General features: G+C 62.4%; 50 protein-coding genes (2 of these 50 cut by a window edge). 28 read left to right on the plus strand and 22 right to left on the minus strand.

What is annotated here, in order from left to right; translation table 11 throughout:
- Positions 1-430, plus strand: the 3' end of a protein-coding gene (locus ACQ4WM_RS15770) for a LysR family transcriptional regulator (protein ID WP_436547623.1). Its footprint begins 482 nt before the window's first position; the window shows 430 of its 912 coding nt (coding positions 483-912); its start codon lies off the left edge, out of view; it ends in the stop codon at positions 428-430.
- 95 nt (positions 431-525) lie between these two features.
- On the opposite strand, the gene ACQ4WM_RS15775 is transcribed toward ACQ4WM_RS15770, so the two are convergent.
- The 4 genes from ACQ4WM_RS15775 to ACQ4WM_RS15790 all read right to left on the minus strand — a co-directional run bounded on the left by ACQ4WM_RS15775 (position 526) and on the right by ACQ4WM_RS15790 (position 3920).
- Positions 526-729 (minus strand): cold-shock protein, encoded by a 204-nt coding sequence (locus ACQ4WM_RS15775; RefSeq protein ID WP_010398811.1) that lies wholly within the window; start codon positions 727-729, stop codon positions 526-528.
- 309 nt (positions 730-1038) lie between these two features.
- Positions 1039-1401 (minus strand): Hpt domain-containing protein, encoded by a 363-nt coding sequence (locus ACQ4WM_RS15780; protein ID WP_436547624.1) that lies wholly within the window; start codon positions 1399-1401, stop codon positions 1039-1041.
- A gap of 22 nt (positions 1402-1423) precedes the next feature.
- The gene (gene upp / locus ACQ4WM_RS15785; protein ID WP_436547625.1) at positions 1424-2074 is read right to left on the minus strand and encodes a uracil phosphoribosyltransferase; all 651 of its coding nucleotides are present in this window, start codon (positions 2072-2074) and stop codon (positions 1424-1426) included.
- Between the two features lie 133 nt (positions 2075-2207).
- Positions 2208-3920: an isovaleryl-CoA dehydrogenase gene (locus ACQ4WM_RS15790; protein ID WP_436547626.1), complete on the minus strand. Its 1713-nt coding sequence runs from the start codon at positions 3918-3920 to the stop codon at positions 2208-2210.
- Between the two features lie 382 nt (positions 3921-4302).
- Between ACQ4WM_RS15790 and ACQ4WM_RS15795 the strand changes: the two genes are divergently transcribed.
- On the plus strand, positions 4303-6042 hold the full coding sequence (locus tag ACQ4WM_RS15795) for a putative bifunctional diguanylate cyclase/phosphodiesterase (protein WP_436547627.1): 1740 nt from the start codon (positions 4303-4305) through the stop codon (positions 6040-6042).
- Complete coding sequence (locus tag ACQ4WM_RS15800) at positions 6039-7535, plus strand: HDOD domain-containing protein (protein WP_436547628.1); 1497 nt, start codon at positions 6039-6041, stop codon at positions 7533-7535. The genes ACQ4WM_RS15795 and ACQ4WM_RS15800 overlap by 4 nt, the downstream gene beginning before the upstream one ends.
- Positions 7536-7641: 106 nt before the next feature.
- Here the strand turns inward: ACQ4WM_RS15800 and aroC are convergent, their stop codons facing one another.
- On the minus strand, positions 7642-8736 hold the full coding sequence (gene aroC / locus ACQ4WM_RS15805; RefSeq protein WP_436547629.1) for a chorismate synthase: 1095 nt from the start codon (positions 8734-8736) through the stop codon (positions 7642-7644).
- A 286-nt stretch (positions 8737-9022) separates the two neighbouring features.
- On the opposite strand from aroC, the gene ACQ4WM_RS15810 reads away from it, so the two are divergent.
- Complete coding sequence (locus ACQ4WM_RS15810) at positions 9023-11284, plus strand: putative bifunctional diguanylate cyclase/phosphodiesterase (protein WP_436547630.1); 2262 nt, start codon at positions 9023-9025, stop codon at positions 11282-11284.
- Positions 11285-11356: 72 nt separating this feature from the next.
- On the opposite strand, the gene ACQ4WM_RS15815 is transcribed toward ACQ4WM_RS15810, so the two are convergent.
- Positions 11357-11803, minus strand: coding sequence for a CBS domain-containing protein (locus ACQ4WM_RS15815; protein ID WP_065309015.1), 447 nt, complete (start codon positions 11801-11803; stop codon positions 11357-11359).
- Positions 11804-11925: 122 nt separating this feature from the next.
- Positions 11926-12522 carry a 2OG-Fe(II) oxygenase gene (locus tag ACQ4WM_RS15820; RefSeq protein ID WP_436547631.1) on the minus strand — a complete coding sequence of 199 codons (597 nt, stop codon included), beginning with the start codon at positions 12520-12522 and terminating at the stop codon, positions 11926-11928.
- Between the two features lie 169 nt (positions 12523-12691).
- Between ACQ4WM_RS15820 and ACQ4WM_RS15825 the strand changes: the two genes are divergently transcribed.
- From ACQ4WM_RS15825 to ACQ4WM_RS15835, 3 genes are read left to right on the plus strand one after another with little or no spacing between them, the layout of a single operon-like run.
- Entirely contained in the window at positions 12692-14002 is a 1311-nt protein-coding gene (locus ACQ4WM_RS15825) for an O-acetylhomoserine aminocarboxypropyltransferase (protein WP_436547632.1), read from the plus strand.
- A 1-nt stretch (position 14003) separates the two neighbouring features.
- On the plus strand, positions 14004-14834 hold the full coding sequence (locus ACQ4WM_RS15830) for an alpha/beta fold hydrolase (protein WP_436547633.1): 831 nt from the start codon (positions 14004-14006) through the stop codon (positions 14832-14834).
- On the plus strand, positions 14831-16819 hold the full coding sequence (locus tag ACQ4WM_RS15835; protein ID WP_436547634.1) for a DUF6630 family protein: 1989 nt from the start codon (positions 14831-14833) through the stop codon (positions 16817-16819). The genes ACQ4WM_RS15830 and ACQ4WM_RS15835 overlap by 4 nt, the downstream gene beginning before the upstream one ends.
- Position 16820: 1 nt before the next feature.
- On the opposite strand, the gene ACQ4WM_RS15840 is transcribed toward ACQ4WM_RS15835, so the two are convergent.
- Positions 16821-18209, minus strand: a complete 1389-nt coding sequence (locus ACQ4WM_RS15840; RefSeq protein WP_436547635.1) for a YihY family inner membrane protein — start codon at positions 18207-18209, stop codon at positions 16821-16823.
- A gap of 68 nt (positions 18210-18277) precedes the next feature.
- Between ACQ4WM_RS15840 and wrbA the strand changes: the two genes are divergently transcribed.
- From wrbA to ACQ4WM_RS15885, 9 genes are all read left to right on the plus strand, one after another.
- Positions 18278-18886 carry an NAD(P)H:quinone oxidoreductase gene (wrbA, locus tag ACQ4WM_RS15845; RefSeq protein ID WP_436547690.1) on the plus strand — a complete coding sequence of 203 codons (609 nt, stop codon included), beginning with the start codon at positions 18278-18280 and terminating at the stop codon, positions 18884-18886.
- On the plus strand, positions 18886-19296 hold the full coding sequence (locus ACQ4WM_RS15850; protein WP_436547636.1) for a DUF2069 domain-containing protein: 411 nt from the start codon (positions 18886-18888) through the stop codon (positions 19294-19296). Before wrbA ends, ACQ4WM_RS15850 begins: the two co-directional genes overlap by 1 nt.
- 10 nt (positions 19297-19306) lie before the next feature.
- Complete coding sequence (locus ACQ4WM_RS15855; protein ID WP_436547637.1) at positions 19307-20722, plus strand: FAD-binding oxidoreductase; 1416 nt, start codon at positions 19307-19309, stop codon at positions 20720-20722.
- Positions 20719-21138, plus strand: a complete 420-nt coding sequence (locus tag ACQ4WM_RS15860; RefSeq protein ID WP_436547638.1) for a DUF4124 domain-containing protein — start codon at positions 20719-20721, stop codon at positions 21136-21138. The genes ACQ4WM_RS15855 and ACQ4WM_RS15860 overlap by 4 nt, the downstream gene beginning before the upstream one ends.
- The gene (locus tag ACQ4WM_RS15865; RefSeq protein WP_436547639.1) at positions 21138-23741 is read left to right on the plus strand and encodes an FtsX-like permease family protein; all 2604 of its coding nucleotides are present in this window, start codon (positions 21138-21140) and stop codon (positions 23739-23741) included. The genes ACQ4WM_RS15860 and ACQ4WM_RS15865 overlap by 1 nt, the downstream gene beginning before the upstream one ends.
- Entirely contained in the window at positions 23741-24829 is a 1089-nt protein-coding gene (locus ACQ4WM_RS15870; protein ID WP_436547640.1) for a lipocalin-like domain-containing protein, read from the plus strand. Before ACQ4WM_RS15865 ends, ACQ4WM_RS15870 begins: the two co-directional genes overlap by 1 nt.
- Positions 24830-24906: 77 nt before the next feature.
- Positions 24907-26754: an ABC transporter transmembrane domain-containing protein gene (locus ACQ4WM_RS15875; protein ID WP_436547641.1), complete on the plus strand. Its 1848-nt coding sequence runs from the start codon at positions 24907-24909 to the stop codon at positions 26752-26754.
- 8 nt (positions 26755-26762) lie between these two features.
- Positions 26763-27434: a leucine efflux protein LeuE gene (leuE, locus tag ACQ4WM_RS15880; protein WP_436547642.1), complete on the plus strand. Its 672-nt coding sequence runs from the start codon at positions 26763-26765 to the stop codon at positions 27432-27434.
- A gap of 15 nt (positions 27435-27449) precedes the next feature.
- Positions 27450-28562: a threonine aldolase family protein gene (locus ACQ4WM_RS15885; RefSeq protein ID WP_436547643.1), complete on the plus strand. Its 1113-nt coding sequence runs from the start codon at positions 27450-27452 to the stop codon at positions 28560-28562.
- A gap of 92 nt (positions 28563-28654) precedes the next feature.
- Here ACQ4WM_RS15885 and ACQ4WM_RS15890 read toward each other — a convergent pair whose 3' ends face one another.
- Positions 28655-30088, minus strand: coding sequence for an OmpP1/FadL family transporter (locus tag ACQ4WM_RS15890; RefSeq protein ID WP_436547644.1), 1434 nt, complete (start codon positions 30086-30088; stop codon positions 28655-28657).
- Positions 30089-30209: 121 nt separating this feature from the next.
- Positions 30210-32948, minus strand: a complete 2739-nt coding sequence (locus ACQ4WM_RS15895) for a bifunctional diguanylate cyclase/phosphodiesterase (RefSeq protein WP_436547645.1) — start codon at positions 32946-32948, stop codon at positions 30210-30212.
- A 156-nt stretch (positions 32949-33104) separates the two neighbouring features.
- On the opposite strand from ACQ4WM_RS15895, the gene ACQ4WM_RS15900 reads away from it, so the two are divergent.
- Positions 33105-34076, plus strand: coding sequence for a thymidylate synthase (locus ACQ4WM_RS15900; protein ID WP_436547646.1), 972 nt, complete (start codon positions 33105-33107; stop codon positions 34074-34076).
- A 27-nt stretch (positions 34077-34103) separates the two neighbouring features.
- Here the strand turns inward: ACQ4WM_RS15900 and ACQ4WM_RS15905 are convergent, their stop codons facing one another.
- Positions 34104-34451, minus strand: coding sequence for an ankyrin repeat domain-containing protein (locus tag ACQ4WM_RS15905; RefSeq protein ID WP_436547647.1), 348 nt, complete (start codon positions 34449-34451; stop codon positions 34104-34106).
- Between the two features lie 24 nt (positions 34452-34475).
- Entirely contained in the window at positions 34476-35075 is a 600-nt protein-coding gene (locus ACQ4WM_RS15910; RefSeq protein ID WP_436547648.1) for a hypothetical protein, read from the minus strand.
- A gap of 218 nt (positions 35076-35293) precedes the next feature.
- On the opposite strand from ACQ4WM_RS15910, the gene ACQ4WM_RS15915 reads away from it, so the two are divergent.
- Positions 35294-36331 (plus strand): SMI1/KNR4 family protein, encoded by a 1038-nt coding sequence (locus ACQ4WM_RS15915; protein WP_436547649.1) that lies wholly within the window; start codon positions 35294-35296, stop codon positions 36329-36331.
- A 6-nt stretch (positions 36332-36337) separates the two neighbouring features.
- On the opposite strand, the gene ACQ4WM_RS15920 is transcribed toward ACQ4WM_RS15915, so the two are convergent.
- From ACQ4WM_RS15920 to ACQ4WM_RS15935, 4 genes are all read right to left on the minus strand, one after another.
- Positions 36338-38572, minus strand: coding sequence for a TonB-dependent receptor domain-containing protein (locus ACQ4WM_RS15920; protein WP_436547650.1), 2235 nt, complete (start codon positions 38570-38572; stop codon positions 36338-36340).
- A gap of 302 nt (positions 38573-38874) precedes the next feature.
- Positions 38875-40212: a VWA domain-containing protein gene (locus tag ACQ4WM_RS15925; protein ID WP_436547651.1), complete on the minus strand. Its 1338-nt coding sequence runs from the start codon at positions 40210-40212 to the stop codon at positions 38875-38877.
- 11 nt (positions 40213-40223) lie between these two features.
- The gene (locus ACQ4WM_RS15930) at positions 40224-41486 is read right to left on the minus strand and encodes a TerD family protein (RefSeq protein WP_436547652.1); all 1263 of its coding nucleotides are present in this window, start codon (positions 41484-41486) and stop codon (positions 40224-40226) included.
- 69 nt (positions 41487-41555) lie between these two features.
- Positions 41556-42131, minus strand: coding sequence for a TerD family protein (locus ACQ4WM_RS15935; RefSeq protein WP_436547653.1), 576 nt, complete (start codon positions 42129-42131; stop codon positions 41556-41558).
- A gap of 115 nt (positions 42132-42246) precedes the next feature.
- Between ACQ4WM_RS15935 and ACQ4WM_RS15940 the strand changes: the two genes are divergently transcribed.
- From ACQ4WM_RS15940 to ACQ4WM_RS15965, 6 genes are all read left to right on the plus strand, one after another.
- Positions 42247-42999, plus strand: a complete 753-nt coding sequence (locus ACQ4WM_RS15940; protein ID WP_436547654.1) for an alpha/beta fold hydrolase — start codon at positions 42247-42249, stop codon at positions 42997-42999.
- Between the two features lie 38 nt (positions 43000-43037).
- Entirely contained in the window at positions 43038-43523 is a 486-nt protein-coding gene (locus ACQ4WM_RS15945; RefSeq protein ID WP_436547655.1) for a dihydrofolate reductase, read from the plus strand.
- Between the two features lie 227 nt (positions 43524-43750).
- Positions 43751-46009, plus strand: coding sequence for an Orn/Lys/Arg family decarboxylase (locus tag ACQ4WM_RS15950; protein WP_436547656.1), 2259 nt, complete (start codon positions 43751-43753; stop codon positions 46007-46009).
- Positions 46010-46143: 134 nt separating this feature from the next.
- Positions 46144-47238, plus strand: a complete 1095-nt coding sequence (locus ACQ4WM_RS15955) for an acyltransferase family protein (protein ID WP_436547657.1) — start codon at positions 46144-46146, stop codon at positions 47236-47238.
- A gap of 228 nt (positions 47239-47466) precedes the next feature.
- On the plus strand, positions 47467-49278 hold the full coding sequence (locus ACQ4WM_RS15960; protein ID WP_436547658.1) for a DUF1800 domain-containing protein: 1812 nt from the start codon (positions 47467-47469) through the stop codon (positions 49276-49278).
- Positions 49279-49290: 12 nt separating this feature from the next.
- Positions 49291-50733, plus strand: coding sequence for a DUF1501 domain-containing protein (locus tag ACQ4WM_RS15965; RefSeq protein ID WP_436547659.1), 1443 nt, complete (start codon positions 49291-49293; stop codon positions 50731-50733).
- Here the strand turns inward: ACQ4WM_RS15965 and ACQ4WM_RS15970 are convergent.
- From ACQ4WM_RS15970 to ACQ4WM_RS15980, 3 genes are read right to left on the minus strand one after another with little or no spacing between them, the layout of a single operon-like run.
- Positions 50730-51575, minus strand: a complete 846-nt coding sequence (locus ACQ4WM_RS15970) for a dioxygenase family protein (RefSeq protein ID WP_436547660.1) — start codon at positions 51573-51575, stop codon at positions 50730-50732. The two genes, ACQ4WM_RS15965 and ACQ4WM_RS15970, sit on opposite strands and share 4 nt — an antisense overlap.
- Positions 51533-51697, minus strand: a complete 165-nt coding sequence (locus ACQ4WM_RS15975; protein WP_436547661.1) for a hypothetical protein — start codon at positions 51695-51697, stop codon at positions 51533-51535. Before ACQ4WM_RS15975 ends, ACQ4WM_RS15970 begins: the two co-directional genes overlap by 43 nt.
- On the minus strand, positions 51694-52152 hold the full coding sequence (locus ACQ4WM_RS15980; protein WP_436547662.1) for a Spy/CpxP family protein refolding chaperone: 459 nt from the start codon (positions 52150-52152) through the stop codon (positions 51694-51696). The genes ACQ4WM_RS15975 and ACQ4WM_RS15980 overlap by 4 nt, the downstream gene beginning before the upstream one ends.
- A 205-nt stretch (positions 52153-52357) precedes the next feature.
- Between ACQ4WM_RS15980 and ACQ4WM_RS15985 the strand changes: the two genes are divergently transcribed.
- Together ACQ4WM_RS15985 and ACQ4WM_RS15990 are read left to right on the plus strand one after the other, a co-directional pair.
- On the plus strand, positions 52358-53047 hold the full coding sequence (locus tag ACQ4WM_RS15985) for a response regulator transcription factor (protein WP_436547663.1): 690 nt from the start codon (positions 52358-52360) through the stop codon (positions 53045-53047).
- A gap of 2 nt (positions 53048-53049) precedes the next feature.
- Positions 53050-54531: a sensor histidine kinase gene (locus tag ACQ4WM_RS15990; RefSeq protein WP_436547664.1), complete on the plus strand. Its 1482-nt coding sequence runs from the start codon at positions 53050-53052 to the stop codon at positions 54529-54531.
- Between the two features lie 9 nt (positions 54532-54540).
- Here ACQ4WM_RS15990 and ACQ4WM_RS15995 read toward each other — a convergent pair whose 3' ends face one another.
- Entirely contained in the window at positions 54541-54924 is a 384-nt protein-coding gene (locus ACQ4WM_RS15995) for a FlxA-like family protein (RefSeq protein WP_436547665.1), read from the minus strand.
- Positions 54925-55086: 162 nt separating this feature from the next.
- Here ACQ4WM_RS15995 and ACQ4WM_RS16000 point away from each other — a divergent pair, with 162 nt between their 5' ends.
- Together ACQ4WM_RS16000 and ACQ4WM_RS16005 are read left to right on the plus strand one after the other, a co-directional pair.
- A complete protein-coding gene (locus ACQ4WM_RS16000) occupies positions 55087-55398 on the plus strand; it encodes a hypothetical protein (protein WP_436547666.1) in 312 nt (103 codons plus the stop codon).
- On the plus strand, positions 55398-55625 hold the full coding sequence (locus ACQ4WM_RS16005) for a hypothetical protein (protein ID WP_436547667.1): 228 nt from the start codon (positions 55398-55400) through the stop codon (positions 55623-55625). The genes ACQ4WM_RS16000 and ACQ4WM_RS16005 overlap by 1 nt, the downstream gene beginning before the upstream one ends.
- Before the next feature lies 1 nt (position 55626).
- Here the strand turns inward: ACQ4WM_RS16005 and dcd are convergent, their stop codons facing one another.
- Both dcd and ACQ4WM_RS16015 read right to left on the minus strand, forming a co-directional pair.
- Positions 55627-56193, minus strand: coding sequence for a dCTP deaminase (dcd, locus tag ACQ4WM_RS16010; RefSeq protein ID WP_436547668.1), 567 nt, complete (start codon positions 56191-56193; stop codon positions 55627-55629).
- A gap of 89 nt (positions 56194-56282) precedes the next feature.
- Positions 56283-57036 carry the 3' portion of an alpha/beta fold hydrolase gene (locus ACQ4WM_RS16015; protein WP_436547669.1) on the minus strand. Its footprint extends 50 nt past the window's final position, so the window shows 754 of its 804 coding nt (coding positions 51-804); its start codon lies off the right edge, out of view; the stop codon is at positions 56283-56285.

Consider the following 57036-nt stretch of genomic DNA (forward strand, 5'->3'; position numbering starts at 1 on the left):
TCACCGGGTGGTGGTTGGCACGCCCGCTTACCTGAAGAAGGCCGGCGTGCCTCGCCTGCCCTCGGATCTGAGCAAGCATAACTGCCTGGCGATCAGCGGCGAAGGCAGCCAGCGCGGCTGGACTTTTCGCGAAAACGGCAAGAACGTGACTTTGAAAGTGTCGGGCAATATGGTCTGCAACGACGGCGAAGTGCTGCACGACTGGGCGCTGGCCAGCAAGGGCCTGGCCTGGCGATCGATGTGGGAAGTGGGTGCGGAGATCGAATCGGGGCAATTGATGACGGTGCTCGATCAGTTTGCTGCACCCGGCAACGATATTTATGCCGTCTTCGCGCAGCGCCGCCATCTACCCTTGCGCATCCGCGCGTTTGTCGATTTTTTGCGGAATAGCTACGCACAGCCGGATTACTGGCGCGAACGCGCAATTTGATACGGCAGTGATGCCAGTAAGGAGGTTGAGAAACCTCCAGGCGAAAAAAAATCCCCGGAGACCGAGGATTTCTTTATTTCGTTTGATCCAGCGTATTAGATTGGCTGAATGTTCGAAGCTTGCTTGCCTTTAGGGCCAGCAGTCACTTCAAAAGAAACACGTTGGTTCTCTTGCAGGGACTTGAAGCCGTTCGACTGGATAGCCGAGAAGTGAGCGAACAGATCTTCGCCGCCTTCATCAGGGGTAATAAAGCCGAAACCCTTCGAATCATTGAACCATTTTACGATGCCAGTTGCCATTACAATTTCCTATTTCAGTTAAGTTGGGCTTGCGCCCGTTATATCGTTTGAAGCAAGAAAGAAATGACAGACTAACTGCACTACTACCTCGAATCCAACGATGCCCAATTATACCAACAAAACTGGGAAAAAACACTTTTTTGCAAAATAAACTTGCGAGGCTGAAGTTGATAGTTAAAACAGCCAAAATCCCGGTCTTGCGGCGCCGCAGAAGCAGCGGCATGAACACACTATATCCTAATTCGCGCCGCGCACGCTTTGCGTTATATCAAATATATCATTTGAACTACACCCACCTAACATAGTCGCTCAGGCCGAAAAGTCGGTAGCGGCGGCATCATGGGCAGCCAAGCGCAGCAAGGCACTGACCTGCGTGCTCAGCAGCGGCCACTCTTCCAGCACGTTGCCCGGATGGTTCAACAGCTGGCGCACCAGCTGTTCCAGGCGCCGGCATTCCTGGCCCAAGGAGGCAAAGCCGAAGGTGCCGGCCGAGCCAGCCACCGCGTGCAAGGCACGGTGCAAGGCGGTCAGCGGTTCCAGGCGCGGCCCTTCCGTATCGCAGCGCGCCTGGGCAGCGGCGATCGCCTGCATCAGCGCCGGCAGGCTGGCCGCATATTTGTCATTCAGGGCGCGCAATCGGGCACGGAAATCGGGGTCGATCAAGGTTGCCATGTTGGTGACGCCTGTGAATGAATTATTTGGTACCGAAGATACGGTCGCCCGCATCGCCCAGGCCCGGCACGATATAAGCGTGCTCGTTCAGGTGCGAATCGAGCGCGGCGGCAAACATCCTGACGTTCGGATGGGCGTTCTGGAACACGGTCACGCCTTCCGGTGCGGCCACCAGCGCCAGGAAGATGATCTGCTCGTCGGGCACGCCACGCTTTTTCAGCACGTCGACGGCGTACACGGCCGAGTTACCGGTGGCAACCATCGGGTCGCACAGGATAAAGGTACGCTCACTCGGATCCGGCAGGCGCACCAGGTATTCCACCGGCATGTGGGTGGCCGGATCGCGGTACACGCCGATATGACCAACCCGCGCCGACGGCACCAGGTTCAGCAAGCCGTCGCTCATGCCGATGCCGGCGCGCAGGATAGGCACGATGGCCAGTTTCTTGCCGGCGATGACGGGCGCATCGACCGTCATCAGCGGGGTAGTGATTTCACGCGTGGTCAGCGGCAGGTCACGCGTGATTTCATAGCCCATCAGCAGCGTGATTTCCTTGAGCAGTTCGCGGAAGGTGCGCGTTGAGGTGTCGTGCTCGCGCATATGGCTCAGCTTGTGCTGGATCAGCGGATGGTCGGTGATGAACAGATTGGGAAAACGTGGGTCTTGTTTCATGTGCTTGTACTCTTTCGTCAAGCGCGGCGGCCACTGGCCCTGCCTGCGCATAGCTGTCGATGAATGATGTCTGACCGCATTATCACAGCCCCAAGCACTGCTGTGGCTGGAATTTTCGAAATAATTGCAGCAATCACGGGCACTGCAAGGAGCGCGCCAGGATGGCCGCACAATCAGTACCGGCGGGCAAGCGACCATAGGCGCCGCCCGGCGCCTGGGCCAGCCGCGAGGCGATAAACGCCGTGGCAACAAAGCATGGTGCGTGGCGCAGCAGCAAGGCTGCCTGCACCGCCAGCAAGATGCGCTCCGACAAACTGCGTGCGCCAAACTCGTCCGTATCACCCTGCTCCAGAACCTGCAGCAATTGCGCACGATAGGCAACGAAGACCGCATCCGCATCGCCAGCCAGCGCCAGTTCCGCCGCCAGTGCCGCACGTGCGGCCGGCGAGCGGGCCAGCGCGCGCAGCACGTCCAGGCACATCACATTGCCCGATCCTTCCCAGATCGAGTTGACAGGTAATTCGCGGTACAGGCGTGCCAGCGGCGCCTCCTCCACGTAGCCGGTGCCGCCCACCACTTCCATCGCCTCAAAGCCGAAGCCGGGCCCGCGCTTGCAGATCCAGTATTTGCCGGCCGGCGTCAGCACGCGCGCCAGCGCTGCCTGTTCCTGATTGTCTTTCTCGTCAAAGCAGCGCGCCAGGCGCAGCGCAAACACCGTGGCCGCTTCCGATTCCAGCGCCAGGTCGGCCAGCACGTTCTGCATCAACGGCTGTTCAGCCAGCGTCTTGCCAAAGGCCATGCGCTGGCGCGCGTGGTGCAGCGCCTGGCTGAAGGCAGCGCGCATCATGCCGGTGCTGCCCAGCACGCAATCGAGGCGCGTATGGCTGGCCATTTCGATGATAGTCGGTATGCCCCTGCCGGCCTCGCCGACCCGCCAGCCAAAGGCGCCGGCAAACTCCACTTCGGCAGAGGCATTCGAACGGTTGCCCAGCTTGTCTTTCAGGCGCTGCACACGAATGGCGTTGCGGCTGCCGTCGGGCAAGTATCGCGGCAGAAAGAAGCACGACAGGCCCGCAGTACCTTCCTGCGCCAGGATCAGATGGGCGTCGCTTTGCGGCGCCGAGAAAAACCACTTATGGCCGACGATGCGGCAAGCGTTGGGTGCCTCGTCGCCGAACAGCGCTTGTGCCTCCAGCACAGGCAGCGCTTCGGCGATGGTGGTATTGCTGCGCACATCGGAGCCGCCCTGCTTTTCCGTCATGCCCATGCCAATCAGCGCGCCGCGCTTTTGCTCGACCGGCAAGGAACGGGGATCATATTCACGGGAAAGGATTTTCGGCAGCCAGCGCTGCAGTATCTGCGGCAAACCCGTGGCCTGGCGCAGCGCCGGCACCGAGGCAAACGTCATTGTGACCGGACACTGCGCGCCGTTTTCCAGCTGCCCTACTAATATGTAGGCGGCGGCACGCGCCACATGGGCCCCGGTCCCGGTCCCGGTCCCGGTCCCGGCGTCCGACCACGGCGCCGCGTGCAGTCCGGCGCCTATCAGCACTTCCATCAGGCCATGCCAGGCCGGGTGGAATTCCACTTCGTCGATGCGCCGCCCGCTGCGGTCGAACTGATGCAATTGCGGGCCATGCACATTGGCCAGCAGCGCCAGCGCGATCAGCTCGGCACTTCCCAGCCGTTCACCCAAGGCATCGAGCCCGTTGGATGCTGCCTCACCGCCTTCGCGCCGCACCGCCTCCTGCAACGCCAGATCGCAGGCAAACAGGTTGATGTTCTCGAAAGGGGTAGCCTGGTTGAACACTTCATGCGTATTTTCCTGCAGATGGCAAGCATTCATGGCGGTTCCTCATTGCGGTTTGCTATCATGGCACACTGGTCTGGCAGGTGGCACGACATGGCGCCTGCCTGCTTGCGAGACTAGCGCAAAGGCATGGCCGCGGCAAGCGTGACGCCGGTGAGGCCATGCATTCAAGATGAACAACACTCTTTACATTACTTGAAGCAATGTTGCTCAATTTCATGTTTTTGCCTGGTTTTCAATGATACATTCCCTATAAATCGGGTTCCGGCGAGAAGGCCAGGCGATTGATCGCTGCCCTCCCGACAGGGTTCCCATTACCAGGCGTATTGCCTATGAGGCAGCGCGCCATGCGCAATGATTTTGCTTGCCGCAATGCGCATAGTTGGGCGGCAGCACTGATAAAGGTAAAACCAGCACGATGTTTTCCAGTACCCCATCCGCCGCCCACCGCGACACACGCCACGAACTGGACAACCTCATGGAAGAGGCAGGCGATATCGTGTTCCGGCTCGATGCGGACGGCCTGATCCTGTTTGCCAGCAAGCGCGCCGCCAACCTGTTCGCTGCACCGACCGGCCTGGTCGGGCATTTTCTGCCTTCACTGGCGGCCGAAGCATCGCGCGCCGCACTGCAGGCGGCCCTGCAAGACGCGCTCGAAGTACCGGGCCGGCTGGAAGTACGGCTGCACACGCCGGAACAGGAAATCTGGTTCGAGCTGCGTTTGTCGTCCTACGCCAACCATGCCGGCATGGTCGAATTGCTGGTGGTCGGGCGCGAGACCTCGGCCCAGCACAATACGGAAGAGCGGCTGCGCCATATGGCCACCCACGACGCCTTGACGGGCTTGCCGAACCGGCTGCTGCTGTCGGACCGCATCCGCATGGTGATTTCCCAGGCGGCACGCTCGGGTCAGGGTTTTTCGGTCGCCACCATCGGTCTCGACGGCTTCAAGAAGGTCAATGATGGCCTGGGCCACCCGGTTGGCGACGCCGTGCTGCGCCTGGCTGCGGCCCGCCTGCGCAAGACCCTGCGCGACAGCGATACCCTGGCGCGCGCCGGCGGCGATGAATTCGTCGCCGTACTGCCCGGCAGCGCCACCGATGCGCAGATCAAGCTCGTTACCGGCCGCTTGCTGGCCACCCTGCAGGCGCCGTTCGAAGTCGATGGCCACACGATCTACGTGGGCGCCTCGGTCGGCGTGTCGATTTATCCGCTGCACGCAGAAGACGAAGTACGCCTGGTCGTGCTGGCCGACGCGGCCATGTCGCGCGCCAAGGAAACCGGCAAGGCGCGCTGCCTGATCTACAGCCCACGCCTGAACGGCCCATCCGAACACGATATTTCGCTCGAAGCAGCGATGTTCCAGGCGGTGCGCGAAGGCGAATTTTTGCTGTATTACCAGCCCATTGTCGACGCGCGCACGCGCCAGATCCAGGGCTTCGAGACGCTGATGCGCTGGAAGCACCCGACACTGGGCCTGGTGCCGCCGGTGCGCTTTATCCCGATCGCCGAAGCCAATGGCCTGATCAACCTGCTGGGCGCCTGGGCGCTGAAAGCGGCCTGCGTACAACTGCGACAGTTTCAGGAGGTGGCGCGGCGCCACCTGTATATTTCGGTCAATATCAGCCCGCGCCAGTTCCGCAACGATAAATTCCTCGACGTGCTGGACGACGCGCTGGCTTTTTCCGGCCTGTCCGGCGAAAACCTGGTGCTGGAAATTACCGAAGGCACGCTGATGATCGACCCGGTGCACGCCGAGGCGATCCTGGTCAAGATGACGGAGCGCAACGCGCGCATCGCCATCGATGACTTCGGCACCGGCTACTCCTCGCTGGCCTATCTGAAACGCTTTCCCATTTCGGTGCTGAAGATAGACCGTACTTTCATCAAGGACTTGCCCGAATCGAGCAAGGACGCCGCCATCTGCAACACCATACTTGACCTGGCCAAGCACCTGAACCTGTCGGTAGTGGCGGAAGGCGTGGAAACTGAAGAACAAATGCATTTCATCGAATCACGCGGCTGCCATTATGTGCAGGGCTACCTGACCGGCAAACCGATGCCCGCCCACGCGGCTCTCGCGGCCTTGAGCGAAACAACCTATGCGGCGCTGGTGACAGCGACGCCTGCCCAGGAACCGCACGGAGGTGTGCAATGAACCCGGGCCACTACACGGCAGCCACCCAGCTCGGCAGGAACACGCTGGAACTGCTGTGGTCACGCACGCGCCAGCAGGGCGACATGCCCGGCTTTGCCAAGGCCATCAGCGCCATCCTGGGCGCCATGCGCGGCGAGGACGATCACGCATTCGACATGACGCAAACCGTGCTGTCGGACCCGGTCCTGACGCACAAGGTGCTGCGCCTGGCCAACAGCGGCATGTATTCGGCTTTTGGCCAGCGCGTCAACACCGTCTCGAAAGCGGTGCTGGTGCTGGGCCTGGACGCCATCGGCCACCTGGCGCTGGGCCTGAAACTGATCGAGGAATTGTCGCAGGCAAGGCCGGATTCGGTCAGCGCCCATGCCGAGATGGAAAAAGCGGTATTGGCCGGCATGGTGGCCCAGCAAGTGGCTACCAGCGCAGGCAGCCTGCAGGCCGAACAGGCGGTAGTGTGTTCGATGCTGCATACCCTGGGCCGCATGATGGTCACCTTTTACATGGCGGACTATTGGGCACGGCTGCAGGCGCACGACGGACCCGGCAACGAAGCGGCGGCGGCGCCGGAAATTCTCGGCTTGAGCCTGCCCGAAGTGGGCTATGCCACGGCCGCCCACTGGGGCTTGCCGCAGCACCTGATCGACGGCATGCGCCCGCTGGCGCCGATGCAGGCAGATGAAGTCGTAAGCAGCAGCGATTGGATGGCCGGCCTGTCAACCATGGCAGCGCGCTGCGCCGATTCGCTGTGGCACGACGACGCCAACGGCGCGGCCGAAGTCCATGCGCTGATCGACGACTATGCCGGCATGCTGGGCATGCAGCCTGAAGCCGTACTGGAAGCGGTGGAAAAAGCCAAGGTCATGGCGGCGGCCGACCTCACCATCGCACCACTGTCGAAGCCGATGGAGCGGCGTGCGCGCCAGTTGGCGTCAACGCGCTTGCGGGCCGAAGGCAACCGCATCCTGCTCGACGGCCTGGCCGACCTGCGTGGCGCCATCGGCACCGCCAATCCTGGCCAGATGGTGTCAATGGCGCTGGAAACCCTGCACCAGGGCTTTGATTTTTCGCGCTCGGTGGCGTTTGCGCGCAATCACAAGGAACAGCTTTACTCGGCGCGCATCTGCATGGGCGAAGGCGCGGCCGAGCTGCAGGACCTGATGGTGTTTGGCGATGTCTATGAGCCGAACGTATTCCATGCGGCCCTCAGTAGCGACCGCGTGATCTTCATCGACAACGCACGCGACCCGAAATTCGCCGCCAAGCTGCCGCCGTGGTGGAACAGTACCCTGTCCGAGGCACGCAGCTTCGTGGTGCTGCCGCTGTCGGCGAACGGCCACCCGACGGGATTTTTGTACGGCGACTGGGACGACAGTTTCCCGCCGATACAGCTGAACCAGACGGAGTTCAATCTGATTAACGATATACGGACCTTGCTGGTGCAGTCGGTGGAAATGCGGCACCAGCAGGAGTTGGCGGCGAACAAGGTGGCCTGATGCTGCTGGCTTTCACCCCAACGGCAAAATCTGGGGTCAGCCCCCCTCGCCCGCTAACAATGAACTCTGTGTTTGCGGCATTGAGGGTCTGATCCCGGCAGTAAAATTACCTCAACTTCGGCGTCGAAACAGTCACATCGCCGCACTGCGCGCGATGCATCAAAGCATGGTCGATCAGCACCAGCGCCAGCATCGCTTCGGCGATCGGCGTGGCGCGGATGCCGACACAGGGGTCGTGGCGGCCAAACGTTTCCACCATCACGGGATTGCCCTCTTTATCGATCGAACGGCGCGGCGTGCGGATCGACGAGGTCGGCTTGATGGCGATCGAGACGCTGATGTCCTGCCCCGTCGAAATACCGCCAAGCACGCCGCCGGCGTTATTGCCGACAAAGCCTTCCGGCGTCAGTTCGTCGCCATGCTCCGAACCTTTTTGCGCCACCGAATCGAAACCGGCGCCGATTTCCACGCCCTTGACCGCATTGATGCCCATCATCGCGTAGGCGATATCGGCATCGAGCTTGTCGTAGATCGGCTGGCCCAGGCCTACCGGCACGTTCTGTGCAATCACGTCGATACGGGCGCCGATGGAGTCGCCGTCGCGGCGCAACTGATCCATCGCCTGTTCCATGCTGGCGATCAGCGCGGCGTCATCGCTGGCAGCAAAGAAGGGGTTGGCGTGCACATGCTCCCACGACTGGAACGGCACCGCGATATTGCCCAGCTGGCTCATGCAGCCCCTGAAGGTGGTGCCGTATTGCTGCAGCAGCCACTTCTTGGCGATCGCTGCCGCACCTACCACTGGCGCCGTCAGGCGCGCCGAGGAACGGCCACCGCCGCGCGGGTCGCGCACGCCGTACTTGTGCCAGTAAGTGTAGTCGGCGTGGCCCGGGCGGAAGCTCTCGGCGATATTGCCGTAGTCCTTGCTGCGCTGGTCTTCATTGCGGATCAGCAGGGCGATCGGCGTGCCGGTGGTCACACCCTGATACACGCCCGACAGAATTTCCACCGTATCCGATTCCTGGCGCTGCGTCACGTGGCGCGAGGTGCCTGGCTTGCGGCGGTCCAGCTCGGGCTGGATATCGGCTTCGGACAATACCAGCCCGGGCGGACAGCCATCGATCACGCAGCCGATGGCAGGACCATGCGATTCGCCGAAAGTGGTAACAGTAAACAGCTTGCCAAAAGAGTTGCCGGACATAGTAGGGAATATGGAAGACTGGAAAACGCCATTCTACCAGCCCACGCCCCGCCCTGCCCCGGCTACAGCCTGGCCGCCACAAAGTTTCAGCAGAAAATGTGAAGCAACAGTTACAATCATGCAAAACTGAAAATATTGCCGCAATGATTAAGACTAAAAAAAAATTTTGCCTTGTTAAATCGCTATATACTTGGCTCAGGACAGCTGGAAAAATGGCCGGCCGCCGATGTCGCGCCCTGTGCTTGCCGATATGCCTACCTCACTGAGCTCTGGAGAAGTTAACTACATGCCCGCACCGATCACCCCCCTTGATGCCGACAAGGACGATCACGACGACCTGGTATTCCTTGACGAGCAGCCTGCCGCACCGGCCGATACCAGTGCACGCAGCGTATGGCGGGTGATGATCATCGACGACGATGAAGACGTCCATTCCACCACCACTTTTGCACTCGGCAACCTGGAAATGCAGCACCGACCGCTCGAGTTCGTGCATGCCTATTCGGCCGGCCAGGCGCGCGAATTGCTCAAGCATGAAAGCGATATTGCCGTCATCCTGCTCGACGTGGTGATGGAACAGGACGACGCCGGCCTGCATCTGGTGCGCCATATCCGCGAAACGCTGAAGATGAGCGATGTACGCATCATCCTGCGCACCGGCCAGCCCGGCTATGCGCCGGAAATCGACGCCATCCGCGATTTCGACATCAACGACTACAAGACCAAGTCCGAGCTGACCCGCATCAAGCTGTTTACCACCGTCACGGCAGCCATCCGTTCATACGAGCAGATCTGCTCCATCAGCAACAGCCGGCGCGGCCTGGACCGCATCGTGCATGCCAGCACCCAACTGATGGCGCTGCACGGCGTGCACAATTTCTCGGCCGGCGTGCTGGCGCAGGTGGCCGACCTGCTGCAGCTGCATGTCGATGGCGTGCTGTGCACCCAGGAAGTCAATGACAAGGGCAAGCGCAGCCTGCTGGTGTGCGCCCATGCGGGCTGCTTTTCCGGCATGCAGCACGGCGCCCTGTGCAGCGTGGAAAATCCGCGCATCGCCGCCGCCATCGAGCACGCGCTGATGCAGCGGCGCAATGTGTACGCGCACGATTACGCCACGCTGTATTTCGCCGGCAAGTCCAGCCGCGATTCGGCTGCCTACCTGCTGCTGCCGCGCCCCTTGACGGCGATCGAGGAAAGCCTGCTCGAGGTATTTTGCAGCAATGTCGCCGTCGGCCTGGACAATGTGGAGCTGGTAAGCCACCTGCATAACGCGGCGTTTTATGACCAGCTGTCGAAGTTGCCGAACCGAACCCGCCTGGTGGAAATCCTCGACGTGACGCTGGCCGGTCCGGCCCGCGACGACGCCACGCTATGCCTGGTCGATCTAGACCATTTTGCCGAAACCAACGATGCGCTGGGCCACAAGTTCGGCGACCTGCTGCTGGTGGCCGTCGCGGAGCGGCTGCAAACCAGGCTGGGCTCGCAGCTGACGGTGGCGCGCCTGGGCGGCGATATCTTTTGCGTGCTGGGCGACGCCATTCAGGTCAATCCGGCCCAGATCCTGGCCTTGTTCCAGACGCCGTTCAGCATCGACGGCCAGGACGTGCAACTGTCGGCCACCCTGGGCCTGGTGCGTCTGGGCGAACATGGCGGCACCGGCGCCGATGCGCTGAAGGACGCCGACATCGCGCTGAAACGCGCCAAGACCCAGCAGCGCGCCGGCCACTTCTATTTTTCGCGCAGCATGGGCATCGAGATCCGCGAGCGGGTGCGCATGATGCATGCGCTGCGCACCGGGTTTGCGCAAGGCCAGCTGTTTGTCGTCTACCAGCCGCAGATCGACCTGTCGACGCGCCGCCCGGTGGGCGCCGAAGCGCTGCTGCGCTGGCAGACGCCGGACGGCAAGTTCATCTCGCCCGACCGCTTTATCCCGATCGCCGAATATTCTGGCATCATCATCGACCTTGGCGAATGGGTGCTGCGCACCGCCTGCCATGAACTGGTGCGGTTGCGCGAGCAGGGCCACCGCAATTTCGTCATGTCGGTCAATGTGTCGCAGGTGCAGTTCCGCCATCCGCTGTTTCTCGACATGCTGCGCACCGCACTGGAAGACACGCAGGCGCCGCCCGAATTCATCGAGCTGGAAATCACCGAGTCGATGGCCATGGAAGAGCCGGACCTGCTGATCAAGATGCTGTGGCAGATCAAGCAGACGGGCGTGAGCATCGCCATCGACGACTTCGGCACGGGCTTTTCATCGCTGTCCTACCTGCAGCGGCTGCAGGTGGACCGGCTGAAGATCGACCGCGCTTTTGTGACGGAAATCACGGGATCGGCGCGCGGCAGCAGCATCGCCGAGATGGTGATACAGCTGGGCCGCAACCTGGGCCTGGCGGTGATCGCCGAAGGTGTGGAAGACGAGCGCCAGGCGCAGATCCTGCAGTCGCTCGGTTGTCCGATGGCCCAGGGCTTTTTGTTCGCGCGGCCGATGACGGCCGATGCGCTGGTCAGTTGGCTCAGCAATGACGCAATGCAGGGCGCTGCCTGACAGGGTCACTGTCCAGACGACAACGCCGGCAATGCCGGCGTTTTTCATGCTGTGCTGGACCAGGCGCTTCGCTCAGTCCGGCGTTTCGGCCGGCCAGTCGCGGATATACGCTTTCAGCATCTGGTTCTCGAAGCTTTGCGCTTCGAGCACGGCGCGCGCCACGTCATAGAAGGAAATCACGCCCAGCAGGGTCTTGGCGTTCATGACCGGCAGGTAGCGCGCATGCTTTTCCAGCATGATGCGGCGTACTTCATTCACTTCAGTATCGGGCGTCACGGTGATCGGGTGGTCATCCATATGCTTGCGCACGGTGCCGCCACCGATCTGGCCTGCGTTTTCGTGCAGCGCATTGAGCACTTCACGGAAAGTGAGCATGCCGACCAGGTCGCCAAATTCCATCACCACCAGCGAACCGATGTCTTTTTCCGCCATGGTATTGGCCGCATCGAGCAAAGGCTGGTCCGGCGTTACGGTATAAAGGATATTGCCCTTGACTTGGAGAATTTCAGATACTTTCATATTGGCCGTCCTGTCCGCGTGGTTGGTATTGTAATTGTTCTCGCCCTGTTTTGGGACTGTAGCCTATGCTTGCCGAAAAATCCAGCATTGCCGTCAATCAAATCGAGCACGAAACAATAAGCTCAGGCGCGGCGGCGGAACCAGCCGGCCAGCGATAGCCGTTCTCGCTGCGCCGGCAACACCTCATGCAGCATGTCGCCCGACAAAAATACCACCATCCGCCCCGCTTCGGGAAGGATGTCCACGCTGTCGCCGCCCTCAGGGTGCAAGCGCAAGGCGCCGCCCTGCCCCGGCAGCCAGTCGGCGTTCAGATAAATCACCACCGAAACGGTGCGCAGGTCGTCGTCGCGAAAGCGATCCAGGTGCGTGCGGTAAAACGCGCCAGGTGCATACAGGGCTAAATGGCTTTCGTACTCGTCCAGGCCAAGGAACAGTTCACGGTTCAGCTGCTGGCGCAGCACTTCCATCAGCGCCAGGTACTGGTCGCAGGCGGCAGACTGCCCCGCTTCCAGCCATGCGATGCTGTCGCCGCGTATGGCGCTGTGCACGTTTGGCGTGCGCCCGCTACCCACGCCTGCCGCCTTCATGCGCCCGGCGCGCTGCGCCAGCACGCATTGCGCCGCAAGTTCGCTGCTCAGTTCCGGCGACAGGAAGGCGTCATGCTGCGACCAGCCATGGTGCTGCAAGGCATCAAACAACGACGGCGGCAATCGGGACATATGGGCAGCTCTTTCCTGGTAACGGCGCAGCATCGTACCACTGCGCCGCGTGGACAGCCATAAAGACGTCAACACGAAAGGCCGCAGCCCATGCGCCCTGCACGGCCACTCTTTTGTTCCGCCAGGAATCGGGTTACGATCTGGGCAATAAAATAATGGCGGAGACATCATGAGCGGTGCTAAGTACCTGGGATTTGACACGCTTTCCCTGCATGCGGGCGCTGCGCCCGATCCGGCCACCGGCGCACGCGCCACGCCGATCCATTTTACGTCATCGTTTGCCTTCAAGAGCTCGGACCACGCCGCCTCGCTATTCAATATGGAGCGCGCCGGCCATGTGTATACGCGCATATCGAACCCCACCAACGCCGTGCTCGAAGAGCGCATTGCCGCCCTGGAAGGCGGCGTGGCCGGCATCGCCACGGCCAGCGGCCAGGCCGCCATGCACCTGGGCCTGTGCACGATTGCCGGCGCCGGCTCTCACGTAGTGGCCTCGCGCGCCCTGTACGGCGGCTCGCACAACCTGCTGGCGTATACCCTGAAACGCTTCGGCATCGACACGACCTTCGTCAACCCGCGCGACATCGACGCCTGGCGCGCCGCGATACGGCCCAATACCAAGGTGCTGTTTGCCGAAACGCTGGGCAACCCCGGCCTCGATGTGCTCAATATTGCCCAGGTGGCCGCGCTGGCGCATGAACACCATCTGCCGCTGATGCTGGACTCGACCTTTACCACGCCCTACCTGCTGCGTCCTTTTGACCACGGCGCCGACCTGGTGTTTCACTCGGCCACCAAGTTCCTGTGCGGCCACGGCACGGCCATCGGCGGCCTGCTGGTCGACGGCGGCACCTTTGACTGGCAGGCCGCCTACGACCGGACGGGCCGCTTTGCCGAACTGTGCGAACCGTATGAGGGCTTTCACGGCATGGTGTTCGCCGAAGAGTCAACCGTGGCGCCATTCGCCCTGCGCGCGCGGCGCGAAGGCCTGCGCGACTTCGGCGCCGTGATGAGTCCGCACAATGCGTTTGCCGTGCTGCAGGGCATCGAAACCCTGGGCCTGCGCATGGACCGCCATGTTGCCAACACGCGCAAGATTATCGATTTTCTGTTGACCAATCCGGCGGTGGAATCGGTGTCCTATCCCGAACTGGCCAGCCATCCCGATTACGAATTGGCCAAGACCCTGCTGCCGAAAGGCGCCGGCGCCGTATTTACCTTCAAGCTGCGCGGCGGCCGCGCGGCAGGCCAGCGCTTTGTCGACAGCCTGGCGATTTTTTCGCACCTGGCCAATGTGGGCGACGCCAGGTCGCTGGTGATCCACCCCGCCTCCACCACGCACTTGCGCGTGCCCAACGAGCAGCTCGAACAAGCCGGCATCACGCAGGGCACGATCAGGCTGTCGGTGGGGCTGGAAGACGCGGACGACCTGATCGGCGACCTGGCGCGCAGCCTGAAACTGTCGCAGAAAGGCGCCTGAGATGATCTTCACCATTGACGAGGCAAGCGCTTATTGCTACACGGGCGGCAAGGCGTTTGACGCGAGCCAGCCCACCGCCGTGTTTATCCACGGTGCGCAGAACGACCACTCCGTGTGGGCGCTGCAGACGCGCTATTTTGCCCACCACGGCTGGAACGTGCTGGCGGTCGACCTGCCCGGCCATGGCAGGAGCACAGGCACTGCAAAAACCACGGTGGAAGAAATGGTGCACTGGATACTGGCCATGCTCGATGCCGCCGGGGTAGCGCAAGCGATGCTGGTCGGCCACAGCATGGGTTCATTGATCGCGCTCGAAGCGGCATACCAGGCGCCCGCACGCGTCAGCCAGTTGGCGATGCTGGGCTCGACCTACCCGATGGCCGTCTCGCCGGCGCTGCTGGAGACGTCAAAAAACGACGAACAGGCGGCGATCGACATGGTCAACCTCTGGTCGCATTCCTCGATCGCACAAAAACCGTCCTTTCCCGGACCCGGCTTCTACGCCATGGGTGGCGCGCGCCGGCTCAAACAGCGCATTGCGGCCATCAATCCGGCGCATGTGTTCCATACCGATTTTTATTCCTGCAATGCGTATGCCAACGGCGAAGCGGCAGCCGCCTCGGTCACCTGCCCGACGCTGTTCATTTTCGGCGCGCGCGACATGATGACGCCGCCGAAATCGACCAGGCTGCTGACCAGCAGCATCGCGCACGGCAAGCTGGTGCAGGTCGACAGCGGCCATGAGCTGATGGCCGAGCAGCCCGACGCCGTGCTCGACGCCCTGTTTGCGTTTGCCGCCACCAAACCCGCTTTCTTAACGAAGACTCCATGATTTCCACTGCCGTCCTGTTCAGCACCCACCACCTTCCCGATCACCCGGATTTTGATATCGAGGCCATCGAAGGCCTGGCCGAATGGCGGCAAAGCACGCCGATGCTGTTCAAGCTGCTGATGGGCAGCGCTGCACAAGCGGTGACCTGGCCGCTGTATGACGACGGCGTGGAGCACGCCTGCGCGCTGGCTGCGACTATGGCACAGGCGCGCGCCAGCTGGCAGGCTTTGTCGGCGTTGATGGAAGCACCGCGCGACGCCGCCGCCATCGTTGCACGCAGCGCCATTGCCAGCTTGCTGGCCAACGGCGAACAGTGGCTGGTGCTCGATTGCGTGCAGCTGATCGACCACGATATCGGCACACCCGAGTTTGCGGCGCAACTGCAGGGAATCGCCGCTGAGGCGGCAGCGCTGCACGCGGCCCTGCTGCGCGGCGACCAGGCCGCCTTGCAAGCCTTGCTCAGCGTGGCGACCAGCACCGGCACAATCGGCTACTGGTGTTCCTCTGCCAGCGCCCACCTGGGCAATATTGAAGAGCGCGACATCGCCGAACTGCCGTTCCTGCAGCAGCTACGGGTGCATGCATGGGTGGCGGAAGCGCAGTGCTACGAAGTGAGCGCCGTCGGCGATATCGCAGTGCGTGGGCTGGTCACGCCTTACGGTCGCTGGATCGTTCCCTTGTCCATGCAGGCGGTCGAACTGGGCCACCACGATGCCGAGTCAGGCTGGATCACCTATGCGCCAGCGTCGCCAGCCGGCTGGCAGGGCCTGCTGGACCTGAACGGCAGCGTTGTGCTGCCGCCCGCCCCCGGCAAGCTCTATGTGATCAGTCCGCACCTGGCAGTCCGCCTGCGGGACGAGGGCGCCAGCAGCCTGCTGCACCTGCCCGATGGCGCGGTGGTGATGGAAGGCGTCGAGACCTGCGAGCGCAATGACGGCTTGCTGGAGTTCGAACGTCCAGGCCAGGATGACAACGAGCACAATCTGCTGGGCGTGATGGACGCGCATGGCGCGGTGGTGGTACCGCCCGTCTACAGTTCGGTACAGGACTTTGGCACGCGAAAAAAAATCGCCATCGTCAGCCAGCGCATCGCCGGCCGTTTCCTGTTTGGCCTGGTCAACAACAAGGGCGAGCCGCTGGCGCCCTGCCAGTACAGCTACATCGACAGCGCCACCACGTCATCGCCCCCGAAACTGCGCAAAAACCTGATCTACGCCATCGACGCGCAAGGCCTGGTGTGCATGCTGACCCTGGACGGCCAGCCTGCGTTCACGCCGAAGTACGCTCCCGCGCACCATCTGAGCGGTATCACGGCGCAAAGCGACTTCCTGTTCGTGATCAAGGACGCCATGGTATGGCGCATGGACTTCGCCGGCGAATTGCTGGCGCAGGTCGATACCCCGGATGGTTTCAGGGCCGATATCTCGGCGCAGCTGCACCAGGCCATGGGCTTGAACAGGGCAGCCCCTGTCGAGCGCGGCTGCTATACGCCGGCACAGTTGCTGGAACTGGCCGACCGCGACCAGCTGCGCGCCATCGCCGCCCTGTTGCTGCAGGGTGACGAGGCACTGGCGCAGCGCTGCGTGGACCTCACGCTGGAAGAACTGGAGGCAGGCGAGACTGAAGGAGAATTCGATGGCGACACGCCGGAAGCGGCCTGCCTGTTCCTGCTATGGTCCAACGCCGCCGATGTACTGGGCCTTGGTGCCACGCTGGACTGGAAGTCAAGCGAGGAAATCGCCGTCATCGGCCAGCATATCGCGGTGCCGGCGCTGCAGGACTTCACGTGGGACGGCGAGGAAGATGGTGGCAGTATCACCGAAGGTTTTGAGGCCATCGCGCAGCATCTGGCGCCGCACGGCTTAAATTTGGTCAATATGCACGACGGCGAGGACACGTATTGGCTGGCCGTGCTGCGCGCGCAGGACATGCCAGCGTTTGATGCCATCGCGCGGCAGTCGGCGCTCAATCCAAAGGTTTATTGAATCACTTGCAGCGTACTTCGCCAAAGTGCTTGGCCAGTGTCATGCCCAGGCCCTCTTCCACCGCACCTTCGACCTGCGCCGCCAGCCTGGCCGCTTCTTCGGCCGCTCCGATGTCGCGCTCGTCGGTGGAGCCGGCCGGATAGCCTGAATTGACGCGCATGCCGCCAAACACGAACAGGCGGTAGACGTCGCCCAGGGTAATGCGGTTGACGTTGCCCAGCAAGACCCAGTGGTCGGAACTGTCGGCCACCCGCTTGCCCCACTGCACGCGCACGGCCGCTTCCACGTTGACCCGGCCCACCCAGCCCTGCTCGACCATTTTGTCGAGCAGCTTTTCCATTTCATCGAAGCCCAGCCGCGTGCGGCTGCGGATCTCGGCTGCGCCCACCAGCGCCGAGTCGGCACAGTGGCAGGCCTGGTGCAGTACTTTCAATATCGCCACGGCGTCGACAAACTCGCTGCCGGGCGCCGCCTGGTACCACCAGCGTTCGTATTTCACCACCGGCAAGGCGGCCACCAGCAAGGCGCCCACCAGGGTAATCATCCAGCTGACGTAGATCCACACCAGGAACAGCGGCAGCGCCGCCAGTGCGCCATAGATGCGCGAATAGGTGGGGAAGTCCTGGATGAATTCGCCGAAACCGCGCTTGGCGACTTCAAACGCCAGCGCCGCCAGCAGGCCGCCCCAGGCGGCGTCACGCCACTCGACGTCGCGGTTCGGCACCGTCATGTACAACAAGGTGAAGGCCAGCATGGTCAGGCCGATCGACACCAGGGTGTAGAACACGGCGCCAAGGAAAACAGCATCGCCGACCAGGCCGCTGGTGGCCACGCTGGTGACCATGAATACGCGCGAGGTGACCGTCAGCGACACGCCGACCAGCAGCGGCCCCAGGGTGACAATCGCCCAGTACACCAGCAAGCGCTTGGTCCAGCGCCGTTCCCGGCGCACCCGCCAGATGCGGTTGAATACCCGCTCGATCAGATTCATCATCGCCACCGAGGTGAAAATCAGCGCGCCGGCGCCGATCGCCGACAAACGCGTGGCTTTCGAGGCAAACGTGGTCAGGTAGCCAAGGATGGTGTTAGAGATACCCTTGGGCATCACGCTCTGGATAAAATAATCTTCCAGTGCATGGCGGAAGGTATTGAACAGCGGAAAAGTGGTAAAGATTGCCAGCGCCAGGGTCAACAGGGGCACCAGCGCGAACACGGTGGCGAACGTCAGGCTGCCGGCCACTTGCGGCAAGCCTTCCTCGCGCACGCGGCGGCTGGCAAACAGCAGCAGGTCGCGCACTTCGGGCCACTGCACGCCACGCATGACGGCAATCCCGAAGCGCACGGTCTGCGACAGGTAGAGGAAGAAGGACTGTATGGTTTTTAAAAACATGTAATCGAAATCAGAACGGCGCCATGTCGGCTTCGTATCGGGCTGCAAAGCGCCCTATAATACCAATGATGAAGCCAACCAATCTGATTATTCTTGTCTTGTTCTACTCCCGCCACGGCGCCACGCGCCAACTGGCCGAACTGATTGCGCAAGGCGTGGAAAGCGTGCCCGGCTGCGATGCCCGGCTACGCACCGTGCCGGCCGTCTCCACGGTAGCCGAAGCCACTGCCCCCGAGGTCCCTGCGCAGGGCGCGCCGTATGTGGAACTGGAAGACCTGCAGCAATGCGCGGGCCTGGCGCTCGGCTCGCCCACGCGCTTCGGCAATATGGCCGCCGCCATGAAGTATTTCTGGGATGGGACGGCCAGCGACTGGCTGGCCGGCAGCCTGGCCGGCAAGCCGGCCTGCGTATTCACCTCCACCGGCAGCCTGCATGGCGGCCAGGAATCGACCCTGCTGTCGATGATGATCCCGCTGTTCCACCACGGCATGCTGGTGATGGGCCTGCCCTACACCCACCCCGAACTGATGACCACCTCCACCGGCGGCTCGCCGTATGGCGTCACGCACTGGTCCGGCATCGATGGCGACAAGGCCATCAGCGAGGACGAAAAACGCCTGGCCCTGGCGCTGGGCCGCCGCCTGGCCGAAAACGCCGTCAAGCTGGCGGGGGCGTGATGAACGGCGCGCTGCACAAGTATTTCCACTGGGGTGCGATCGCCAGCCTGGCCACCCTGGTCGTCTGGTGCGTGCTGTGGGAAACCGTGCTCGCGCCATTGAAACCGGGCGGCTCGTGGCTGGTGCTGAAAGCCGTGCCGCTCTTGATTCCGCTGTATGGTGTGATCAAGCGCGACGTCTACACCCTGCAATGGTCGTCGATGGTGATCCTGCTGTATTTCACCGAAGGCGTGGTGCGCGGCTACAGCGATACCAATCCGACCTCGGCCTTCATGGCCTGGGGCGAAGCGATCGTCGTCTGCGTGTATTTCTTCTGCGCCGTGCTGTATCTGCGCCCGTATAAAAAGGCCGCCAAGCGCATGGCCAGGGAATTGCTGGAAAAAGTCAACAAGGTGAGCACCAGAAAATGAGCGAGCAAAAATGAGCGACCGAGCCGATTTCCTTGATGCCTGCCGAACGCTGCTGGGCGCTGGCCATGTGCTGACCGATGCGCCCGAGATGGCGCCGTTTCTGACCGACTGGCGCGACCGCTTTACGGGCCAGGCGCTGGCCGTGCTGCGCCCTGCCACCGTGGAACAGGTGGCCGGCGTGCTGCGCGCCTGCAGCCGGTGGTCGGTCCCCGTGGTGCCGCAGGGTGGCAATACGGGCCTGGTACTGGGCAGCATTCCCGACGCTTCCGGCACGGCCGTGGTGCTGTCGCTGGCGCGCCTGAACAGCATCCGCCAGGTCGATCCCGTCAACCGTACCATCACGGTCGACGCCGGCTGCATCCTGCAAACCATCCAGGAAGCAGCTACCAGGGCCGGCTGCCTGTTCCCCCTGTCACTGGCGGCCGAAGGCAGTTGCACCATCGGCGGCAACCTGGCCACCAATGCCGGTGGCACGGCAGTGCTGCGCTACGGCAACACGCGCGAGCTGTGCCTGGGCCTGGAAGTGGTCACGCCACAAGGTGAAGTCTGGTCCGGCCTGCGCGGCCTGCGCAAGGACAATACCGGCTATGACCTGCGCGACCTGTATATCGGCGCCGAAGGTACACTGGGCGTGATCACGGGTGCGGTGATGAAACTGTACCCGCAGCCGAAAGCCTGCATCACGGCGCTGGCCGCGATGGCGTCGCCAGCCCACGCGCTGCGGCTGTTGAGCCTGATGCAGGACCATTGCGGCGCCAGCCTGACCGCTTTCGAGCTGATGTCGCGCTATTGCTTGCAACTGGTGGGCGAGCAGTTCCCACAACTGCCGCGCCCGTTTGCCGAGCCGCATGGCCAGTATGTGCTGCTGGAATTATCAAGCAGCCAGTCCGAAGCACACGCAATCGAGCTGCTGGAAGCGAGCATCGCATTGGCTCTGGAAGAAGAAATGATCGTTGACGCCGTGGTCGCCAGTTCGATGGCGCAAAGCGAAGGACTGTGGCAGTTGCGCGAGCATATTCCGCTGGCCCAGGCGCAGGCCGGCAAGAACATCAAGCACGATATTTCGCTGCCGATCTCCGTCATCGCCGACTTTATCGCCATCACCGACGCGGCTTTGGAGGCCGCCTTCCCCGGCTGCCAGCTGGTGTGTTTCGGCCACCTGGGCGACGGCAACCTGCACTACAACGTGGCGCCACCGGCCGGCATGACGGATAGTGACTTCCTGGCCAACCAGCACGCCATCAACCGCATCGTGCATGACCAGGTACACGCTTTTGGCGGCTCGATTTCGGCCGAACACGGCATCGGCGCGCTGAAAAAGGCCGACCTCGCCCACTATAAATCGCCGCTGGAACTGCAGCTGATGCGCGCCGTCAAACAGGCGCTGGACCCGCAGAACATCATGAATCCGGGGAAAATACTATGAAAGCGCTCGTCTTTTTGCTGCTCGCGGCAAGCGGCTGTGCCAGCGCGCAGACCGCCTACAAATGCGTACAGAACGGCCAGACCAGCTATAGCGAAACACCGTGCACGGCCGGCCAGTTGCAGATCATCGAGGTGCCGCCACCGCCTCCCGTCGTCGACAAGGGCGCCGCGACGCGCCAGCAACGGGTCGCCAGCCAGCTCGAATCGGCGCGCAAGCAGCGCGAGGCACGCGAAGACCAGGCCCGCGCACGTGGTGCGCAGCAGGCCGAGGTGCTTGAAAAACGCTGCGCCCAGCTGCGCCTGGAACAGAAATGGGCGGCCCAGGACGCCGTCGGCGCCGGTGACAAAACGCGTGAAGCGGCGCAGCTGAAAGTGCGGCGCGCCGGCGAAAAACTTGCCACTGAGTGCCTCCATTAATGCCTCCATTGAGCGCCCCCGCCGGCAGCACAACTTCTGCTTCGCGACGCTTGCTGTCACGCTGGCTGCTGCTGGGTGAATGGCGCGCCCATCCGGTGCGCGCGCTGGTCGCCATCCTGGCGATTGCCATCGGTGTTTCGCTGGGTTTTGCGATACACCTGATTAACGCGGCCGCCTTCAACGAGTTTTCCACTGCCGTTAAAAGTCTGTCGGGCCAGGCCGACGTGCAGGTGGCCGGGCGCGAAGCGCTGTTCGATGAAAGCATTTATCCATGGCTGGCGCAGCGCGAAGGCGTGGCCGTCGCCTCGCCGGTGCTGGAACTGCAGGCCGGCGTGGTCGATGGCGTGGACAGCAACGGCGGCCCGCTGCAGATACTGGCGCTTGACGTGTTTCGCGTCGGCTTTATTTCGCCCGACCTGATCGGCGCTGCTGGCGACGGCCAGCCGTTCGACACCCTGGCCGACGACGCCATCTTTCTGTCGCCGGCTGCGCTGCGCTGGCTCAATCTTGCCGAAGGCGGCAAGCTGGCCCTGCGCGCCGGCACCGGCAGCGTTTCACTGCGCGTAGCGGGGTCCCTGCAAAGGGCGCGCGCCGGCCAGCGCATCGCCGTGATGGATATCGGCGCGGCCCAGTGGCGCTTCAACAAACTGGGGCAACTGTCGCGCATCGACCTGAAACTGCGCAATGGCGTGAACCGCGACGCCTTCCAGGCAGCACTGGCGCGCGAACTGGAAGCGCAATATCCGGGGCGCTTTCGGGTCGGCCAACCCAACGACGATAACCAGAACAGCCGCAACAACAACCTCAGCCGCGCCTACCGGGTCAATCTGACTGTGCTGGCGCTGGTCGCCTTGTTCACCGGCGCCTTCCTGGTGTTTTCCACCCAGGCCTTGTCGGTGATACGCCGGCGCAGCCAGTTCGCGCTGCTGCGCGTGCTGGGCATGGAACGCGCAAGCCTGCTGCGCCAGGTGCTGCTGGAAGGCACCAGCCTGGGCGTGGTGGGCGCGGCGCTGGGCATCGCTGCCGGCTACGCCCTGGCGGCCGTGGCGCTGCGCTTTTTCGGTGGCGACCTGGGCGCCGGCTACTTTGCCGGCGTGCAGCCGCAGGTGCAATTCACGCCGGTTGCGGCGTTTGTGTATTTTGCGCTGGGACTGGGCGTGGCCTTGCTCGGCTGCGCGGCCCCGGCACTGGAAGCGGCGCGTGCGGCGCCCGCCATCGCATTGAAGTCGGGCAGCGAAGAAGCCGTCACCACGCGCCTGGCCAAGAGCTGGCCGGCGCTGGCTTGCCTGGGCGTCGCCGGCCTCTTGAGCCAGTTGCCGCCGGTTTTTGAGCTGCCCTTGTTCGGCTACCTGTCGATCGCCCTGCTACTGATCGGCGCAATTGCCTTGATGCCGCAACTGGCCGCGCTGGTATTTCGGTGGCTGCACCGCGCCTGGCTGCGCACGGCGATCAGCGGGCGCTCGCCGGTCATCAGCCTGACCCTGGCGCGCCTCGCCAATGCCTCGGGCCAGGCCGGCATTGCCCTTGGTGGCGTGCTGTCGAGTTTCAGCCTGATGGTGGCAATGGCCATCATGGTGTCGAGTTTCCGCGTCTCGGTCGACAACTGGCTGCTGCAGATCCTGCCGGCCGACGTGTATGCGCGCGCTGCCGCCACCGGCAGCACGGCAGGGCTAAATCCGCGCGAGCAAGACCTGATCGCCGCCCTGCCCGGCGTGGCCAGGGCCGACTTCCAGCGTGTGCGCAGCATGTCGCTGGCCGCTGACCGGCCCAATGTGGTGCTGATCGCGCGCCCCATCAACCGGCAAGACCCGGGCAAGAGCCTGGTGCTGGTCGGCGACAGCCTGCCGGTGCCCCCTGGTGCGACACCGGTCTGGCTGTCCGAGGCCGCCGCCGACCTGTACAACCACAAGGCCGGCCAGCAGATAGACCTGCCGCTGGCCGGCGGCCTGCACCGCTTCTTTATCGCCGGCGTCTGGCGTGACTACGCACGTTCCAGCGGTTCCATCCAGATGCCGCTCGACGCCTACCGCGCGATTACCAGGGACATGGATGTCAGCGACGCCGCTATCTGGCTGGACAAGGGTGTTTCCGCCTCCACGCTGAAGGAAAACCTGAAAACCCTGCCCTTTGGCGACAGCCTGGAAGTGTCGGAACCGTCGGCGATCCGTGCCCTGAGTCTGCAGATTTTTGATCGCAGCTTTGCCGTCACCTATCTGCTCGAGGCGATTGCGATCGTGATCGGCCTGTTTGGCGTGGCTGCCACGTTTTCCGCGCAGACCCTGGCGCGCGCGCGCGAGTTCGGCATGCTGCGCCATGTCGGTGTCACGCGCGGCCAGATCCTCGGCATCCTGGCGTTCGAAGGCGGCGCCCTGACGGCGCTGGGGATCGCTACCGGCTTTGTGCTGGGCCTGTTGATCAGCTTTGTGCTGGTGTTTATCGTCAATCCACAATCGTTCCACTGGACCATGCAGCTGCATCTGCCCTGGCCCTTGATCGCCACCGTCGCCGGCGCACTGCTGGTGGCCGCTGCCACCACGGCGCTGGTCTCGGGCCGCCAGGCGCTGTCCGGTGGCCCCATCCGCGCTGTCAGGGAGGACTGGTAATGCGCCGTTCATTGTTATTGCTTCCGGCCTTGGTCCTGGTACTGACCTCGCCGGCTCTGGCCGCGCCGCCGGCATACGCGCCCGTCACGCCGCTGGCCGCCGGCCAGTCCCTGAAGCTGCCGCACGACTTCGGCGCCCACCCGGCCTACAAGACGGAATGGTGGTATGCCACCGGCTGGGTGAAAACCGCCAGCGGCGAGCAACTGGGCTACCAAGTGACGTTTTTTCGCAGCGCCACCGCCTTTGACGCCGGCAACCCGAGCGCGTTTGCGCCCAAACAGTTGATCATCGGCCATGCAGCCTTGTCCGACCCGAAAGTGGGCAAGCTGCTGCACGACGAAAAAAGCGCGCGCGAGGGCTTCGGCCTGGCCTATGCCAAAGTTGGCGACACCGACGTCAAGCTCGACGACTGGCGCATGCGGCGCGACAAGGACGGCAGCTACCAGGTCAGCCTGGCGGCGCGCGACTTCAACCTGCAACTGCGGCTGGCGCCGACGCAAGCCCCGCTGCTGCAGGGTGAGAATGGTTTTTCGCGCAAGGGCCCCCTGCTGGCACAGTCCAGTTACTACTACAGCGTGCCGCAGCTCGCTACCAGCGGCACCATCGCCCGCACGGGCGGCAAGGCCGAAGCCGTGACGGGCACCACCTGGCTGGACCATGAGTGGTCAAGCCAGGTGCTCGACGAGAACGCCAGCGGCTGGAACTGGATAGGCGCCAACCTCGATGACGGTGGCGCCCTGATGGCCTTCCAGATCCGCAGCAAGACAGGTGCTAAACTATGGGCCCATGCCAGCTGGCGCGACGCCAGGGGCAAGGTGACGCAGTTTGCGCCGGGCGAGGTCGATTTCACGCCCACGCAGCTGTGGCGCTCGCCCCGCACCAAGGCCGAATACCCGGTCGCCACCGAGATCCGCACCGGCGCCACGCGCTGGCAGGTGACGCCGCTGCAGCCGGACCAGGAACTCGATTCGCGCCGCTCCACCGGCGCCGTCTACTGGGAAGGCGCGGTGACGGTCAGGCGCGATGGCCAGAGCGCCGGCCACGCCTACCTGGAAATGACCGGCTATGTGGCGCCGATGAAGCTTTAGAAATGCCAGGAAATGCCGGGGCCAGACCTGACAGCTCTTGCCCCGGATCAGGAATATGTAAATCAAAGCGAAAACCAATGACAACCAGCACCGAAGCAAGCAAGACACCCATCAGCACAGCACCCGCAGCAACAGGCAGCAGCCGCGAACTGAAAAAAGGCAGCCTGGCCGCCTTCAAGGGCCTGATGCCGTTCCTGACGCCCTACCGCAAGCAATTCATCCTGGCCGGCATCGCGCTGGTGGTGGCCGCCGCCTCCACGCTGGCGATTCCCGCCGCCTTCAAGCAGATGATAGACCTCGGCTTCGGCGGCGCGGCCGGCTCGAGCAGCATCAAGCACGTGGACCTGGTGTTCCTGGCGCTGTTCGGCGTGGCGTCGGTCCTGGCGCTGGCCACGGCAGCGCGTTTTTACACCGTCTCGTGGCTGGGCGAGCGGGTCACGGCCGATATCCGCAGTGCCGTGTACCGCCATGTGGTGACGCAAAGCCCCGAGTTCTTTGAAACCACGCAGACCGGCGAGGTGCTGTCACGCATTACCACCGACACCACCCTGATACAGGCCGTGGTCGGCACCAGCATCTCGATGGCGCTGCGCAACGTGCTGCTGTTCCTCGGCGGCCTGGTGATGCTGTTCGTCACCAGTGCCAAGCTGGCCGGCATCATCATCGGCCTGCTGATTTTGGTGATCGTGCCCATCATCGTGTTTGGCCGCAAGGTGCGCAAGTTGTCGCGCGACTCGCAGGACCGCATCGCCGACGCCTCGGCCATGGCCGGGGAAATCCTCAACGCGATGCCGACCGTGCAGGCGTTTACGCACGAAAAAATCGAATCGCAACGCTTCGGCGATTCGGTCGAAGGCGCTTTCATGACGGCCATGCGGCGTATCCGTGCGCGCGCCATGCTGACCATGATTGCGATCCTGCTGGTCTTCGGCGCCATCGTCTTTGTGTTGTGGCTGGGCGCGCGCGCCGTGCTCGACGGCTCGATGACGGGCGGCGACCTGGGCCAGTTCATCCTGTACGCGTCCATCGTGGCCGGCGCCATCGGTGCCTTGTCTGAAGTGATGGGCGAAGCCCAGCGCGCAGCCGGCGCCACCGAGCGCCTGCTCGAACTGATGGCCGTCAAATCGGAAATCGAGTCGCCGGCAACGCCTCTGGCGCTGCCGGCGCGGGCCGCGAATGGCGCCGCCCTGAGCCTCGATGACGTGATGTTTTCCTACCCGTCGCGCCCTGATACGGCCGCGCTCGACCATGTCAGCCTCGACATTCGCGCCGGCGAGACCGTCGCCGTGGTGGGCCCGTCGGGCGCCGGCAAGACCACCCTGTTCCAGCTGTTCTTGCGCTTTTACGATCCGCAAAGCGGCAGCATCCGTCTCGATGGCGTCGACATCAGGCAGCTCGACCTGCACACCCTGCGCGACGCGATCGGCATCGTGCCGCAAGATACGGTGATCTTCTCGGCAGACGCGATGGAAAATATCCGTTATGGCCGCGCCAATGCCAGCGACGACGAGGTGATTGCGGCGGCAAAAATGGCAGCCGCCCACGAATTCATCGAGCGCCTGCCGAATGGCTACAAATCGTTCCTGGGCGAGCGCGGCGTGCGCCTGTCCGGCGGCCAGCGCCAGCGCATCGCCATCGCGCGCGCACTGCTGAAAAACCCGCCGCTGCTGCTGCTCGACGAAGCAACCAGCGCGCTGGACGCCGAATCGGAACGCCTGGTGCAAAAGGCGCTGGAAGCGGCCATGCTGGGCCGCACTACCGTCATCATCGCGCACCGCCTGGCAACCGTGCAGCGCGCCGACCGCATTATCGTGATGGAAGACGGCAAGATCGTCGAGACCGGCACGCATGCCACGCTGGTCGCCCTCGGCGGCATCTACGCCAATCTGGCTGCGCTGCAGTTCCACAATGTGCAGCTCAGCTGAGGTTTGACATGAATGCCTTTTTTCACGCCAGTCTTGGCATTACCGATTTCTGGACTTTTTTGCTGGGCACGATCTTTATCGTGATACTGCCTGGTCCCAACTCGATGTATGTGCTGTCGGTGGCCGCCCAGCGCGGCGTGAAGCCGGCCTACCAGGGCGCGGGCGGCATCTTTCTCGGTGACCTGATCCTGATGGTGCTGTCGGCCTGCGGCGTGGCCTCCTTGCTGAAAGCCAGTCCGGCGCTGTTTTACGTGGTGAAGTATGTCGGTGCGGCCTACCTGGCCTGGATCGGCGTGCAGATGCTGCTGGGCTGCTGGCGCAAGCTGCGTGCAAAAGGATCGACGCAAACGGCCGCTGCAGTGCCGCTGGCGCCCAGGGAAAGCAATCCGTTTCGCAAGGCGCTGATCATCAGCCTGATGAACCCGAAGGCGATCCTGTTCTTTATCTCCTTCTTTATCCAGTTTGTCGATCCGAATTTCTCCGCGCCGGCGCTGTCGTTTGTCGGCCTGGGACTGACGTGCCAGGTGATCAGTTTTACCTACCTGACCGCCATTATCTTTCTCGGTGCGCGCCTGGCCGAGACTTTCCGCCGCCGTCGCCGCCTGTCGGCCGGCATGGGCGGCGGCGTGGGCGCCATGTTTATCGGCTTTGGCGCGAAACTGGCCACCGCCACCTTGTAAGTCACGGAGTTTTGCATGAACGATCTTGAACTGCGCCAGCGCTGCCACACCATCGTGCCGGGCCAGCGCCAGCCGACGCCGGCCGCTACTTTTGCCGCCATGGCCGCCTGGTGCGAAGCCAACGACGTGGCGCACGACACATATGGCGAAGGCGCGCTGATTGAGGCCTTCGAGCAAAAGATCGCTGCGCTGCTGGGCTTTGAATCAGCCGTGTTCTGCATCACCGGCACCATGACGCAGGTCACCGCCCTGCGCCTGGCCTGCCAGGACCGCGGCTCGCGCCTGGTGGCCCTGCACCCGACCTCGCATATCTTGCGCCACGAACGCGGCAACCATGAGCTGCTCGACCATTTCAAGGCGCTGTTGATTGGTGATGCGCACCGGCCCTGGACGGTGGACGACTTGCGTGCCGTGCCCGATGCGCTGGGGGCAGCGCAGGTGGAGTTGCCGATGCGTGAAATCGGCGGCCAATGCCCGTCCTGGGAGGAACTCAACGAGATCAAGCGCCACTGCCGCGAGCACAATATCCACCTGCATATGGATGGCGCGCGGCTGTGGGAAGCGCAGGCCGGTTTTGACCAGCCTTTGGCGTCGATATGCGACGGCTTCGATTCCGTCTATGTGTCGCTGTATAAAGGGATCGCGGGCCTCGGTGGCGCCGTGCTGGCCGGCAGCCCGTCCTTTGTTGCCAGGGCGCGCGCCTGGTTTCACCGCCAGGGCGGCAATATCGTGCACCGCACGCCGTATGTGGTGGCCGCCGCGATGCAGTTCGACGCGCGCCTCGCCGCCATGCCGCACTACTTTGCACGCACCGAGTGGCTGTATGCGCTGCTGAAGGATTATCCGGCGATCGCCGTCAATCCGGCCCGCCCGCAAGCCAATATGCTGCATCTGCATCTGCCCGTCTCGCGCGAACGGGCGCTTGCCATCCGCAACCAGGTGGCCGAAGAACACGGCATCTGGCTGTTCGGCCGCGCCAGCCACGGCGCCTTGCCCAACCATAGCGTGGTGGAATGGTATGTGGGGGATCAGTTGCTGGAGATGGCCGACGATACCGTGCGGCAGGCGCTGGAGTTGCTGGTAGCGAGTTTGGGGTCCGACCCGTTGGGTGTTGGGTCGGACCCCTGATTTTTGCTAATACGACGGAACAGTATTTTAAAATTACGGGCAATGCAACGGAAGGCTGGGGTCAGACCCGGCGGGTCTGACCCTGACTACGCTTAAAACTTGTAGTTATAAGCAACACCTAGCAACTGCATGCGTGTCTTGAACAGGCCCTTGGTGGTTTCCCCGTTGCCCGTACAACCGGTCGTCACTGGCGAACATTGATTCGTGTAGTTGACGGCGGCGTCCTTGAAGTCGATGAAGCTGTAGGCCAGGTCCAGCGAGGAATTGGCGTTCAGCTTCCAGTTGGCGCCGATCGAGTATTGCATGCGGTCGCTGTCCGGCAGGGCCGGGTGGCGCAGTTCGGCGCTGCGCACGGGCGCCTGATCGTGGGCGATACCGGCACGCAGCAGCAGGTTGTCGCTGTATTTGTAGTTGGTGCCCAGCGATACGCGGTAGGTGTCTTTCCACTGCTGGCGGATGCGCTCATCGCCTTCGGCCGTCGGCGGGAACTGAATGTCCAGGTTCTGCAGGCGCGAAGTGCGGGTCCAGGTGACGTCGCCCATCAGCGCCCATTTGTCATCCATCTGGTGAAAGCCGTTGACCGACAGGGTTTCCGGCGTGCGCAGTTCGACCAGTGCGCCCGAATTGACCTTGCGCGAGGCGGCAGCGATAAAGGCATTGACGGCCGCATTGTCCGACACCTGCGAGAAGTCCCACACGGTATTGCCCTTGAGCTTGTGCGAGATCGACGAGCGGTAGGCAATGCCGACACGCGTGCCCTGGTCCAGCTGGTACAGATAGCCCAGGTTGAAGCCGTAGCCCCAGTCGTCACCATCCATCTCGGCGTGGCCGTCCTTGGCGCCGCGCAGTGCCGCGCCAGCGGCCTGGGCTGCAGCCAGGCCTTGTGTACGCGCGATATTGGTGATAAAGGCTGTCGAGGCGGCCGGCGCATTCTGCGCCAGGAAGGCCACGGAACCTGGCACGTCGACCGCCTGGCCCAGTTCGGCCTTCATGTGTTCTGCGGTTACGCCAAAGCCGAAGGAATGGTGTTCATTGACCTTGAAGGACACCGACGGGTTCAGCGCAATGGCTTCGAGCTTGATATTGCTGATCGCGTAGCGGCCGCTCCACTCGTTGCCGTAATCGAGCTTGGCGCCATATGGCACGAACAGGCCGACACCGAGGGTCCACTGGTCGTTGATTTTCTTGCTGGCGTACAGGGCCGGCGCGAACACGGCGTCAGGTGCGTAATCCTTGGTGGTGCCGCCTGGCACGCGGTTGGTAAAGGTGCGCGAACCGGTGTCCTGGAAGGTCGAATGCGGCAGCACCAGGGTGCCGCCGCCGAGCAACTGCGTGCCTTCCAGGCGCGACAGGCCGGCCGGGTTGTAGAAAATGGTCGAGGCGTCGGATGCCTCGGCGCCATTGGCGTCTGCGCTACCCTGGCCGGACACGCTTTGCGAGCCGAAGCGGTAGCCCGATGCCTGGGCGGTGGTGGACAGGCCGGCCAGAGCGGCGGCGATGATCAGGGGCAGGTACGATGGTTTCAAGTGGGTCTCTCTTTATTTTTGCATGCTTGTTGTCTCGGGCATGGCAAGCGTGACACCGGTCACGCTCGCCATGCGCCAAGCATAGCCGAGATTTGAAAAAAAAGCGAACGATCGCTCTTTTTTATGAGGCGAGAGAGCAAGGCATGCGCGCACGCGCCGGATGATCGATCAGGAAACGCTTGAGCATCAGTTCAAGCATCTGTTCGGCGGGCACGGGGCGCGAGATGAAATAGCCCTGCACTTCATTGCATTGCAAGGCATGCAGCATGTCGAGCTGTTCGCGCGTTTCCACCCCTTCGGCCACCACGCTCATGCCCAGCGCGTGGGCCATCGAGACGATCGCGCGCACGAACACTTCGCCCTGGTCCGAGCGGCCCAGTTCCATGGTGAAGGCGCGGTCGATCTTCAGGCCGTCCATGGCAAACTTCTGCAGTTGCGACAGCGAGGAATAGCCGGTACCGAAATCGTCGACCAGCAGGCGCACGCCGAGCGCGCGGATCGCCGCCAACTGCTCCACCGCCCGGTTCTGTTCATCCATCATGGCCGACTCGGTGATTTCGACCTCGATCAGGCGCGCGTCGATGCCGTGGCGGGACAGCGCGGACGCCAGCACCTGGTGCACGTCACCGCGGCCAAACTGGCGCGCCGAGACGTTGATCGATACCGGCACCAGTTCCAGGCCATAGGTCTTCCAGCGCGCCATTTGCTGGCAGACTTTTTCGATCACCACTTCGCCCAGTTGCGAAATCAGGCCGCTGCTCTCGGCCACCGGGATGAATTCCAGCGGCGGCACCATGCCTTGCTGCGGGTGCTGCCAGCGCACCAGCGCCTCCATGCTGCACAGCTGCCCGCTCATGGTGTCGACGCGGGGCTGGTAGACCACCAGAAATTCATCCTGCTCCAGCGCCGTCACCAGGCTTTGTTCCAGTTCGCGGCGGTGGCGGATGGTTTCGAACAGGGCCGGCTGGAAGAAGCGGTGATGGCCCTTGCCGGCCGTCTTGACCGCATACATGGCGATGTCGGCGTTCTTCATCAGCACGTCGGTCTCGGCACCGTCGCGCGGATACATGCTGATGCCGATCGAGGCGCCCATCTTGTGGCGCTCCAGACCCAGGTAAAACGGTTCGTCGAAAGCAGTCGCGATGCGCTGCGCTACCTGCTCGGCGCGGCTGTCGTCCTCGACCGGATCGAGCAGCACCACGAATTCGTCGCCGCCCAGGCGCACCACATGGTCGCCAGGACGCAGCACGGCGTTCAGGCGCAGCGAGGCGGCACGCAATACCTTGTCGCCTTCAGCATGGCCTTGCGTGTCGTTGATATCTTTGAAACCGTCAAAGTCGATGAACAGCAACGCCAGCATATGGCCGCCCTGCGCCGCGCGGGCCAGCGCGCCGGGCAGGAACTGCTGCAGCCAGTAGCGGTTGGGCAGGCCCGTCAAACCGTCCTCGTTGGCCAGGCGCCGCAGGTCCTGCTCGTGCAGCTTGGCCGCGCTGATATCTTGCAAGGTAACGGCCAGCCGGTCGCCGCTGCGCACCAGGCGCCGGCGTATCCAGCGCAGCTTGAACGGGTTGCCGTCGGCCAGTTCGATCTCTTCTTCCGAAAAACCCGATGCCATGGCGGCCCGATAGCTGAGGATCAGGTCGCGGAAATACGGCTCGTGCGCGCGCGACTGCAAGCGCATGCCCAGCAGTTGCCCGCGGCGCACGCCAAAAAATTCGGCGCCCGGCTCGTTGCAGTCGACCAGCTCGAAATCAATGATGGTGCCGTCGGCGTCGCGCAGCGCGGCAATAATGTAAAAGCCGTCGCTGGTGCCTTCGGTGGCCATGCGGTAGGCGTTGCGCACGCCTTCGGACTGGTGGTGGCGCCAGGCCAGGCGCAGCGACAAGCCAGTAGCGATGCAGGTAAATGCCAGCAGCAGCAAGCTGACGGCCGACGCGATGCCAAGATAAATCGTGCGCGTTTCCTGGTACGGCTGCAACACCTGCGTGTCAGTCAAGGCCACCACAGCCGTAAACGGATAGGCTTTCAGTGCTTGCCAGCCCACATAGCGGCTTTGCGCATCGGCAAACGCGGTACGCCCCGGCGACTGCATGGCGCCGCTGTCGCCGTCGAGAAAACTGGTGTCGAGGAAGGCCGCGCCCTGCGGGGGCAGCACGGTGGCGCCCAGGCGCACGCTCAGCAATTCGCCCTCCTCGCCCACCATGGCCGACATGCCCAGCTTGCCGAAATTGACGCTGTCATAGAATTCAGAAAAATAATCGGAGTGAATCGAGATCAGCAGCACGCCGTCAAAATTGCCATCCGCATCTTCCAGGCGCCGTGTGAAATGCACCAGGGAACCTGCCTTGCCCTCGCCCATCTTGCCCAGCGCGATGCGCAAGGCACTGGAATTGCTGCGCCAGTGGCGCAACAGGAAGTCGCTGCGTTCACTGGTACGCAAACGCTGCACCGGCGCCGTGCTCGTCACGGCATGTCCCTTGCGGTCAAAGGCGGCAACGATGGCAAACTGCGGCATGGCGTACATGCCGCGCGTTTTCAGTTGCTCCAGGCTCAGCTTGCCGCCAGCATTTTCCCATTCATACTTGAGCTGCAAGGTCAGCTGGTCCAGCTGCTCGATGGTGCGCAGCAAGTACTGGCTGTAGGCCTTCGAGAGCGACGCCACATTGTCGAGCGCCTGCTGCTGCGCCACCTTCTTTTCCGCTTCAAGTTGCAGCATGGTGGCGGTCCACAGCACGGCGCACAAGGCCAGGCCCAGCAAGGGCCAGGCCAGGATCAGGCGAAGGTTGGCCTTCAGGAAGTCGGCCTTGCCCAGTTGCACCATCGATGTGTGCTGGCGATTGAAAAATTGTTGCAAGAACATGGTGCGGGGATCTGCCGTTTCTTTATTATTTCTTTATGGATATATAAGTTACCACAGAGCTATGCTTACAGCTAATTTAAGAGCGCCGTGGCAGCCTGGCGCCAGGAGAAACAGGCTGCTGCGTTACAATTACCGTCCTTACCGTTGGAGCGTACCATGCAGCAATATCAAGATTTGATCAAGACCGTCCTCGACACTGGCAGCTGGCAAGATAACCGTACCGGCATCCGCACCCTGAGCGTACCAGGCGCCATGATGCGTTTCGACCTGGCCGCCGGTTTTCCTGCCGTTACCACCAAGAAGCTGGCCTTCAAATCCGTAATCGGCGAATTGTGCGCCTTCCTGCGCGCCTCGCGCAATGCCGCCGAGTTCCGCGCGCTGGGCTGCAAGGTATGGGACCAGAACGCCAACGAAAACGCGCAATGGCTGACCAACCCCTACCGCGAAGGCGAAGACGACCTGGGCCCCGTGTACGGTGTGCAATGGCGCCAGTGGCCGGCCTATAAATTGCTGGATGCCAGTGCGACAGCGCAAATTGCCGACGCCCAGGGCAACGGCTTCAAGGTCGTCGCGCCAGTCAATGAGGACGGCGTGCAAAAAGTGCTGCTGTACAAGGCGGTCGATCAGCTGCGCGAGTGCCTGGACACCATCATGAACAATCCGGGCAGCCGCCGCATCCTGTTCCATGGCTGGAACCCGGCCGTGCTCGATGCCGTTGCCCTGCCCGCCTGCCATTTGCTGTACCAGTTCATCCCGAACGCCAGTACGCGTGAAATCTCGCTGTGCCTGTATGTGCGCAGCAACGATATTGGCCTGGGCACGCCGTTCAATATTGCCGAAGGTGCTGCCCTGCTGCACCTGGTGGCGCGCCTGACGGGTTACACGCCGCGCTGGTTCACATATTTCATCGGCGACGCGCATATTTATGAAAACCACCTCGACATGGTGCAGGAACAGCTGAAACGCGCGCCATTCCCTGCCCCCCGCTTTGTCATTTCCGACCGCGTGCCCGATTATGCACAGACCGGCAAGTACGAACCGGAATGGCTGGAAAAAATCGAGCCGTCCGATTTCTCGCTGGAAGGCTATGAACACCACGCGCCGATCAAGGCGGCGATGGCGGTCTGAACATCATACTGCAAGGCCCGGCGCAGTTTATTTGGGCAACTGGCTCGCCTTCCTTGCGCCAGCCTTTGACAGCTCCTGCATGATGGCCTGATCTTTTTTGTCGAGGGCTTCGTCCAGGGCAGTGGTATGCCAGGTCTCGTCGACATAATTCGGATCGACTTTTTGCGCCAGTAAAAACCGGACGTGATCCCGCTTTCCAAAGCGGGCTGCATACCACAGCAGATATCCGGTATTGCTTGCCTGGAAGTCGGCGCCATGGCGTACCAGCAGATCGAACACCTGCCTGGTGACCGGGTTCTCGATATCCTTGAACGCATTGGAGAAATTTTCAACCGAGAAAAAAGAATGCCTCGACTGTTTCAGGGAGAAGTGCAACGGCTCTCCCTTGGCAAGCACCCACTACAGCACGTTCAGACGTTGTTCCGTTGACAGTGTTTCACTGTAGACAGGTGCGTACACCACATCAGTCCAGTCTTGCTCCTGACCAGCCTCGGCGACAGGAAAACCCTTTGTTTCCAGTTGTTCGAGCAGATCGACCCTGCCTGCGCTGGCAAGGCTGACCATCAAGTCACGACTGTAGCGCCAGGTTTTTTCCCTGTCCGGTATCTGGTCGAAGTACCTGAAGAATTCGGCAGCCGTACCTGAACTGATGGCCTTGTCAGTTTTGGTGGTGGCGCTGGCATTGTATCGATACTCGGATAGCTGCTTTTTGGCAAACGATCTGATGTCATGCGATGACAGTAAGAGCGCACTTGCAGCCAGAATACCCAGCGCGATCCTTGTGCCATTCCTGTTGCTCCGGTACAGAAAAATCGCCAGGATGACGGTATGGACATGCAGAACGCATGCGATAACGAAGATAAAAAAGGCTATCAACGCGTCGCCATTGGGTCCACTGCCATCGCTGGCCATAGGAAACGTCTTGCGCATCAAAAACAGATAGACGATAGCAAGCAGGCAGCATAAAAATACACTCGTCTTGAAATACAATTTCATCATTTCACCGGGCCTGCGATCATGGAGTCAGGCAACATATTACAATAAAAATATTATTTGACCTGCTGGCAGACATGCCTATCACGTGCAGATAGCATTAACTTTATCGCACTATTTCCTGAATAGTCACTTTCCTTGTAAAATCATCCTTTGCTCATTTGCCGCAGCCAATGGCTGCCTGCAAACCGGACCGTTGGCAGACCAAAATAATCAGGAATACGATGGCGATCACACCTTTGGCAGCACTGCACCGCAAACTGTTCGACGAAACCGATGGCGTCAGGTTTTCTACCCTCAAGGACCGCCTGATCAAGAAGTTCGGCGAGACCGACCGCCTGGCGGTACTCGACATCCTGACGGCCTACGCGCGCGACGGCCAGCTGCTGCACTGGCGCAGCTCGCTGGTCAACGAGATCGTGAAACTGATGGTACCGCAGGAGCTGCCAGCATTTTTCAACTGGGCCGTGACCACGCCCGACCTGGCTTACTGGGGTATCGACGGTTTGCTGAAAAGCCAGGGCAAGGACGCTTATGACACTGTTGTCGCGCTGGCCCTTTCAAGCAGCTTGCGGCCCGAAGTGAGAGCCAAGGCAGTGAAAAGCCTTGCGGTGCTGAGCCGCCAGCCGTTTGATGCCGGCCTGTCGCCGGATCCGGGTCACTGGAAGGCCGAGAGCCTGCCGCTCGAAGAAGTGTTGGCCTGGCAACGCGCCGGCTACCCCGACGGCGGCGGCTTTGCGCCACCGGCCACACATCCTTCATTGGCCAAGCCACAGTCACCGCTCGACCGTGCGGCAGCGAAGCTGGAGAAAAAACTGGCCTTCGCACGCAAGCAAGACCAGGACCTGGCACGTCCAGCCAACTGGCTGGTGATTGCCGGCGGCGCCGACCTGGCCGCCATCGACGAGCGCTGGACCCTGCCCTCGCAGTACCGCGATTTCCTCGAACGTTTTTCGCCGCTGCGCGTGTATATCGAGAGCGAGGACTATTTCCAGGGCCTCAATCTGTATGGTGCAGCGGAACTGCTCAAGGCCCAGCACGGCTACTCTTGCAATCCGATCGACCAGCAAGCCATCACCGGCTGGCCCGCACATTACGTGGTGATTGCCGATGCGGGCGCCGATCCGTATTGCCTTGATCTGTCCGCCGTCACTGACGGCGACGCGCCCATCTATACGGCCGAACATGGCCGGGGAGCGTGGCAGTTCGAGCGCCATGCAGACAGCTTTGTCGCCTTCCTCGAAGAGATCGCCGCAGCCTGAGGCCGTTTAACCTGCTGCCCCGCCAGGGCCAGGACCACCTGGTCCACCCGGCCCGCGCCCGCCCGGCGGACCGAAGCGTGGCTCGCGCTCGCCTTCTTTCGCGGCCGAACTGGCGCCACCAAGCCGATACGACAGCCCCACGTAAATCATGCGCCCATCGAAACGGCGCGTGCTCGTTTCACGCAGCGAGGCGCTGTTGATCACGGTTTCCATCTTGTTGGTACTGAATACGTCCGTCACATTCATCACCAGGTTCAGCTGCGGCGTCAGCACATGGCGCCAGCTCATGTTGAGCGTGTTGTTCGGCGAGCGGTAGCCCTGGCCAGACAAGGTCTTGCCTTGCATCTGCAAGGCCAGTTGCACCTGGTTGGCGGGATTGAGCTGGTAGTTCAGGCGCGCGCGCCCGCTCAGGGAGTTGGCGGTACGCGTGCTGCTGTTGCCCAGGTCGTCCTGCGAGGTCTGCTGGCTGCGCGCCAGATTGCCGCTGGTATTGAGGGTCAGCGATGGTGTCAGCTTGCCCGACAGGCTGAATTCCAGTCCACTCGAATGGCTGCCGGCGCCGTTTTCGCGCGTGGTCAACAGCACATTGTCGCTGATGAAATAACGGTAGTCGACGATGGCATCCTTGTCACGCCGGTGATAGCCGCGCAAGCTGCTTTCCAGGCCGAACAATTTGGTCTCGTAGCCCACTTCGAAGGAATCGGTCTGGGTCGGGCGCAATTGCGGGTTGCCCGACGAGACATTGAATTCGTCGCGGTACACCACGTAGGGGTTCAGGTCGCCCGCATTGGGACGGCGAATGCGGTGCGCATAGGCAAAGCGCAGATTGCTCTCTTCGTTGACCTTGTAGGTGGCGAACAGGCTGGGAATATAGTTCACATAGTTGTTGCCGGCCTCGATGCCGCCCGTAATCTGGCGCACGTCCAGGTCGGTGTATTCGGCGCGCAGGCCGGCCAGCGCGCCCCAGCGCTCGGACAAACGCATCTGGTACGAACCGTACAATGCGATGGTGCGCTCGTCGAGTTCAAAACGATTGCTGCGCATGGCGTTGACCGTCTCGCCGAGGGTAAGCGGGTTGATGTCGGTATACAGCGTATCGAAACTGCTCTTGTTGTCGGCCACCTTGTAGCCCAGCTTGGCCGTGCCGCCGGCCAGCGGCCGCTCGTAGTCGCCAGTGAAGTCGACGATGCGGTTGCCCGTGTCGCTGTGCTGGCGCGCGCGGCTGTCGGCATCCATGCCGGTGGCGATCGCATAGACGTTGGCGTAGTCGCTGGTGTTTTCATTGTCCGAAGACGATACGCGCAAGTCGATTTTCAGCGTTTCGCCCGGCAGCTCACCCTTGTGGTCATAGCGGGCGCCCCAGCTGTAGTTACGGCTGTCGCCATTGCGCAAGGTGCTGCGCACATAGTCGACTATGGTGTTGCCGCTGCTGTCGCCATTGATATAGCGGTCGGTCGAGCGCGCGTCGTTGCTGCGCCCGTTGTACGACACGCTGGCGGCGAGCGTATCGCTGGGGTTCAGGTTGTAATTGACGGTGCCGTTGACACCGAGGGAATCATTGAGGCCATTGCTGACCGACTCCTGGCTGCTGGGCGCAAAGTCGCCGGTCTGGCGGTCGAGCCGCTCGCGGCTGGTCTCGCCGGTCGAGTTGCGCCCGTCGTGGCGGAAGTTGATGCCGCCCTGGAAGCCCCACGGGCCTTCGTTATAGCTGCCCGAAGTGGACGTGTTGTAGCGCCCGGCAATGCCGGCATTCGCATTGACGGTGGCAAAACCACCGGGCTTACGGTTGCGCCGCATCACCAGATTCAGGATCGGGCCGCCGCCGGCTTCGTTGCCGAACTGCGCGCCGGGATTGTTGATCACTTCCACCGACTCGATATCGTCGGCCGCCATCGCGTTCAGGGTCGCCCCGCGCGAGTCGCCCTGCAGCATGGCGGATGGCTTGCCGTCGATCAGTATCTGCACATTGCTGCTGCCGCGCAACGACACCGTGCCATCGGGATCGACCGCCACCGACGGCACGTTGTTGAGCGCATCAGCCGCCGTGCCATTGGTACTGCTGACATCGGACTTGACGTCATACACCTGGCGGTCGATGCGTCCGGTCGGGCGTTCGGCTGTGACGTCGACGGAGGGCGTGGTGTCGGTTGCCGGCTCTTTGGCAACCGGCACGGCTTTTGCAGGCACGGCGGCTGTCACCGCAGTCTGGGTCTGCGCCTGGACGGCGATATTGGCGGACAAAAGGCTGCCGCCAGCGAGGCAACAAAGTACGATTTTTTGCATGAACTGAAATAGTGGGTAAGAACACCAGGAATGGGATACTGCGCAGCACTTGCATGAAAGCTGCATCATTGACATCGATTTTAAGGGGGATCCCGGGTCAGGCGCAGCTTTAAGGAATCGCCATTTACTTTAATTTACAAATCTCGTGCCACTTGTGGACAGATGGCCTCACGACGCACCACAGTGTATCGGCATGTATCAATATGAGTGGCGATAACGCCGGCGCAGGTCGGGCCTGCGCCTGTCTTGCCTCGTGCGGCTCAGGCCAGCAAGCCATTCTGCCGCGCCAGCTTCAGCCAGCCCGGATACTCCGTCATCAACAAATCGTACAGCTCGCCGTCGCTATGCTCGTCAGGCGAGCTGACGGAAAAGTAGTTGGCGTTGTCAACCAGGCGGCCAGCAAGCTCATCGAGCTTTTCCAGGAAGGGAAAGTCGGAGTCGGCAAAGGCAGCCAGGAACTTGCTTTTCGATTTGCGGCCCTTGCCGATGCCCATGAACTGCCAGAAGATCGGCTCGTGGCTGGACCAGCGCAACTGCTTTTCCGTCGTCGCCTGGTCGCTGGTGCCGCCGTCGGTGACGAACATCACATAGATGGGCAGTTCGGCGCGCAAGGCACGCGTGCGCTCACCGCCGCGCGCGTCAGGGAAGTAAAAGGATCGGATCGCTTCCATCGCCCGCCCATAGCGCGTGTCGCCTTCGAGCGGATGATGGTCGATGGCGCGGCTGACATAGGTGGTGCAGTTGCGCAGGTCCATCGGCTCGGGTTGATGGACGTTCTTGCCGAACAGGAAAACGTCGATTTCTCCGTCGTCATCGAATTTGCAGCCCAGCGCCAGGATGCGCTCTGCGAACTGCTGCACCAGGCCATCGCGGTACAGCCGGCCCATGGAGCCGGAAATATCGAGGCACAGGCAAACCTTGGCGCGATGGTCAAGCAGACCCACTTTTTGCAGCGACACGCCGGCCTGCTTGACCAGGCTGACCAGTTGCGGCGCCTCGCGCTCGACTCTTTTTTCCAGGTTGATCTTGGCCCGCGCCACAGCGGAGACAGCGGCAGGCGCGGCAGCAGCCGGTGCCTGCTCAACCTCGCCACCAAAATGGCGCACCAGCGCGTCCAGGCCACCGTTGAAACCCTGGCCCACGGCCATAAAGCGCCATAGGCCATCCTTGCGGTACAGCTCGCCTAGCATGACGGCTTTTTCTTGCGCAAAGTCCTTGCCCGCAAAGGCAAAACGGGCAAATTCGCGGCCGGCGGCCAGCAGGCGCAGATAACCAGATTGCATCTGGGACATCACGCCGCCGCCATCGATGCTGGCTGTCAGCACCAGGCGATCGATGCTGGCAGGCAGGCGCGCCAGCTGGAAGGCAAACGCGGCGCCATCACCTTGACTGCCGGTTTTTGCTTCCACCGCGCCGCATGGCGTGCGCGGCTGGTTGAAAAAGGTCATGTAGCGGTCGTCCGACAGCTTGCCGGCCGCGTCCAACCCAAAGCAGGCAAAGTCGAGCGTCAAGCCCTGGGCCGAGGCACCGATTTCCAGCACGCCGTCGGGGGCGGATTGCGCCAGCGGCAAACGCTGGCCCTTGGACAAAGCTTCCATTGCATTCTCCTTCACACGATATAGCGGCGCGGATTGTCCGCGTTGTAGTCATCCTCGTCTTCCTTGTCTTCGCCCTTGAAGACGGCCGGACCATCGAAGGCCAGGGCCAGCGACTCACCCTGCCAGCGCAGCCACGGTGTCGCTTCGCTGTCAGGTTCGGAGGTCTTGCCGGAAGGCTCCAGCACGATGCTGTCGGCCGACACACGGGCCAGTCCGATGACATAGGTATAGATGCCGTCTTCGCCGGCTTTTTTTGACTGGCGGAAGTCAAACGCGCATTCGACCACCTGCTCGCCATACTCCATCACCATTTTCGGGCACATCGAGGCAACCGACACGGCGCCATTGGTGACGGCGGAATACACGCTGAACACCAGGCCCACCGTGCCGCCATAGAACTGCGCCAGGGCAGGATTGACTTCGACAATTTCCGTGGCCGGCTCGCAGCCAATGGCGCGGGTCACGTCGCCCAGGTGGCGCACGTAGGGCATGGCATCAAAACTGCCCGATTTTTCCGGCGCCTGGATGCAGCGCATGCGCCCGTCCGGCAACAATATGCCGACCCGCAAGTCCAGATCGTCGTTATCGTCGCTGCCATCGCCGTTATCGACCCAGGTGGCCTTGACGATCAGTTTTTTCGGCGCACCGGCGCCCTTGGCCAGCGACACTTTATGCGTCTGGCCCGGCTTGGTCAGCGAGATTTTCGACAGCGATACTGTTGGTGCCACCGGTTCCGCCTCAGCCTGCGCCACCTCGCCACCGAAGTGCGCCACCAGCGCATCAAGGCCGCCATTGAAACCCTGGCCCACGGCCATAAAGCGCCACTGCCCGTCCTTGCGGTAGAACTCACCCAGCATGACGGCCTTTTCATTGATGAAATCCTTGCCGGCATAGGCAAAACGCGCCAGCTCGCGCGCCCCATCGAGCAGGCGCAAATAGCCGCTGCCCAGTTGCGCCAGGGTGGCCATCCCATCAACGGCGGCCGTGATCACCAGCCGCTCGATGGCAGCGGGCAAGCGGTCCAACTCGAAATGGAAACCGGCAGCATCGCCTGCCACCGCCCGCACCTCGACCGCACCGCATGGCGTGCTCGGCTGGTTGAAAAAGGTCATGTAGCGGTCATCGGACAATTTACCCGAAGCATCGAGGCCGAAGCACGCATAATCGAGCGCCATGTCGTGCGCAGTGCCCTCGCCCGCAATACCGAGTTGCAAAACATTGCCCGTGACAAGGCCGGCCAGCGCCAGGCGCTGCCCTTTGATCAAAGTTTCCATGTAGCAGAGTAGAAGGTGAAAAGCAGGCGGGATCCGGGACGGCGCAGGCCATCCCGGCGAATTTACTACTTAAGCATTGATGCCGAAAGACACGGCCAGTGGGCCCAGGCCGCCCTTGAAACCCTGGCCGATGGCCTTGAATTTCCATTCGCTGCCGGCGCGGTAGATTTCACCGAAGATCATCGCCGCTTCCGTCGAGCCGTCTTCCGACAGGTCGTAGCGGGCGATTTCCTGGCCGTTGTCGCCGTTCAGGCAGCGGATATACGCCTTGCTGACCATGCCGAAGTTCTGCTTGCGGTTTTCCGCATCGTGGATGGTGACGGCCACGGCAATCTTGTCGACCTCGGCAGGCACGTTGGCCAGGTCGATGGCCACTTTTTCATCGTCGCCGTCGCCGCCGCCGGTGGTGTTGTCGCCGGCGTGCACGACGGAGCCATCGCTTGATTTGAGGTTGTTATAGAAAATGAAGTCGGCATCGGAACGGGCCTTGCCGTCTGTTTTCAACAGGAAGGCGCTGCCGTCCAGGTCGAAAGCCGCGCCATCGGTTGCGCGCGGGTCCCAGCCCAGACCGACCACGATTTTTTTCAGACCCGGAGCTTCCTTGCTCAGGTTGACATTGCCGCCTTTTTGCAAACTGATCGCCATAATGTGTCCTCTATTGAATAAACTGCAGTGGAATAATGAGATGCCAATTCGGTAAGAGCCATGAGCCTACCACAAACCAAATGCATGACAGACGCACACTTTTGAAAATAATGCCATGAAGAAGAATATTTGCGCCGCCACCCTGCAGCTTGATTTGCTGCCAGGTACCCTGTGCGACGAACGGATGTGGAGCAGCCTGGAGCAAGCTCTTGGCGACGGCTATATCCATAACCATCTGCCGTTGCACCAGTCGCGCACGCGTGCGGACATGCGCAAGCTGATCGCCACGCACAGCGCGCCGCAATCGCACCTGGTCGGCTTTTCGCTGGGCGCCTATCTGGCGCTGGAGCATGCGGTGACGTATCCTGAACGGATCGCCTCGCTGACCCTGATCGCCAATTCGGCCAAGGGTTTGCTACCGGACGAGATCGCCACCCGCAAGCGGGTGATCGCCATGCTGGAGCGAAATAGCTATGCCGGCATCACCCGCCAGCGCCTGCGCGAACTGCTGCACCCGGTTCACCTGGACGATATCGCGATCACCGGCCTGATCAGGCAGATGGCGCTGGACCTGGGCAAGGACGTGCTGATCGCGCAGTTCGCGCAGACCTTCGACCGCCCGGACCTGATGGCGCGCCTGCACCAGTTGCCCTTTCCGGTGCTGATCGTCGGTGCGCCTGGCGACCAGTTGGTCGACAGCGGCGATCTGGTCGCCATGGCCGCCAGACTGCCGTGCGCCACCTTGCATCTGCTGGAGGCACCGAGCGGCCATATGATCCCCCTGGAAGCGCCAGGGGAACTGGCGCACGCCATGCAGGACTTCCTCAATCTGTGGCATCTGGATGCACGGCGCCAATATCAACGATAATGGCGGCTATCGCGACTATCCACCAATCAACTGATTCAATGAGTACACTGACCATTATCGTCGCCACCGACCAGCAAGGCGGCATCGGCATCAATAACAGCTTGCCGTGGAAGCTGCCGGAAGACCTGGCCCATTTCAAGCGCATGACCACAGGCCACCCCATCATCATGGGCCGCAAGACGTTTGACTCGATCGGCCGGCCATTGCCGAACCGCCGCAATATCGTGATCACGCGCAATCATGAATGGCGCCATGAGGGCGTGGAAGCGGTCGGCTCGGTGGCCGAAGCGATCGCGCTGCTGGACGGCGCGCAAGGGTTTGTGATCGGCGGCGCGGAAATCTACCAGCAGTCGCTGGCGCTGACCGCGACGCTGATCATCACGGAAATCGGCAACACGTATGATTGCGACGCCTTTTTTCCCGAACTGGACCCGGCAGAGTGGCAGGAAACGTCGCGCGAGGCCCATGTGTCATCGGTTTCCGGCTTGCCGTATGCATTCGTGACCTTGCAGCGCCGGCCTTGAGAGCCTGTTTTTCGCTACGTCATACGGGCGTCACACGGCTAAGGCAGTCTGGCGCAAGGTTTTGCTAATTTCGTTATGATCTTTTTTCCCGCAGATGCTGCATTTCTGCGAGAATCCCGTTCTTATTTTTTTTCTGCGATTGCCTTGCCAACTGTTCGGCTGGCGGTCGCGCCCTAGTCCGCCCCTCCACACAAGTTCAGGGGCGGCTTGCTTTTTTGGAGACATGCATGAAATTTCGTTTCCCCATCGTCATTATTGACGAGGATTTCCGTTCTGAAAACACCTCCGGCCTGGGCATTCGCGCCCTTGCCGCCGCAATGGAAAAAGAAGGCATGGAAGTGCTGGGCGTGACCAGCTACGGCGATCTGTCGCAATTTGCCCAGCAACAATCGCGCGCGTCGGCCTTTGTGCTGTCGATCGACGATGAAGAATTCGGCGCCGGCTCGATCGAAGAGACCGACCATGCGCTCAAATCCCTGCGCGCGTTTGTCGAAGAAATCCGCCACAAGAACGCCGATATCCCGATCTACCTGTACGGCGAAACGCGCACCTCGCGCCATATCCCGAACGATATCCTGCGCGAGCTGCACGGCTTCATCCACATGTTCGAAGATACGCCGGAATTCGTTGCGCGCCATATCATCCGCGAAGCGAAAAGCTACCTCGACGGCCTGTCGCCGCCGTTCTTCCGCGCGCTGGTGCACTACGCCAATGACGGTTCGTACTCGTGGCATTGCCCCGGCCACTCGGGCGGCGTGGCGTTCCTGAAGTCCCCTATCGGCCAGATGTTCCACCAGTTTTTTGGTGAAAACATGCTGCGCGCCGACGTCTGCAACGCCGTCGAAGAGCTGGGCCAGCTGCTCGACCATACCGGGCCCGTCGCCGCTTCGGAACGCAACGCGGCGCGCATCTTCAATGCCGACCATTGCTATTTCGTTACCAACGGCACCTCGACCTCGAACAAGATGGTGTGGCACTCGACGGTAGCGCCCGGCGATATCGTGGTGGTGGACCGCAACTGCCACAAATCGATCCTGCATTCGATCATCATGTGCGGCGCAATTCCCGTGTTCCTGATGCCGACGCGCAATCACCTGGGCATTATCGGTCCGATACCACTGGCTGAATTCACGCCGGAAAGCATTGCCCGCAAGATCGAGGCGAACCCATTCGCGCGCGAAGCAAAAAACAAGAAACCACGCATTCTGACGATCACCCAGTCGACCTACGACGGCGTGATCTACAACGTCGAGACCTTGCGCGAAATGCTGGACGGCAAGATTGACACCCTGCACTTCGATGAAGCATGGCTGCCGCACGCCACCTTCCACGACTTCTACAAGAACATGCATGCGATCGGCAAGGACCGTCCGCGCGCCAAGGAATCGATGATCTTCTCGACCCAGTCGACGCACAAATTGCTCGCTGGCCTGTCGCAGGCTTCGCAAATCCTGGTGCGCGAATCGGAACAGGTCAAGCTGGACCAGGACGCCTTCAACGAGGCTTACCTGATGCACACCTCGACCTCGCCGCAGTATTCGATTATCGCTTCGTGCGACGTGGCGGCAGCCATGATGGAAGCGCCGGGCGGCACCGCGCTGGTGGAAGAATCTATCATGGAAGCGCTCGATTTCCGCCGCGCCATGAAAAAGATCGACCAGGAGTGGGGCCAGGACTGGTGGTTCCAGGTGTGGGGGCCGAGCAGCTTCAACGACGAAGGCATGGGCCAGCAGGAAGACTGGATGATACGTGCCGAGGACGACTGGCACGGTTTCGGCGACCTCGCTCCAGGCTTCAACATGCTCGACCCGATCAAGGCGACCATCGTCAACCCGGGCCTGTCGCTGGACGGCCAGTTCGGCGAGACCGGCATTCCGGCCTCGATCGTCACCAAATACCTGGCTGAACACGGCGTGATCATTGAAAAATGCGGCCTGTACTCGTTCTTTATCATGTTTACCATCGGCATTACCAAAGGCCGCTGGAACACCTTGCTGACGGCCTTGCAGCAATTCAAGGACGACTACGACAAGAACCAGCCGATGTGGCGCATCCTGCCGGAATTTGCGGCAGCCAACCCACGCTATGAAAAAATGGGCTTGCGCGACCTGTGCCAGCAGATCCATGATTTCTACAAGGCCTACGACGTGGCCCGTTTGACGACGGAAATGTATTTGTCCGACATGATCCCGGCCATGAAGCCGTCGGACGCGTTCGCCAAGATGGCGCACCGCGAAATCGAGCGCGTCGCCATCGACGAACTGGAAGGACGCATCACGTCCATCCTGCTGACGCCGTATCCACCGGGCATTCCACTGTTGATCCCGGGTGAACGCTTCAACAAGACCATCGTCGACTACCTGCGCTTTGCACGCGACTTCAACGAGCGCTTCCCCGGCTTCGAGACCGACGTGCACGGCCTGGTGAAACGCGAAGTCGATGGCAAGCGCGGTTACTTTGTCGACTGCGTACGCCAGGACGACTGATCTTTCACTGTCGTCGAGCTATGCCGCCCGGCCTGTGCCGGGCGGCATTTTTTTTGCGCGACTGCCTGGCAGCGCCATGTGGCGCTGTTGCGCCGCCATAACATCAGGTCACGGCAGGCGACTATAGTCGGCGCATGTCCATCCGCTCAGCCCTGTCGCCGTATTTTGAATTGTCGCGCTGCGGCGCGGGCGCCTCGCTGCGCCCCATGGAAGGCTTGCGTGGCCTGGCTGTCCTGCTGGTATTCATGGTGCATTATGTCAGCCTGAGCGCACCGTGGCGCAGCGGCGACACAACTCTGGCGGCCATCGCGAACAGCCTGCATACGGTGGGTAACGCCGGCGTCGACCTGTTCTTCGTGCTGAGCGGCTATCTGATCTACGGCTCGCTGCTGGCCCGTCCGCAAAAGCTGCACCACTTTCTGCGCCGGCGCGTGCGGCGCATCTATCCGGTCTACACCAGCGTGTTCACTGTGTACCTGCTGCTGTCGTGGGTGCTGCCGTCGCAAAACCGGATACCGGCGCCCTGGCCGGAGGCGCTGCGCTATCTTGCCAGCAATTTCTTCTTGCTCGGCGCGCTGGAGGACAATCCGCCACTGATCAGCGTGGCCTGGTCGCTCAGCTATGAAATGCTGTCTTACCTGCTGATCGCCTTGCTGATCAGCGCGCTGCATCTGCGGCGGCGCAGCCGTGCCTGGCGCTGCCTGTTTTTTGCCTCGACGGGCGTGGCCGCTGCCGTTGGCTTTGCCAGTTTTGGCGGTCCGGCGCGCATGCTGCTGTTTATCTCTGGCGTTTTCGTCCATGAAGCGATGGCGCAGGCCCCCAGCCGCGCGCCGGGCGCCCTGGCCGCCACCAGCGCAGTCATCGCTGCCTGGACTTTGCTGCTGTTGCCCTTGCCGCTATGGCTCAAACTGGCCGCCCTGTGCTGCGCCTTTTTCCTGTTGTGCCTCAGCTGTTTCCAGCGCCCGGGCAATGTGCTGGCACTGGCCTTGTGCTGGACGCCATTGCGCTGGCTGGGCAATATCAGTTACTCCTATTACCTGATCCATGGCCTCGCCCTGAAAGCCGGATTCATGGCGCTGGCACTGCTGGCCACGCCCGGCCCCCATGGCCTGGCGTTTTTCCTGCTGATGCTGGGCCCCATGCTGGCTGTCACCTTGCCGCCAGCGGTGCTGCTGTTTTTGTTGGTCGAGCGGCCCTGTTCGCTGGCGCCGCCAAGGCATGCCAACTGACATACCACATATCATGGCGTAAAAACCATGGTTGCCGGCGCTGCCAGTTGCGCTTTGATATTAGCTTTTCCAGCAAGCTTTTCTGGAAGACATTTTACGTCTCCAATATGCGACAAGAACTTTTAAGAAATCAAAATATTTCCTTCGAGAAAAATAATAAGTCCATCAAAAAGGCAAGACCTGCCCCTACAATGAACAGGACAGAATTATTTGCCCAACGGAAATTAAATGACCAGCCAAAATTTGCGCCGCTTGCTGATATCGTCCTTACTGAGCCTGCTTGCCGCCTGCGGTGGCGGCGGTGGTGGCGACAGCCAGTCACCATCGGCACAGGTGCCGGTGGTGACCACCCCGCCGCCAGCCACCGGCACGCCAACCGTGCCGGCCGATCCCGCTACGGTCACGCCGCCGGTGGTCGTGACGCCAACGACGCCCGCGCCGGCCCCGGTGGCGGCGCGCGTGTTTACCCGCAAGGAAGCCTCGCGCTTTCTTGCCCGCGCCACGTTCGGCCCGAACATGGCGGCCATCGACGCGCTGGCCGCCAGCAACAGCGACGCCTGGTTCGCCGAACAGTTTGCCAAGCCGCAAACCTTGCACCTGAGCTATATGGACAAGTTGATCGCGGCCCAGGTCGCTGCCAATGGCCCCCGGGTCGGCTTCACGGCGTTTTATGAAACCTTCTGGCAGCAGGCCATCCGCGGCGACGACCAGCTGCGCCAGCGCGTCGCCTTCGCCCTGTCGCAGATCTTCGTCATCTCGATGCAGAACGAAACCATCAGGCCGCTGGTACGCGGCACCTCCAGCTACTACGACATGCTGGGCCAGCATGCTTTCGGCAACTTCCGCAACCTGCTCGACGGCGTGGCGCGGCATCCGATGATGGGCATTTACCTGTCGCACATGCGCAACCAGAAAGAATCGGGCACGCGCACCCCCGATGAAAACTTCGCCCGTGAAGTGATGCAGTTATTTACCATCGGCCTGGTTCAGCTGAACCCGGACGGCAGCGTGAAAATGTCCGGCGGCAAACCGATCGACACCTATACGCGCGAAGACGTGGCGGGCCTGGCCAAGGTGTTTACGGGCCTGAGCTGGGCCGGCCCGGACCAGTCGAACGGCCGCTTCAACGGCAGCGTCGCCGATCCTGAACGCGACTCGAAACCGATGCAGATGTATGCGGCCTTCCATTCGACCAGTGAAAAGCGCTTTCTGGGACAGAGCATTTCCGGCACCACCAGTGGCGACGACGACATCAAGGTCGCGCTCGACACCCTGTTCAATCATCCGAACACGGCGCCGTTCTTCAGCCGCCAGCTGATCCAGCGCCTGGTCACCAGCAACCCCAGCGCGGCCTATATCGGCCGGGTCTCGGCCGTATTTGCCAACAATGGCAAGGGCGTGCGCGGCGACATGCAGGCCATCGTGCGCGCCGTGCTGCTCGACCAGGAGGCAGTGGCCATGGCCGGCAGCACCATGCGCACCGGCAAGCTGCGCGAACCCTTGCTGCGCCTGGCCAACTGGATGCGCGCGTTCGACGCCAAACCGGCCAACGGCATCTACAATATTTACTACCTGGACGACCCCTTGAGCGGCCTGGGGCAAAGTGCGCTCAATGCGCCGTCGGTCTTCAATTTCTACCGCCCTTCCTATGTGCCGCCCAACTCCGCCATCGCCAGCGCTGGCCTGGTGGCGCCTGAAATGCAGATCACCTCGGAGCCGTCGGTGACCGGCTATCTGAACTTCATGCAGGACGCGGTCAATGCCGGCGTCGGCGACGCGCGCCAGGTGAAACCCGACTACAGCAATGAACTGGCAGTCAGTGCCGACGCCAACGCGCTGGTCGACCGGGTTGACCTGTTGTTGATGAATGGCGCCATGTCGTCCAGGCTGCGCGGGCAGATCGTCGGTGCCGTCAACAGCATCGCCCTGCCTGCCGCCAGTTCCACCAATGGTACGCAGATCGCCAATCTGCAGTCCAACCGGGTCAAGCTGGCAATTTTCCTGGCCATGGCCTCGACCGATTACCTGGTGCAAAAGTAAAAGGACCATGTCATGACTATCAAGCTTCCGCACTTTTCCCGCCGCCACTTTCTCGGTTCCATGCTGACCCTGGCGGGCACCGGCGCCGCGCCGTTCGCGCTGAACCTGGCCGCCATGGGCAATGCCGCCGCCCAATCGAGCGGCGACTACAAGGCCATGGTGTGCCTGTTCCTGAACGGCGGCAACGACGCCTTCAATACCGTGCTTGCCACCGACAGCGCATCCTGGAATGAGTACCTGCGCGTGCGCAACACCGGCGGCAGCGACTCGATCCACCTGCCCGGCATCAGCGAAACGGGCGGCGTGCTGCCCGTCAATCCCGCTACTGCGCAGGCCGGCCGCAGCTTTGCCCTGCACCCTTCCCTCGGGCCGTTGAAGGAGTTGTTCGATGGTGGCCGCGCGGCCGTGGTGGCCAATGTCGGCACCCTGGTCCAGCCGACCACGCTGGCCCAGTACAAGGCGAAAAGCGTGGCGCTGCCGCCCAAGCTGTTTTCGCATAATGACCAGCAATCGACCTGGCAATCCGGCCAGCCCGAAGGCGCCAGCGTGGGCTGGGGCGGCCGCCTGGGCGACCTGGCGATGGCCGGCAACAGCAATGCCATGTTTACCACCATTTCGGCAGCCGGCAATACGGTCTTCCTCAGCGGCCAGCAGGTGCGCCAGTTCCAGGTCGGCCAGGCCGGCGCCGTGCCGATCCGCGGCATCAGCGCCAATCTGTTCGGCACCGCAGCCGGCACGAGCGCGCTGCAAGCCATCCTGGCCGACGCCGGCAGCGACCTGATCGAGCAGGAACAGAAGTCGGCGGTGCAGCGCGCCATATCCAGCCAGTCCATCCTCAGCGGCGCCATGCTGGCCGCCGGCCCCAGCGGCGTGCCCAATCCGAGCAGCTACATCAATCCGACCACTGGCGTGGCAGCCACCAATCCGCTGGCGGTGCAACTGCAGACGGTGGCGCGCATTATCGGCGGTCGCAGTGCTCTGGGGGCCAGGCGGCAGGTGTTTTACGTGACCCTGGGCGGCTTCGACACGCACGACCGGCAAAAGATACAGCAGGCCGATCTGATGGCCCGCCTGGCGCACGCGCTGGCCTATTTCGACACCACCCTGGCCGCCCTGCAGGGGACCGACCTGCGCCGCCAGGTCACTACCTTCACGGCCTCGGACTTCGGCCGCACCTTTACCAGCAATGGCGACGGCACCGACCACGGCTGGGGTGCGCACCATTTCGTGGTTGGCGGCGCCGTGCGCGGACGCGATATCTACGGCGCCTTTCCGGCCTCCGGCCTGGGCCATGCGCTCGACGTCGGTTCCGGCTCGCTGCTGCCGACCATCTCGGTCGACCAGTATGGCGCAACCCTGGCCAGATGGTTCGGCGTGCCGGACAGCCAGCTGGGCGAAGTGTTTCCCAACCTGGCCAATTTCAGCCAGCGCGACCTCGGTTTCATGACAGCCTAGCCATTGATGCCGACCATCAGCGTAACGACATAGCCGTCGCTGGGGTTGCCCGACACGCCGGCCATCTGCAAGCTGATGCCATCGCTGAAGACATTGTCGGTGGCATAGCTGATCTGTGACAGGTTGCGCACGCTGGAGGCGTAGCCGCTGGCCGTGTAAGCCTCGTTCAGGGTCGCCAGAGGGAACGTGAATTGCGACGTCTTGATGCGGTTGCTGGCCGCTGCTGCCTTGGCCAGGCTCGGGTAGACCTCGAAATGCACGTGCGGCATGCGTCCCGCATAGCAGCCGGGGAAGATCGTGGCAAACGACAGGCTACCGGTGCTGTCCGTTTCCTGCACCCCGCGCAGATAATTCTGCGCCGTGACGCCGCTCGAATACAGCGAGTACAGGCCGTCGCGGTCGCAATGCCATAGATAAATCGCGTAGCCGGCCAGGCTGGCGCAGCTGGCATTGGCGTTCACCAGCTGCAGCCTGATGGTCAAGGGCACGCCGGCCGCCACGCCGGTGGCGCCGTTGAAACTGCTGCGGATATCGCTGCGCACCACGCCCGACTGGTTCAGCACATTGATGATGCTGCCGCCATTGGTGTTGGTGCCGTCGGCCGGATAGGGGCCGCCGGTTTCTTCCGGGATTACCGCGCAGGTGCCTGCCGCCAGCGTGCTCGTTGCCGGCGTGGCTGTGGCGCCGGTCGATGCCGTAGCGCTGCCGCCAGAACCGCCGCAACTGATCATAGGCAAGGTGGCCGCGCCCGCCAGCACCCAGCGCAGCAGCCGGCGCCGTTCCAGCGCCCGACGCTGCATCACTTCAAGGTCGGACGCCAGGCCGAAATCATGTAAGCCCATACATACTCCATCAGGTGGGGCAAGCCGGCCAGCGCGGGGCTGAGGCTGGCGCACAGGCACACCAGGCGCAAGGCGTATCGGCCGATGCCCGTGTCGGCCATGCTGGCAGGCTTGCGGTTCATGGCCTGCTTGCCTGTTCGCCGTGCTGCGCCGTCCTGGCCTCTGCCTGCTGGCGCTGCTCCGGCGTCAGCACGGCCAGCAACTGCTGCTCCAGCCGCGCATGCTGCAGGCTGATCTTCGCCATCGCCTGCGCCGCGCCATTGGCCAGCGCCACGGCTTTCGCATCGTCATAGTGGTTCGACGAGGCCAGTTCACGCAGTTGCTCATGTGCCTTGAAGGCGATTTTTTGCTGTTCGCGCAGCAGCGGTGCCTGGGCGTAGGTGGCGGCAAAGACCTTGTCCTGCTGCGCTTCGCTCAGTTGCACGCCACGCAGGAATGGCGGCAAGCCAGCACCCGGCCCCTCCATGCGCAGACCCGGACCGGGACCGTGATCAAGACCGTGCTGGGCATGGGCGGCCAGCGGTGCGCCCAAGGCGGTGGCCAGTAGCAGCGACATCATGGCAGTTGCTTGTTTCATGCTTGAATTCCTCTCGTTTCAATAAGACTCGATTGTGCGGCGCTTGCGTGTAAAGCAACGTCAGTGCAAGGTAAAGACGTGTAAAGCAATGTGAAAAACTGTATAAAGGAAGCCATGTAAAAGCGCGTAAAACGCAGCAAAGGCCCAGGCCGTGGCTGCTATCATGGCCGGTCAACATCGCAAAGAATCAGGAAGACGCATACGCATGAGCAAGGTATTGTTAATCGACGACGACATCGAACTGGTCGGCATGTTCCAGGAATACCTGGAGCAGGAAGGTTTTGCAGCGAAAGCCGTGCATGACGGCGAACGAGGCGCTGCCGAAGCGCTGACGGGCCAGTACGCCATCGCCATCCTCGACGTGATGATGCCGCGCATGAATGGTCTGGAAACCTTGCGCCGCATCCGCGCCGGCAGCCGGCTGCCGATCCTGATGCTGACGGCGCGCGGCGACGATACCGACCGCATTGTCGGCCTGGAACTGGGCGCCGACGATTACGTCACCAAGCCCTGCACGCCGCGCGAACTGACGGCGCGCATCCGCGCCATCCTGCGCCGCTCGCAAGCCTTGCCGCATGACACCTCGGCCACCGCGCCCTTGACCGTTGGCAACCTGACGATGTGGCCGGAACAGCGGCGCGCTGCCTGGGCCGGGGTGCAGCTGGAACTGACGAGCACGGAATTCAATCTGCTGGAAGTGCTGGTGCGTAATGCCGGCAAACCGGTGAGCAAGAATCAATTGTCCGAACTGGGGCTGGGCCGGCCCATGGCCCGCTTCGACCGCAATATCGACGTGCACCTGAGCAGCCTGCGCCGCAAGCTCGGCAGCCTGGACGACGGCCGCTCCTGCCTGCAGACCGTGTACCGGCTCGGCTACCAGTTGATCAAGGAATAAGCGTGGGCCGCCTGTTCTGGAAGTTTTTCCTGTGCATCTTGCTCGCCCAGGTCGCCGCCACCATCGGCATCGGTGGTACTTTCTGGCTGAAAAGCCGCGCCGCCCAGCAGGCGCGGACGCAGGAAATCGACACCAGCCCGCCGGCGCAAATGGCCATCGAAGCGGCCACCGCCACCCTCGAAGCGGGCGGCAGCAAGGCACTGCAGCATTTCATCGGCAAGCTCGAGCGCATGCGCGTGATGGCTGTCGATGTCCACGGCCGCGAGCTGATGGGTCGTACCGTGCAGCCCGCCATGCTGAACAAGGCGCGTGCCTTGCTGCAACAGCAACAGCCGCGCGTCGTCGTGCGTGAAGCCACCGGCAGCGACGGCGTGCGCTATTTGCTGTTCCTGCCCTATTCCGAACATTTCCGCACGGCCGGCACTGACGCCGCGCGCGAAACCCTGAACGCGGTGAGCATGGCCGGCAACCGCATGCCGCCGGGGCTGCGCATGGACGTACCCGGCGCGCCAGCCGACATGAACGGCATGAAGCCGCCGCCAGGCCCGCGCATGGACAGCCCTTACCGTACCTTTATTCCGATTATCGCCGCCACCGTGGCCAGCCTGCTGTTTGCCTTCCTGCTGGCCTGGTATTTTTCGCGCCCGATCCGCGACCTGCGCGCCGCGTTCGAAGCGGCCTCCGGTGGCGACCTGGCGCCGCGCTTCCAGGCGGTCGCCAGGCGCCGCGACGAGCTGACCGACCTGGGCCGCGATTTCGACCGCATGACAGGCCGCTTGCGCAGCCTGATGGATAGCCAGACGCGGCTGTTGCACGATGTGTCGCACGAATTGCGCTCGCCGCTGGCGCGCCTGCAGGCCGCCATCGGCCTGGCCCACCAGCAGCCCGACAAGCTGGCCGCCTCGATGGACCGCATTGAGCGCGAAAGCGTGCGCATGGACAAGCTGGTCGGCGAACTGCTGACCCTGTCGCGCCTGGAAGCGGGCGCCGTCAACCCGCTCAACGAAGACTTCAGCATCGCCGATTTACTGCACGACATCGTCGAAGACGCCCGTTTCGAGGCCGAGGCCGACGCACGCCAGGTCGGCATCACCGTCAGCGGCGACGCCGATATCGCCAGCGCCATCGTCAACGGCCAGGCCGAATTGCTGGGGCGCGCGGTGGAAAACGTAGTGCGCAACGCCATCAAGCACAGCCCGGACGCCAGTGTTGTCAAAGTGGTGCTGTCGCGCCATGACGAGGGCCGGCAAGTGCATGTGAGCGTGCTGGACCATGGCCCCGGCGTGGCCGAGACCGACCTGTCCGCCATCTTCGAGCCGTTTTTCCGCGCCAGCAACACGCAGAAATCGACCGATGGCCATGGCCTGGGCCTGGCCATCGCCCAGCATGTAGTCAAGGGCCATGGCGGCTCGATCGCGGCGAGGAACCGCAGCAGCGGCGGCCTGTGCGTGGAGATACGCTTGCCCGCCAAACAGACGGGCTGACGTCAAGGCTTATGCCTGGGTGTCGATCACGCTGCCCAGGGTCGAGATGGCCGAGCGTGCAGGGCCGCTGGTATCGGTGCTGCTGGTATCCGTACTGCTGGCGGCCTTGCTGTCCTGCTTTTGCTGAGCCTGCTGGGCGGCAGTCGCCTGCAATTGTGCGATCAGCGCCTGCAGCAATTCTATCTGCTGCGCCAGCTCCTTCTGCATCTTTTTCGATGCTTCCGTCTGCTCCCCCTTCTGCGACGCCTTCAGATGCTCTTGCGCATCCGTAATCTGCTCTTGCAGTGCGGCGATCTGCTTGGCGCTGCTGGACCCGCTGCTGCTGGCCCCGCTGCTGCTGGCGACTGTAATTACCGCGCTGACCCCGCTACCCGAACTGATTGGCGATACCATGATGATTGTCTTTCGTCTGAATCGATACCCTCATTATCGCAAAGTTTCCTTTAGATAAACAGGCACAAGCGTAAGGGTAGGTAAAGACGGCCGGTGCAACTGCCCACTAACGACCTTGAAAACCGGCACACTGGCGTACTTCCCCTGCAACGACAGCCAGCCATGACGCCACTCCTGCCCACCCTGCACGACTTTTCTCCCCCTCTGCGCTTTGGCGTGCATGAGTATCCCATGCACCATCTGCGTGGCGGCACCTCGACCGGGCTGGTGCCGCACGCACGCAGCGTGCCGGATGACCCGCTATTGCGCGACGAATTGCTGCGCCACCTGATGGGGGTGCCGCAGTCGGGCCGGCGGCCGGGCAACCGGCAGGTCACGGGTCTGGGCTGCAGTTCCCCCACCAGCAACAAGGTATCGAAGCGCTGGCGATCCACCGGCATGAAATCGGACTCCGCAATACCAATACGGGGGTAGTGACTACCTCGCGCATGGCGCGACGGGCGGACGGCAGCTTTGTCGCTACGTCGATTCCCGGCGTGCAAGGCCAGTTTCCGGCCGTCGAACTGTTGGTGGCGGGCGGCAATATTGCGGTACGTTATTCAGCGCGGCTTACCGGCGCAGCGCGCAGATCCCTGCTGCGCGGCCATATGCCGCTGTACCAGGCCTCGCCTGCACTGGCGGCCTGGCTGGCGAAAAGGTAGCTTACGCCTTTGGCAGGGTCACGCCGCTTTGGCCCTGGTACTTGCCGTCGCGATCCTTGTACGAGGTTTCGCACACTTCATCGCTTTCAAAGAACAGCACTTGCGCGCAGCCTTCGCCGGCGTAGATTTTGGCCGGCAACGGTGTGGTGTTGGAAAACTCCAGCGTCACATAGCCTTCCCATTCTGGCTCGAATGGGGTCACGTTGACGATAATGCCGCAACGTGCGTAGGTCGACTTGCCCAGGCAGATCGTCAGCACGCTGCGTGGAATGCGGAAGTATTCGATGGTGCGGGCCAGCGCGAAGGAATTGGGCGGAATAATGCAGACATCGCTTTTCACGTCGACAAACGAGTTCGAATCGAAGTTTTTCGGATCGACAATCGTGCTGTTGATATTGGTGAAAATCTTGAACTCGTCGGCGCAGCGGATGTCATAGCCATACGACGAGGTGCCATACGAAATGACTTTGCGGCCATCGACGGCGCGCACCTGGTTAGGTTCGAACGGCTCGATCATGCCGGTTGACTCCGCCATGCGGCGTATCCATTTATCGCTTTTAATCGTCATCGCTGGGGCATCTTTCTAGAATATCGGAATGGCTGGATTTTACGCGAAAACCCGCCACCGTTGGCCCCCACGGCGCCGAAATTGATGGCTCAGGCCGGCCTGGCCAGCAGATCGGAAATCATTTCATGCACGACCTGCGCCGTCAGCTCGGGCGACTCCATCGGAAACAGATGGCCACCCGGCACTTGCCGGAAAAACCTGCCGACCAGTTTCCTGGTCGCCGCCAGCCCCGCCTGCCGGCACTCGACCGATTCAGTCCCCCCTATAAAACCGACCGGCACCGGCAAGCCTTCCTTCACCAGCTTGCCCACGTGGTGCGGCAAGCCCCGGTAAACCTCGGTTTCCACCTCACGCGTAAAACGCAGCTGCACGCCGTCGGGATGGGGTGCGAGGCCGCTGGCAATATAGTCGCGCAGCACTTGCGGTGCCCAGATGGAAAACAGCTCCTTGGCGGCAAAATGGTCATGCGCCGCCTGCGCGTCGGGCCACACCTTACGGCGCCGGGCAGAAAAACGCGCCGGCGAATAGCGCTCGCCGATGGCCGTGTTCCTGGCCAGGCGCACGAACATGGCGCGCCAGCCGGCTACCACGGGCGAGTCGAGCAAGACCACGCAGCGCACCAGATCGGGCCTGGCCTTGGCCGCCATCACGCTCAGCATGCCGCCCAGCGAATGGCCGACCAGGATCACCGGTGCGCTGTAGCGGCGCTCGAGGTCATCAACCAGTTCGCGCACCAGCTCGGGCCAACCGGCCGTGACCGGGTAGCGCGGATCATGTCCATGCATGTCGAGCGCCTGCACCTGATAGTGCTCGCCCAACAGCGAAAACAGCTTGCGGTAGGTG

Origin of the sequence: Janthinobacterium longum, assembly GCF_051380735.1 — a bacterium.
In the GTDB taxonomy this organism is placed as follows: Bacteria; Pseudomonadota; Gammaproteobacteria; order Burkholderiales; family Burkholderiaceae_D; genus Janthinobacterium.

Excerpts from the sequence above, each read along its gene's own strand:
- ACQ4WM_RS15775 (WP_010398811.1), bottom strand. The coding sequence starts at position 729 with ATGGCAACTGGCATCGTAAAATGGTTCAATGATTCGAAGGGTTTCGGC.
- ACQ4WM_RS15780 (WP_436547624.1), bottom strand. The coding sequence starts at position 1,401 with ATGGCAACCTTGATCGACCCCGATTTCCGTGCCCGATTGCGCGCCCTG.
- upp (WP_436547625.1), bottom strand. The coding sequence starts at position 2,074 with ATGAAACAAGACCCACGTTTTCCCAATCTGTTCATCACCGACCATCCG.
- ACQ4WM_RS15790 (WP_436547626.1), bottom strand. The coding sequence starts at position 3,920 with ATGAATGCTTGCCATCTGCAGGAAAATACGCATGAAGTGTTCAACCAG.
- ACQ4WM_RS15795 (WP_436547627.1), top strand. The coding sequence starts at position 4,303 with ATGTTTTCCAGTACCCCATCCGCCGCCCACCGCGACACACGCCACGAA.
- ACQ4WM_RS15800 (WP_436547628.1), top strand. The coding sequence starts at position 6,039 with ATGAACCCGGGCCACTACACGGCAGCCACCCAGCTCGGCAGGAACACG.
- aroC (WP_436547629.1), bottom strand. The coding sequence starts at position 8,736 with ATGTCCGGCAACTCTTTTGGCAAGCTGTTTACTGTTACCACTTTCGGC.
- ACQ4WM_RS15810 (WP_436547630.1), top strand. The coding sequence starts at position 9,023 with ATGCCCGCACCGATCACCCCCCTTGATGCCGACAAGGACGATCACGAC.
- ACQ4WM_RS15815 (WP_065309015.1), bottom strand. The coding sequence starts at position 11,803 with ATGAAAGTATCTGAAATTCTCCAAGTCAAGGGCAATATCCTTTATACC.
- ACQ4WM_RS15820 (WP_436547631.1), bottom strand. The coding sequence starts at position 12,522 with ATGTCCCGATTGCCGCCGTCGTTGTTTGATGCCTTGCAGCACCATGGC.
- ACQ4WM_RS15825 (WP_436547632.1), top strand. The coding sequence starts at position 12,692 with ATGAGCGGTGCTAAGTACCTGGGATTTGACACGCTTTCCCTGCATGCG.
- ACQ4WM_RS15830 (WP_436547633.1), top strand. The coding sequence starts at position 14,004 with ATGATCTTCACCATTGACGAGGCAAGCGCTTATTGCTACACGGGCGGC.
- ACQ4WM_RS15835 (WP_436547634.1), top strand. The coding sequence starts at position 14,831 with ATGATTTCCACTGCCGTCCTGTTCAGCACCCACCACCTTCCCGATCAC.
- ACQ4WM_RS15840 (WP_436547635.1), bottom strand. The coding sequence starts at position 18,209 with ATGTTTTTAAAAACCATACAGTCCTTCTTCCTCTACCTGTCGCAGACC.
- wrbA (WP_436547690.1), top strand. The coding sequence starts at position 18,278 with ATGAAGCCAACCAATCTGATTATTCTTGTCTTGTTCTACTCCCGCCAC.
- ACQ4WM_RS15850 (WP_436547636.1), top strand. The coding sequence starts at position 18,886 with ATGAACGGCGCGCTGCACAAGTATTTCCACTGGGGTGCGATCGCCAGC.
- ACQ4WM_RS15855 (WP_436547637.1), top strand. The coding sequence starts at position 19,307 with ATGAGCGACCGAGCCGATTTCCTTGATGCCTGCCGAACGCTGCTGGGC.
- ACQ4WM_RS15860 (WP_436547638.1), top strand. The coding sequence starts at position 20,719 with ATGAAAGCGCTCGTCTTTTTGCTGCTCGCGGCAAGCGGCTGTGCCAGC.
- ACQ4WM_RS15865 (WP_436547639.1), top strand. The coding sequence starts at position 21,138 with ATGCCTCCATTGAGCGCCCCCGCCGGCAGCACAACTTCTGCTTCGCGA.
- ACQ4WM_RS15870 (WP_436547640.1), top strand. The coding sequence starts at position 23,741 with ATGCGCCGTTCATTGTTATTGCTTCCGGCCTTGGTCCTGGTACTGACC.
- ACQ4WM_RS15875 (WP_436547641.1), top strand. The coding sequence starts at position 24,907 with ATGACAACCAGCACCGAAGCAAGCAAGACACCCATCAGCACAGCACCC.
- leuE (WP_436547642.1), top strand. The coding sequence starts at position 26,763 with ATGAATGCCTTTTTTCACGCCAGTCTTGGCATTACCGATTTCTGGACT.
- ACQ4WM_RS15885 (WP_436547643.1), top strand. The coding sequence starts at position 27,450 with ATGAACGATCTTGAACTGCGCCAGCGCTGCCACACCATCGTGCCGGGC.
- ACQ4WM_RS15895 (WP_436547645.1), bottom strand. The coding sequence starts at position 32,948 with ATGTTCTTGCAACAATTTTTCAATCGCCAGCACACATCGATGGTGCAA.
- ACQ4WM_RS15900 (WP_436547646.1), top strand. The coding sequence starts at position 33,105 with ATGCAGCAATATCAAGATTTGATCAAGACCGTCCTCGACACTGGCAGC.
- ACQ4WM_RS15910 (WP_436547648.1), bottom strand. The coding sequence starts at position 35,075 with ATGATGAAATTGTATTTCAAGACGAGTGTATTTTTATGCTGCCTGCTT.
- ACQ4WM_RS15915 (WP_436547649.1), top strand. The coding sequence starts at position 35,294 with ATGGCGATCACACCTTTGGCAGCACTGCACCGCAAACTGTTCGACGAA.
- ACQ4WM_RS15925 (WP_436547651.1), bottom strand. The coding sequence starts at position 40,212 with ATGGAAGCTTTGTCCAAGGGCCAGCGTTTGCCGCTGGCGCAATCCGCC.
- ACQ4WM_RS15930 (WP_436547652.1), bottom strand. The coding sequence starts at position 41,486 with ATGGAAACTTTGATCAAAGGGCAGCGCCTGGCGCTGGCCGGCCTTGTC.
- ACQ4WM_RS15935 (WP_436547653.1), bottom strand. The coding sequence starts at position 42,131 with ATGGCGATCAGTTTGCAAAAAGGCGGCAATGTCAACCTGAGCAAGGAA.
- ACQ4WM_RS15940 (WP_436547654.1), top strand. The coding sequence starts at position 42,247 with ATGAAGAAGAATATTTGCGCCGCCACCCTGCAGCTTGATTTGCTGCCA.
- ACQ4WM_RS15945 (WP_436547655.1), top strand. The coding sequence starts at position 43,038 with ATGAGTACACTGACCATTATCGTCGCCACCGACCAGCAAGGCGGCATC.
- ACQ4WM_RS15950 (WP_436547656.1), top strand. The coding sequence starts at position 43,751 with ATGAAATTTCGTTTCCCCATCGTCATTATTGACGAGGATTTCCGTTCT.
- ACQ4WM_RS15955 (WP_436547657.1), top strand. The coding sequence starts at position 46,144 with ATGTCCATCCGCTCAGCCCTGTCGCCGTATTTTGAATTGTCGCGCTGC.
- ACQ4WM_RS15960 (WP_436547658.1), top strand. The coding sequence starts at position 47,467 with ATGACCAGCCAAAATTTGCGCCGCTTGCTGATATCGTCCTTACTGAGC.
- ACQ4WM_RS15965 (WP_436547659.1), top strand. The coding sequence starts at position 49,291 with ATGACTATCAAGCTTCCGCACTTTTCCCGCCGCCACTTTCTCGGTTCC.
- ACQ4WM_RS15970 (WP_436547660.1), bottom strand. The coding sequence starts at position 51,575 with ATGGGCTTACATGATTTCGGCCTGGCGTCCGACCTTGAAGTGATGCAG.
- ACQ4WM_RS15975 (WP_436547661.1), bottom strand. The coding sequence starts at position 51,697 with ATGAACCGCAAGCCTGCCAGCATGGCCGACACGGGCATCGGCCGATAC.
- ACQ4WM_RS15980 (WP_436547662.1), bottom strand. The coding sequence starts at position 52,152 with ATGAAACAAGCAACTGCCATGATGTCGCTGCTACTGGCCACCGCCTTG.
- ACQ4WM_RS15985 (WP_436547663.1), top strand. The coding sequence starts at position 52,358 with ATGAGCAAGGTATTGTTAATCGACGACGACATCGAACTGGTCGGCATG.
- ACQ4WM_RS15995 (WP_436547665.1), bottom strand. The coding sequence starts at position 54,924 with ATGGTATCGCCAATCAGTTCGGGTAGCGGGGTCAGCGCGGTAATTACA.
- ACQ4WM_RS16000 (WP_436547666.1), top strand. The coding sequence starts at position 55,087 with ATGACGCCACTCCTGCCCACCCTGCACGACTTTTCTCCCCCTCTGCGC.
- dcd (WP_436547668.1), bottom strand. The coding sequence starts at position 56,193 with ATGACGATTAAAAGCGATAAATGGATACGCCGCATGGCGGAGTCAACC.